We start from the raw sequence: 55,346 nt of genomic DNA on the forward strand, positions 1-55,346 counted from the left end.
CAGCAGATCCGTGTCGGCCTGATAGACCACCACTTCGGCCTTGGCGACATCCACTCCGACTACAGAACGCGAGACACTCATTGCCACAAAGAAAGCTCCGGGTTAGGGTTTAAAGGCTTGTCGGGGCCTCACCATTGCGCTGGCTTGCTTCTATCGTCGGTTATGGCCGATGCATTCCTTATCGGCGCTTTGGTGAAGGGGTGGGGCGAAGTCTCCCACGGTCTGTACTGGCTAGAGTCAGATGCTGGTTTTTAGTCCCACCACCCCTACAAGTCTAAACATACAAGCGGGCTTGCTCGCGAAGGCGTCCGACCTGACGATCGAGTTTCTGAATCTATCCAACAATCCCGCGAACAATGAAGTACAGCAACGAAGGCCCCAACAAGCACCCAAGCCCGGTGTGGAATGTCGCCGTCAACGCACCATAAGGCACCAACCGCCGATCCGTCGCCGCCAGTCCCGCCGTCACACCGCTCACCGTGCCGGCCAGCCCACCAAACACCATCGCCGAACGCGGGTTATCCAGGCCCATCCAGCGCGCCGCCATCGGCGTGCCGACCATCACCAGGATCGCCTTGATCAACCCGGTGGCAATCGAAAGCGCCATCACATCCGAGGTGGCACCAATCGCCGCACCGGTCACCGGCCCGACGATGTAGGTCACCGCCCCCGCGCCAATCGTGGTCATGCTCACCGCATCGCGATAACCGAATACCCAGGCCATGCACGCGCCGACAATGAACGGCAATACCGTGCCCAGCAGCAGCGCGATCACGCCGATCAGCCCGGCCTTTTTCGCTTCGGTGGCCTGCACTTCGAACGCCGTGGCGACAATCGCGAAGTCCCGCAGCATGGCGCCGCCCATCAGGCCGATGCCGGAGAACAGCGTCAGGTCCGCCAGGCCTTTTTGCCCGCCGGTCATGGTGCCGCCGACCCAGGCCAGGACCAGGCCGATGACGATCGCGATCGCCGAGCCATGGATGCGCCCGAAGGTCAGGCGTTTGGAGAGGATGACCGACACCCACATGATCACGCCGACGAAGGCGAATGCCGTGACCAGGCCGTTGTGCTCCAGGCCTTTCTCGATGAGATCCCACATATCAGCGACCTCCTGCTGGCGTGCCGACGGGGGTCATTTCCGTGGGCTCATCGGGCAAGGGTTCGCCTTTGTGGGTCCGGCTGATCAGGGCAATGGTGCAGCCGCACACCACCACCGAGCCGATCGCCGCCAGCACCGCCACCGGGCCGCCGTGCAAGGCCGTGACCACGTTCTGTTGCGCGGCCATCGCCACCACCACCGGAATGTACATGGCACCCCAGAAGCCAACGCCCATTTCGCAATCCTTGGTCATGCCGCCGCGTTTTTGCATCCACAACCGCGCGCAGATCAACAGGATCATCGCGATCCCGACCCCGCCGACGTTGGATTTGACCCCCAGCAGGACGCCGAGCATGTCACCCATGATCACCCCTGCCAGCGTACAGATCGCCAGCAGCGCCACACCGTAAATAATCATTGTTGTCGTCCTCAAAGTGCATCGTCGAATGTTGTTCTTGTTGTTCGAAGCCTCAGGGTGTCTAGGGGTGGCGCAGTCCCTCCTCACGCAACAGCGCCTGCAGGGTATCGAGCCGGGCACCGTCGAACGCGATCACGGTGCCCTGCTCGAACACCCGGCGCGCCAGCCCGGTCAACACCGCACCGGGCGGCAGTTCGATCTGCAGACGTACGCCGCGCTCGTAAGCGCTTTGCACCGTGCCGCGCCAATCCACCACGCGGCACATGTTGAAGGACAGGTCGTCGCGCAAGGCCTCGACCTTGATCACCGGGCGCGCGCGACTGCCGCTCAGGTAAGCGATCTTCGGCGTTTGCAGCTTCACATTGGCGAAGGCTGCGGCGAGGGTTTGCGCCGGCGCATCCAGCAGCGGGCAGTGCGACGGCACACTCACCGCCAGACGCTTGGCCAGCCCTGCCCCACGCGCTTTTGCCAGCTCGGCCAGCGCTTTCATCGCCGCGTCACTGCCGGCAATCACCACCTGGTTGTCGGCGTTGATATTGGCCAGGTACACAGGCGTATCGACGCTGTGAACCTGGGCCAGCAAGCCCTCCACCACCGCCAGGTCCAGGCCGATGATCGCGGTCATTCCGTAGCCCTGTGGATACGCCTGCTGCATCAACTCACCGCGCAGGCTGACCAGATGCAGCGCATCGCTGAACGCCAGGGCACCGGCGACCACCGCGGCCGGGTAGGCACCGATGGAAAGCCCGGCGACGTAATCGGTCGGCAATGACAACTGCCGTGCAGCCGCCACACCGGCGATCAACAGGCAGAGCTGCACCGCCCTTGTCGATTGCAGCGCTTGGGCAGAGTCCAGCAGCCGTACGTCTTCGCCCAACACATCGCTGGCTTCGCTCAGGGTTTCCCGAGGCAAACCCTGGAGCATGCCCGGCCGCTGCGCACCCTGACCCGGGAACACCAGCAAGCTGCTCACGCTGCCTGCTCCTGCGGGTTCCATGGGTCGATCACCAAGCGGGCTCCCGTTGCATTCTTGAGCAGGACCCGAGTGGAAGAGCCCGCCCATTCACGCAAGGCGACCGCGCCAAACGAGGTCTGCAATTGCATGTCCACCACACACGGAGTCGCATCGAGCAATGCCACCAGCTCCCGAGCCTGATCACGCGCCAGAGGGTGTGGCGTGCGCAGAATAAGATCCAGATCGCTGGCCTCATGGAGGGCCGCAAAGCCGCTGGCCAACTCGAACCCGGCACTGCCGCTGACACCCCAGACCCAACCGCAGGCATCGAGTACGGGGCGCAATTGAGCCAAGGCCTCAAGCGCCGGCAGGTCACGGTGGCTATCGACATGACACAGCTCTTCCGGGCTGACACGACGGCTGATCGCCGCCATCGCCATCGACGTCCCATAACGCTGCTCACGCAAACGACCCCGCACGCCAACCGCAATCCGATCCGCCGTCGACAGCGCACGGCGCACCACCACGGGCTGACCGGCACCGATCGACTCGACCACCCAGGCAGGCGCATCCACCGGCAGCTGCTGCGGGGTCATGCCCCACAGCAGGTCGTGGGCCAGGAACCTGCTCACCACTGCTCCCTCAGCAATTGGCGGACCTTGCTCGAGGCCGCACGATTGGCCGCGCCGAGGCGACCGCTGAGATCCGTGCCATTGCGCGCAACATCATCAATCGCCTGGGCCAGGCACTCGCTCACCCGCGCCAGATCCGCCGCGGTGGGCTGTTCGATCTGCCGCACCGCCAGGGTTTCCCAGAGCAGGCCGAGGCTGGCATAGCTGTCGATGTCGTAGGCCATCGGAGGCACGCTGGCGGCCAGGGCTTCCAGCTCTTCGACACTGCGCAAGGTCACCCGCGCCGCCGAGGCCTTGCCCATGGCGTGCACCATCACGCCCGGATCGCGCAGGGCAATCAGCCGGTTGGCCTGATAGCCATGGGCGAGAAAGGCACCAGACATGGCCTTGCCCACCAGCAGACCGATGACGGCATGCCCGGCCAAACGGGCGCGGGCATAACTGTCCGCCGCACCGGCCAAGGCCTGATGAATGCCGAGTGCCTCTTCACGGCGACCATAGGCCTGGCTCGGCACGTCGACGATGGCGATCAAGGCGCGTTTTTGCGGTTTGTCCTGATCGGCGGCGATGACTTCGTCCACCGCCTTGGCCAGGCCCCAGCCTTCGAGCAGACCGACTTCGCCATTACGAGCGCGGACGAAACGGTTGTCCGGATCGGCCACCACGGCGATAAACCGCACGGGTTGATCACCTAGAAGTCCATCCGCCACTTTCAGCGAGGCCGGCAAACCAACCACTTGCTGGGCATCGGCAGCCAAGGCGTTGAACCAGTTCAAGCCTCTGAGGGAATAGGCACTCATGGGCGCTCTCCTTGATACAGGTCGCGAACCGTGGCCGGGTTCGGCATCCAGACGCGCCAGCCGTTGCAGAAACAGCTCGGCCTGGGTGCTACGCTGCTGCGCGGGCAAACCCTGCTTTAGCAGTTCGCCGACCTGCTGGCGAATCTGCGCCACGTCGTCATCGGCGTAGCGATCCACCAGCCCCGTGGCAAAACGTTGCTCGCCGCCGGTGAGGCTCCAGATGAAGGGGCGATCCCGCGAGTCGTACTCCTCGAGCCCCGCCTCCTGTTCGATCACCTGTGGGCCGTTCAGCCCGAGACGCGCTTCCTGGGTCACCAGCAGATAGCTGCACAGCCCGGCGGCAATCGACATGCCGCCGAAGCAACCCACGCTGCCGGCTACTACACCAACCACTGGCTGGTACTGGCGCAAATCGACAATCGCCGCATGAATATCGGCAATCGCAGCCAATCCGAGGTTGGCTTCCTGTAAACGCACGCCACCGGTTTCCAGCAGCAACACGGCGCGGGTCGGGATGCCCTTGCGGTTATCCTCGGCGGCCAGCTCCAGAGCGCCGGCGATTTTTGCCCCGCCGACTTCGCCGAGGCTGCCGCCCTGGAAGGCCCCTTCGATGGCCGCGATCACCACCGGCAAACCTTCCAGAGAACCTTTGGCGATGACCACGCCGTCATCGGCCTGTGGCACCACGCCCTGGCGCGACAGCCATGGCGACATGACCCGCTGGAACGGGTCGAGCAATTCGCGAAAGGTGCCGGCATCGAGCAAGGCTTTGGCCCGTTGCCGCGCGCCCAGCTCAACAAAGCTGTGCTTATGGAGAAGCGCTGTACTGTCAGTCATGACCGATCTCCTCGAAGCCCTGTTCCAGGCGCAGGCGGACCACGCCGGGGGTGGCGCCGAAATCGTGGATATCGATGTCCATCGCAGGCAAGGTCTGACCGTCGAACATCCGTGCGAACAGGTGCTGCCAGCGTTGTTCGCTGCCGTTGACCGAGGTCTGCACGGTGATGGTCAGCTTGCCGGCCTGACCCGGTTCGATCAGCACTTCCAGATCGCCCGAGCCGACACACCCCACCAGGGTGCGACCGCGTGGCGGCTGCCCGGCGGGAAATTCAAAGGATAAGGTTTCCATCAAAACGCTCCCTGATTGATGTCGTCGCCGGACTCGATACGATCGAGGAACAGGCAGGCTGCGAGCAGGTCGGCAGCACCACCGGGCGAGGCATTCAATGCGATTAATTGTTGGTCCAGCTCATGCAGCCGACGACGTCCCGCGAGGCTGGCGCTGCCACCTGAATCGAGCACGGCCTGGGCGCCCAGCTGCATGGTGTGCAGGCCCTCTTCCCCGGCGCGATACAGCACGCAGGTGTCAGCCAGGTTGGTCATGATTGCCAGCAGCGCATCGAGCCGGGCGTTCTGTTCGCCATGGCCGGCCGCGCGGCTGCACTTGAGTTGCGGCAGTGCGCGTTGGGTCACCGCCGGGAAACCGAGCTGCGCTTCTTCGCGGGCACCCCGTGCACCGTAGCGTTGAGCGACCTGGGCGCCGTGGCTCAGCGGACGCGGCGCGTAACGATCATCGAGCAAGGCCAGGCGTGCGGCGCGCAAGGCGACAGAACCGGCAGCGCTGGATTGCGGCTCAAGCGCAACTGCGGCGACCAGCAGCCCCAGCGCCCAGATCGCCCCGCGATGGGTATTCACGCCGTGGGTGGTGGCGAGCATCGCCTGTTCGCCTTCCCGCCCGATCAGGCCAATGGCCTCGCGCAGCGGCAAGCCGACCTCGCCAATTTCAATAGCGGCTTCAGCCATTTCCTTGAACGCCGGCCACAAGGCCAGCGCCGAGGCGTGCATCAGCCCCAGGTGCAGGTCGGTATGAACGCCATTGCCGCGACGGTCGACCAGCGCCGGTTTGGGCGACAGGTCCGCCTCGTCGATCAGCGCGTCCACCGCCAGGTCCGCCAGGCGTTCGGCCAGGCTCAGGGTTTTCGCTTGCAGGTTGAGTGCGTGCATTACCAGCTCCTGAACTTGGCGGGAGGGTTGTAGAGGCCACCGGACCACTCCACCAGGTCGGCCACGCTTTTCGCGGCAAGCAACTCGCGGGTGGCGTCGGTGCGGCGGATGCCGAGGTCTTCGGGCAAGGCGATCAAGCCTTCGCGGCGCATGCGCGCGGTATCTTTTGGGTTGTGGCGCAGGCCGATGGCGGTCACCCCGGCAACCGCAGCGATCATGGCCCGGCGCTCTTCCAGCGAACGGGCCTTGTACAGGTAGGCGATGCCTTCTTCGGTCAGCAGGTGGGTGACGTCGTCGCCGTAGATCATGATCGGCGCCAGCGGCATGCCGCTTTTCTTCGCCACCTCCACCGCGTCGAGGGTTTCGACGAAGGTCGGTTTGCCGCCCTCCTGGAAGGTCTCGACCATTTGCACCACCAGTTTCTTGCCGCGTTCGAGCATCGGTTCGGCTGCGTCGGCGTGGCGCATGTCGAGCCAGGCTGGGGTGCCGTGGCGGCGACCGCGCGGGTCGTGACCCATGTTCGGCGCCCCGCCGAAACCGGCCAGGCGACCGCGGGTCACGGTGGAAGAATGGCCGTCGCCGTCGACTTGCAGGGTCGCGCCGATGAACAGGTCCACCGCGTATTGCCCGGCCAGTTGGCTGAACATCCGGTTGGAGCGCAGGGAGCCATCGCGCCCGGTGAAGAACACGTCCGGCCGGGCGGCGATGTAGTTTTCCATGCCCAGTTCGGTGCCGAAGCAATGCACGCTTTCGACCCAGCCGCTTTCAATTGCCGGGATCAAAGTCGGGTGCGGATTGAGCGTCCAGTTGCGGCAGATCTTGCCCTTGAGGCCGAGGGATTCACCGTAGGTTGGCAGGATCAGCTCGATGGCGGCGGTGTTGAAACCGATGCCGTGGTTGAGCGACTGCACGTTGTGTTTTTCGTAGATCCCGCGAATCGCCATCATCGCCATCAGCACATGCACCGGCTTGATGTGCCGGGGGTCACGGGTGAACAGCGGCTCGATGTAGAACGGCTTGTCCGCCACCACCACGAAGTCGACCCAGGAAGCGGGAATGTCGACCCGCGGCAAGTCGCTGACATCGTCCACCAACTGATTGACCTGGACGATGACGATGCCGTCGCTGAAGGCGGCCGGCTCGATCAGCGCCGGGGTGTCTTCGGTGCTGGGCCCGGTATAGATGTTGCCGGCGCGGTCGGCCATGAAACTGGCGCTGAGCACCACGTTGGGAATCAGGTCGACCACCAGTCGCGCATAGAGCTCGATGTAAGTGTGGATCGCGCCGATTTCCAGCAGGCCGTCTTCCAGCAACTGGCTGATGCGCAGGCTCTGGGTGCCGGCGAAGGAGAAATCGAGCTTGCGGGCGATGCCGCGTTCGAACAGGTCCAGGTGCTCGGAGCGACCGACGCTGGGCATGATCATGTGCAGGTCATGCAGCTTCGCGGGGTCGGCCTTGGCCAGGGAACGGGAAAGAAAATCCGCCTGCTTCTGGTTATTGCCCTCCAGCACAACACGATCGCCGGGCAGGATCAACGCCTCCAGCGCCGCCACAATCTTGTCGGTGGGCAACACCACACCGTCAGCCAGGTCTCGCACCTGCGCAAGACGCCGCTGCTTCTCGCTGCGCCGCCGCGTCCATCGCGAGTCGGGGGAAATTGTTGTTGTCATGACCACTCCACGGGTTCGCTGTCGTGGGGGTCACAGTAGGAGCGTTGGGTGGGGGCATCAATCAAGCAGAGTGGGGGATTGTTACGGTTAGGGTAATGGTAAACCCCTTGCATCCGCATTTCAATTGAGGCATTTACTGATACTTAAAGCTCCGCCCTAATGCGCGGGAGCCGAGAGGCGCGGTACGGATTGAGTGTTTCCATCGTTTCATTTCCTACGATTTTGCGACTTTGCTTCAACTCAGCAATTTCTTTTAGATCATCCATCACAACGGTGCTTGAAATGGTGGTGACGCAACCTATCAATCGTTTTATTAGTCATAACACTCTCGAAGCCATAGGCCTCTAACTCAGAGCTCATTCGTTGTTTATATCCCCTCACGGTCGGACTGAAAAAATCTATCTTTTCATAAGGTTTTGAAGCGGCGATAATTTCGGGAGTTCTAAGCGGAGATCTCCATTCCAAAAGCTGCCTTCCCGCACTTGAATTTTTACTTACACGCCTCTCCACGCCAGCAAGACTGCGACCTCTTTTCTTGAATTTATAACTTTCAATCAAAGCATCGTGCATGACCTTACCATAGGGTGACTAAGTAATCGCAAGCGAATTCTCACCTACTGAGTGCATCACTGAACGCTGCTGATCCGTAGCCAATAAAACCGTTTCTAGTGAGCCGCCCAAACGTTTCTGTTGTGCCAATAACTGATCACCCTCCTGCACAATCGAATGGCGCGCCACGCCCTGAATCTCTGTGGCCAGCCGGTTTTTGCAGTAAAAGCGCTGCAGAGTGTCCTGTTTGGCCGGATTCAAGCCAATCACACGGTCCAGCGGATCATAGTGTTAAGTGCAGAGTACTTCTTTGTTTGGGGAAGACATTGGCAGGGCTCCTGCTGCTCCTTGCTGATGGCATTGAGCTTCAGCCATTGTGCTGCAGGTGTCTACTAGCAGAACTGATAGGTAAGCGCTGGCCTCAAGCCAACCACATTGTCAGCGGACAGAACGAAGTCGAGCTTGCGGACGATGCCGCGTTCGAACAGGTCCAGGTGCTCGGAGCGCCCGACGCTGGGCATGATCATGTGCATGTCATGCAGCTTCGCGGGGTCGGCCTTGGCCAGGGAACGGCCCCCCATTGCATGCGCATCTCAGTTGCGGCCTTCTCTGATACCTAAAGCTTTTGCCCTAGCGCGCGAGCTCCCATGGACTTTGAATGGAGAAAGTGTTTCCACCGGTTCAATTCCTGGGGTTTTCTTCATTCCACGACTTAATTTAGCAGAGTTCTTTAGATCATCCATCACTAAACGCTGTTTGAAATAATGGTCGCGCAGCCTAGGGATCGTTTTATTCTCCTTGATATGCTTGACGCCATAAATTTTTTTCTCAGAGAGCATGCGCTGCCTATATCCATTCATATATTCACTGAGCAAGTTTATTTTTTTAAAAAACTTTGAAGTGTCGATCATTTCGGGAGTTTTAGTCGGATACCTCAATTCAAAAAGCTGCCTATCAGCATTTGAACCTTTAACTACGACCTTCCCCACCTTACGAAGATTGGAACTTTCAATCTTAAACCTAAAACTTTCAAACAGAGCATCTTGCATGAAATAATAGTTTAGCTTAGGCTCTGGTAGCAAATGAAAACGAAGAGGGAGCGACATCTTGGAAAGTTCTCTGGTAGTTAACGAAAACCATGCCCTACCCGTTGGATCAACCCTATTAACCGGATTTCCCGAGCAATAGGCATATGCATTCAACCCTCCCTTGTCAAACGGACTCAAGCTGTCCGGACTGATAAATCTCATCAACACCGGGTCAAACACCCGATAACTACCCAATAAATAATGCCCGGTGATCGCATCCGGCTGTTCACCATTAAAACCCAGCAAACTGGTTAAACCACTTTCTGCGAGACGATGACCATAGGGTGAATAAGCAATCGGCAGTGAGTTCTTACCAACTTCGTGCATCACTGATCGCTGCTGATCAGTGGCCAATAAAGCCGTTTCCAGTGAGCCGCCCAACCGTTTCTGTTGTGCCAATAACTGATCACCGCCCTGCACAATTGAATGGCGCGCCACGCCCTGAATCTCCGTGGCCAGCCGGCTATCGCAGTAAAAACGCTGCAGAGTGTCCTGTTTGGCCGGATTCAAGCCAATCAGACGGTCCAGTGGATCATAGTGATAAGTGCAGAGTACTTCTTTGTTGGGGGAAGGCATTGGCAGGGCTCCTGTTGCTCCTTGCTGGTGGCATTGAGCTTCGGCCCTTGTGCTGCAGGTGTCTACTAGCAGAACTGATAGGTAAACGCTGGCCTGAGGCCAACCACTGTCAGCGGACAGAACGAAGTCGAGCTTGCGCGCAATGCCGCGGGGGCCAGGTGCTCGGGGCGACCGACGCTAGGTATGATCATGAAAGTTGCGTTGTCAGGGCTGACGCCTTCGCGGGCAAGTCGAATCGTCGCACCGCCGCTCCTACAGTCTCCGTGTATTGCCCATCATCTGCGGCAACCACAATACCTGTGGGAGCGGGCTTGCCCGCGAAGGGGCCAGGAAAGTTTCCAAAGCGTTGAGCCATGGGTCATCACGGTTCGCCCATCTGCTCCTGCACCCGAATCAAAAGCTGCGCAGTACTTTCCAGCAACTGCGCCAGCAAAGAAGTAGTTTGTGCATCTTTCAGTCGAGCGATTGCCGAACGCATCAAGCCTTCGCATTCCTTGCGTTCCGGCGGCTCGACCTTCAACCCACCGCTACGTACCAGACTCTCCAGATTCTCGCTGCTGCCCATCCTTGGACTCCACAGGGTTCTCACCCATCAGATTGATCTTGTCCTGCTGCGCTACCCGCACGACGAAGCTGTTTTCAGCCTTTATTTTTGCGGCCCAGTCTTCGGGGGTGTAGAGCGTCGGATTGACGGTGCGGCCCAGTTGCTCTTCCAGGGGCAAGAGTCGTTCCCAACTTGTGGACGTCTTCGCCAGCCGATCGGGTTTTGTGTTTAAACATTTGTCCGCGGATGGGGTGGAAGGCTACAACGCCAGACATCGCTGCCTACAGCAATGCCGGAACCCGCTGACTGGTGCGCTTTTGCGTTGATCTTTATTGTTTGGGTGTCGCTGCAAATTCAGCGGCCGGGTTTGGAACCCCGAGGTGTAGACGACGCAAAAGCGCCTTTCATAACGTATGCTTGCGCACCTTGAATGTGTGCACTCCGTTATGGCGGCTGTGCGCGGGAGACCTTCGGGTCTGCCGGGTTTTGTCCGTTTACCCCGGGTTCCAACCTGCGTACAGCTGCCACCCTTCGATTGGAACCCAAGGGAGCAGCTAAAACTCGTAAGACGGAGATTCACTATGTTCAAAGTTACTCCCAATCCCCCAGACACAGGTCCCCAAGCTTGCGTCGAAGACGAAAAACTCAAAGAAGCCGCCGACCGCGCCCTCTCCCATTACTTCCCGCCTGCTCACGAAAAACCGGCCAAGCGCCGAAAATTCCAGCTGTTCACCGTTTCTCCCGATGTCTGCACCGAAGCGCTTCTGGCCAATGCCTCTGAAGACCTGCTGTCCATCAGTGCCATTGCGGCCGATCTGGCGGACGGGGTGGAAGGTTCGCGGCGTTCGGTAGCCTTGGCGCTCAGCCGAATGGCCGATGGCGTGCATTTGTTGGTGGAGCGGGCGTTGGATCATCATGAGGCGTTGGCTCGGGCCAAGGTTTAGCTGTCAGGCCTTCGGTGAATTGGAGGCCGCCTTCGCGAGCAAGCCCGCTCCCACATTGGTTTGCGGCGAACACAAAACCCTGTGGGAGCGGGCTTGCTCGCGAAGGGGCCCTTCAGACGAGCCCGGCACTCACCAACAACTCTTCCAGCGCCAGCAGATCCGGCACCTTGGCCACTTGATCCGCTACCTGTACCGCCGCTTGCTCCAGCGAACACAGCGGCACATCCACATAGCTCAACTGGCTGTCGAGCTTGTACGAGCGCGGAATCCCCTGCACCAGTAGCGCGATGAATTTCAGTTCGGGACGACCGCCGAGCGCATTGAGAATGACGATTCGCGCGCGTTCGCCGATGACGATTTTCTGCCCGCAGGTTGACTCGAAGCTGAGCAACGGAATCTGCCGGTCGCGCCAGGCGACCCGTCCCAGGTACCAGGGCGGTGAGTCCAGGTTGAAGGCCGCGGGCTGGTAGTCGATCAGCTCCGCCACCGCGACGTTGGGCAGGATCAGGTTGCGGTCGGCCAGGGGCAGCAGCAGGCCGGTGAGCTGGCTTTCGCGCGAGTCGTGGCGACGCTCATGCATGGGTCTTGCTCCACAGGGCGATGCTTTCGAGCAGTACCGATTCCTGGTACGGCTTGCCAAGGTAGTCATTGACGCCGATGGCCATGGCCCGGTCGCGGTGTTTCTGGCCGGTGCGGGAGGTGATCATGATGATCGGCAGGTGTCGCAGGCGCTCATCGTTGCGCACTTGGGTCGCAACTTCGAAGCCATCCATGCGCGGCATTTCGATGTCCAGCAGCATCAGGTCCGGACTGTGCTCTTCGAGCAGCAGCATGGCGTCGACCCCGTCCTTGGCGGTCAGCACGTTCATGCCGTGGCGTTCGAGCAAACGGCTGGTGACCTTGCGCACGGTGACCGAGTCATCGACCACCATCACCAGCAACGGCCGCTGCGGCTCGACCTCGACTTCGTGGCTCGCCGGACGCTGCGGCGCACGCGCTTGCATGGCGCGAACCGGCGCCAGCAGGTCCAGGATCAGCACCACCCGGCCATCCCCCAGAATCGTCGCTCCGGATACCCCTTGCACCGCCGAAAACTGCGGGCCGAGGCTTTTCACCACGATCTCGCGCGTGCCCGCCATGGCATCCACCTGCACCGCAATGTGCCGCTCGTTGCACTGCACCAGCAACACCGGCAGCGGCAGGCTCTGGCCCGACAGCCGTGGGCGTGGGCTGGTTTTCAGCAACTCGCCCAGGTAACACAGTTCATAACGCTGCCCGGCGTATTCATAGGTCGGCGGATCAAGTCGAAAATGCCCTTCGAGTTCGTTGGGCAACACGCGCACGATGCCGTCGATGGTGTTCAGCGGAATCGCGTATTGATCCTCCGCGCATTGCACCATCAAGGCCCGGTTGACCGACACGGTGAACGGCAGGCGAATGCGAAAATGCACGCCCTGCCCCGGCACCGAGTCGATGCTCATGGTGCCGCCCAGTTGCCGCACTTCTTCGTGCACCACGTCCATGCCGACACCACGCCCGGAGATCTGGGTGATTTTCTCGGCCGTGGAAAACCCCGGCTGCAGGATGAATTGCAGCACGTCGTGGTCGCTGATGACGCTGTCCGGGGCGAGCAGGCCGCGCTTGATCGCCTTGCGTCGCACCGCCTCCAGGGGCACGCCGGCACCGTCGTCGCGAATATCGAAAATGATGTCGCCACCCTCGCGCAACAGATCCAGGGTGATCCGCCCTTGCGCCGGTTTGCCCGCCGCAACCCTCACGTCGGCGGGCTCCAGGCCATGGTCGACGGCGTTGCGCAGCATATGCTCCAGCGGCGCCGCCATGCGTTCGAGCACATTGCGATCCATCTCGCCTTCGGCGTTGCCGACGATGAACTCGACGTCCTTGCCCAGCTCACCGGCCACCTGGCGGACAATGCGCTTGAGGCGCGGCAGCATGCGCTCGAACGGCACCATGCGCGTGCGCATCAGGCCTTCCTGCAATTCGGTGTTGATGCGGCCCTGCTGTTGCAACAGGTTTTCCGCGTCCTGGTTGCGCCGGTCGAGGGTTTCCTTGAGGTCGAGCAAGTCGGAGGCGGATTCGAACAGGGCGCGCGACAGTTGCTGCAATTGCGAATGACGGTCCATTTCCAGCGGATCGAACTCTTCGTAACCCAGGCGCTCGGCCTCGACCTGCTGACGGCTGAGGATCCGGCCCTGGGTTTCGGTATCCAGCCGGCGCAACTGGTCGCGCATGCGCTCGATGGTGGTTTCCATCTCGTTGAGCGCCACCTGCGCGTCGTTTACCTGTTGTTCGATGCGACCACGAAAGATCGAGGTTTCAGCGGCCAGGTTGACCAGGTCATCGAGCAGCTCCGCCGAGACCTTGACCATGTCCGCCCCGGCATCGGGTTGCAGCTGTGGTGGCTCGGCTTTCGCCGCCACGGTGAGCGGCGCCGGGGTTTCAGCCAGTACCGGGTGACTGAAGTTCTGGATCGCGTCGATCAACCGGTCGGCCGGCGGCAAAGGCTCGCCGGCGCGCGCCGCGTCGAGCATCTGGGCCAGGCGGTCATGGCTGCGCTGCAGCAGCTCGAACAACGCCGGCGTGGGTTGCAGCACGCCGGTGGACAGGCCTTCGTAGAGATACTCCAGCTCATGGGCCAGGTCGCCGATCGGGGCGATTTCCACCATGCGCGCACCACCCTTGAGGGTGTGCAGGTCGCGCAGCAGGGTTTCCATTTCCTGGCGGTTCGACGGCTCGGCCTGCCAGCGCAGCAGCGCCGCGCCGGAGCTTTCGATGATGTCGAAGCCTTCTTCAAGGAAGATGTCCAGCAACTCGCCGTCATGGTGGGTCGAGTCGTTGCCGGTCGCCGCTTCGAGCACCTCGGCGTTGCTCGCGTGACCTTGCCTGAAGGCGCGAATCGCTTCGATCAGGTCCTCGGGATCGCCCAGGGCTTGATGGTATTGCAGTTGCTCAAGCAACTGGGCCAGGCGGTCGTGGCTCTGTTGCAGCAGCTGCGCCAGCGCTTCGCTGTGGCTGTAACGGCGATCCACCAGTCCCTCATAGAGGCTTTCCAGTTCATGGGCCAGGTCGCCGACCGGCTCGACCTCGGCCATACGCGCGCCACCCTTGAGGGTGTGCAGATCGCGCTGCAACGACGACAGGGGCGCGGCGTTATGCGGGTCATTGAGCCAGCGCTGCAGGGAATGGTTGGCGCTTTCGAGGATATCCTCGGCTTCCTCGAGGAAGATCGAGACGATGTCGTTGTCCAGTTCGGCGGCGCGCCCCCCTGTAGGAGCTGGCTTGCCAGCGATGGACGTCAACGATGACGCGTTGTCATTGGATGACCGCGGCGCCTGTGAGTCCATCGCGAGCAGGCTCGCTCCCACAGGGGGGGGTAGGGTTTGTGCCAGTTCAGCGGTGGCGTCGCCCAGCTCGCGAATGCTCAAGGTGCGACTGCCGTCACTGCGGATCAGGCCCATGGCGGACGGATCGAGGCTCTGGTCGAGCAAGCCGTGCAAGGCCCGAACCCGCTCCGGACGCGGGCTGACTTCCTGGCCGGCCGCCAACTCATCGAGCATGTTGATCAGCGCTTCGTGGGCACTCTGTGCCTCATGGAAAAACGCTTCGCTGACTGCCAGGCTGCTCTCTTCCACCGCGCCGTAGAGATCGAGCAAGGCTTCGCAGAGTTCATCCACCGGGTGCAGGTCGGCCAGGTGCGCACCTTCGCCGAGGGTGGTCAATTCGTCCAGCAGTGCACTGAGTTCCTGGCGCTCGCCCGGGTGCTGCTGCCAACGCCGCAACAGGCTTTCGGCGTCCAGCAGGATGTCCATGCCCTGGGCCAGGAAGTTGTTGATCAGCTGCGGGTCGCGCTTTATCCGCAGGCCACTGCTGGGCGTGTTCGAGAGGGTTTGCAGGCGCTCGGCGAGCAGCGCCCTGGCACGCTCGATCAAGGCCCGGGCACCGGGAATTTCTGCCACCGGATCGCTCTTGAGCTGGCGCAAGCCAAGCCGGAACAAACCTTCGGCCTCCAGCAGCACTTCGACTTCGTCCAGATCGAGCGCGATCAGGTGAGCCTTGTACTCCCGGGCCAGTTGGTCCAGCGGCGTCGCCAGCTCGGCAATCGGCAGGACCCCGGCCACCGACGCACTGCCCTTGAGCGTGTGCAACGCGCGCTGCAGTTCATCGCTGGCCTGCAGCGGGAGGTGTTCGGCGGCCTGGTCGAGAAATCGGTTGAGGCTACCCAGATGGGTCTCGGCTTCCTTGCGGAAGATTTCCAGCAACAGCGGGTCGAGGGCCGCGACGTCCTGGGTGTCCTCGTCCACTGCCGTGGTTTCGCCCTTGGCCAGGGCATGGGCACGGGCCGCCAGCTGGTCGACATCGTCACGCTGGCGCTGGGCATCGGCGGCATATTCGGCCATCAGTTGCGGGAGCAGATCGAGCACTTCGCCGAGCAACTGCTGCACGCTGGCGCCAGGCGTCACGCTCTGTTCGAGGATGCGGTTGAGCAGGTTTTCCATGGCCCAGGCCAGTTCGCCCAGCACCAGGGCGCGGACCATCCGGCCGCTGCCCTTGAGGGTATGGAAAGCGCGGCGCAGTTCACTCAGGGCCGAGCGGTTGGCGGGATTACCCGACCAGCGTGGCAAATACTCACGAAGGATCTCCAGTACTTCCTCGGTTTCTTCGATGAACACTTCGCGCAATTCCTCGTCCACCGGCGCTTCGCCTGACGGCGGCGGCAGCAGGCTGCCCGGCGTGTCGAGGGCGGGCGGGTTCAGGGCCGAGACCGGGTTGGCCAGCACATCGGCCAGGCTCTGGGCGATGGCCGGGGCATCCCGTTCCTGCTGTTGCTGTGCTTCGCCGGAGCTCAAGACATCCGCCAGCACCGGCACCTGTTGTTCGCTGGGGAAAACCCCGAGTGCAGCCAGGCTTCGCTGCGCCACGTCGAGCAATTGTTCACCGGGCGCCAGGGGGTCGTCGCTGAGGCGCTCAAGGTAATACTCGATGCTGGTGATAGCGTCGGCCAGGCTGTCCAGCGCCTGCCAGCCGGGCTGGCCCGGTTCGAGCAGCAGGTGCTCGCGGATAAAATGATTGCAGGTTTCGATCAGGCTCGCCGCCCGGCTCAACGGAATCATCGCCAGGGCACCGCGCACTTGGGTGAGCAAGGCCGGCAGTGCCTGCAGGTGCTGTCGGTCCCAATCGGCATCGATGTAGTCGACGATCATGTCCTTGGCCTGCTGCAGGCAGATGCGCGCTTCCTTGATGACGATCTGGTGGATCTGCGTCAGGTCGGTGGTGGGCAGGCGGCTGTCTTCCTGGCTTTCCGGCTCCACGGTGCCGACCATGCCGGCCAGGGTCGCTTCGACGTAAAGCAAGGCACCGGCCACGTCCATGAGGATCGCGTCATCGGGTGCGCGCTGTCCCTGGGTCAGGCTCAGCACCACGGCCAGTTGATCGATGATGACCTTGCGTGGCTGGCCAAAACCCAGCACCGCCAGGGTGTCGGCGATCTGCCGCAGGGGCGCCAGCAGGCTGTCGAGGTCCGAGGCGTGTTGGCGGTCGCTGCGCACGAACAGGTCGAGGCGCTCCTTGACCCGCACCAGCTCTTCGCACAAGGCCGCCAATACCGAGCGCATGGCGTCACGGTCGGGCCCGGCCAGCCGTGCGCGTTCTTCGTCGACCATCGCGCTGTCAGGCAATGCATCATCCAGTGCGTAGCGATCTTTCATGGTCAGCATCTGCCCGGTGGGATGTTCGGCCTTGGCAATATAGAACAGCAAACTCTTGAGCAACTCGGTTGGCGGCGGCTGATTGATGCCCTGCATGCCCTGTTCGAGCAGACGCTTGAGCTCCTTGTCAGCCTCCTTGAACAGGCTGCGCAAGGCCGGGCTGTTGCCGATGGCACCGGCGCGCATGCCTTCGACCAGCGCCGAAGCGACCTGCCACAGCGGGCTCAGGGGCGCTGAACCGCACACGCTTTCCAGACGGCTGAAGACCTTGGCCAGGTACTCAAGGTGAGTGTCGTCGTCCTGTTCACGCAGCAAACCGACCAGGGCCATCTGCAACATCTGCCGCAACTTGCGCAGCACATTCGGCAATTCCGCCGGCTCCAGCCGCGCCAGGGACGCTTCGTCCAGGGGCGCCAGGCCGAGCAACTGCGGGCTGAACAGGCTGGTTTCCGACAACAGGCTTTCGCCCCGGGCGCTGCGCAGGTCGTTGATCAGCGGCAACACCACCAAGGGCAAATCGCGGCGGGCGCCTTGCACGCGATCCAGGTAGATCGGCAACTGCCCCAGCGCTTGCAGCATGAGGTGCAACGCTTCATCGCGATGATTGACGCGATTGTGTTGCAAGGCGGTGACCAGTTGCTCCATTTCTTCGGCGAGCAAGGCCGCGCCGTAGAACTCGACCATCTGCAGGCTGCCGTGAACCTGATGGATGCACGCCAGGCATTCGCTCAGGGCGTGCGTCGCCTGCGGGTCATCAAGCTGGGTTTCGATCGCGTGATGAGCCTGCTTCAGCGTTTCGGCAATTTCGCCTTTGACCCATTCGAGGGCCACATAGTCGTGCCGATCACCCATAACCACTCCAATCCCCACTTCAATCAAGATAGCCATGCCCGGGGGCGGTTCAAGCTTTGTCCGTTACCTGCGCCTTGGTGGCCGGCAAGGTGAACCCGGACACCGAACGCCGCAACTGGCTGGCCATTTTTGCCAGGTTGCCAATGCTCTCGGCGGTGGCGGTAGAGCCGGACGAGGTCTGCGTGGTGATCTGCTGGATCACGTTCATAGTCAGGGAAATCTGACCGGCCGACGACGTCTGTTGTTGCGCGGCGTTGGAAATGCTCTGGATCAGCGCCGCCAGGGTCTTGGACACCCCTTCGATTTCTTCCAGGGCCACACCGGCATCCTGCGCCAGACGCGCGCCGCGCACCACTTCGGTGGTGGTCTGCTCCATGGAGATGACCGCTTCGTTGGTGTCGGCCTGGATCGCCCGCACCAGGGTCTCGATCTGCCGTGTTGCGGCGGACGAACGTTCCGCCAGGCGCTGCACCTCGTCGGCGACCACCGCAAAACCACGTCCGGCATCACCGGCCATGGACGCCTGGATCGCCGCGTTGAGAGCGAGGATGTTGGTCTGGTCGGCAATGTCATCGATCAGGCTGACAATATCGCCAATTTCCTGGGATGACTCGCCAAGGCGCTTGATTCGCTTGGCGGTGTCCTGGATCTGTTCGCGGATGTTGTCCATGCCGTGGATGGTGTTGTGCACCACCTCGTTGCCCTTGTTGGCGATTTCCACCGAACGTTCGGCCACCGCCGAGGACTCGGCGGCGTTGGCCGACACCTGGTCGATGGACTCGGCCATGTCGTTGATCGCGGTGGAGGCTTCGGAAATCTGTTGGGCCTGGTGTTCCGAGGCCTGTGCCAGGTGCATCGCGGTAGCCTGGGTTTCCTGCACGGCGGCGGCGACCTGCCCGGCTGTGAGGTTGATCGTGGCCACCAGATCGCGCAATTGATCCACGGAGTAGTTGATCGAGTCGGCAATGGTCCCGGTGAAGTCCTCGGTGACCGTGGCGGTCACGGTCAGGTCGCCATCGGCCAGGTCTTCGATTTCGTCGAGCAGACGCAGGATCGCGTTCTGGTTGCGTTCGTTCTTCTCGGCGGTTTCGCGCAGCTGGCGATTGGTTTCACGCACCATCACCAGGCCGATGAGGATGATCGACATCAACGCCGCCAGGCCCAGGACATAACCGCCGATGGTGTCGGTGTCACGTCCCCCGGCGAGGTTTTCGAAACCGCTGGCCAGGTGGGACGCTTCATCGAGCAGGGTTTGCGAGAGACTGAAGATATTGGTCGCCGATTCACGGACCTTGAACAGCTCCGGTGAGGTTTCGAGGATTTCGTCCACGGAGCCGGAAACGAATTCGAACAGCTCGGAAATCTCGATCAGCCGCGCACGCGCGTCTCGGTCCTCGACCTGGCTGACCCGCAGCGCTGCGTTGCCCTGGAGCATGCCGTTGAGCACCTGGCCGAAACGCGCCGCGTCACGGCCGAACGCATCGGCGGCCTGCTGTGAGTTTTCGTCGCCGGACAAGACGGTATTGACCGCGCCTAAAATACGTTCGGCCAACAGGGATTGACGCTGGGCCATCGCCACCTGGGCAGCCGGGGCGCCGCGCTGCAGCAGGGTTTCGACGACTTTTTCGTATTCGACCTGCAACTGCGGCACGGTTTCGGCCAGGGTCGCGGCGACCTGATGCAGCGACAACACCGTCTGCTCGCTGGACAGGATGGCGTCGGTGTTTTTCAGCAGGCGTTCCCAGTCCAGCTGCACGGCGCGCATTTCCGGGCGCACGCTGGCCGGTGCCGGTGGCAGGCCGGTAGCGGGGTCGCCTTTCTTCAGATAACTCCAGCGCCGGGCAAAATCGTTGCGCGCATCGCTGAGCAACTTGAACGCCGCAGCCTTGCCGGCAGCGGCTTCGGCGGCATTCTTGGCAATCCGTTGGGACAGCACGCGCAGCTCACCGGCGTGGCCGATGTACTGTTTGTCGTAAGTAGCCTGGGTGTTGAGGTACGCGAAGTTGGCGAACAACAACATGATGAAGATGATCAGGGCGATGAACAGCGCGATGATCTGCGATCGACTGCGCGACCCTTCCATTGGCTTGCCTGCTTTTGCTTTTGTCATCGGTCTTCGCCTGTTAACCCACTTCTGGGCCTACCAGAATCCCCTGTGGGCGCGGGCTTGCTCGCGAAAGCGGTGTGTCATCCAGGATTAAATTCGACTGGTATGATGCCTTCGCGAGCAAGCCCGCTCCCACATTAGATCGGTGTCGTTCCTGTTAAACGGCTACGTTCATGAATCCCTGCGACCGTGCCAGTGCAAACAGGCTGAACACTTGCCAGGTCTGTTCACGCTGAAACCGGCCCGTGATGAACGGTGAAATCGGGCTGTTCAACGTGTCTGCCGGCTCCAGGCTGTCCCGGGCAAAGTGCTGCAAGCCAAAGACCTCATCGACCAACAACCCGGCAAACACTTCGTCATGTTCCACCACCAACACGCGCCGCTGCTTGCGCGCCGCCGAAACCTCGTGGCCGAAGAAACCTGCCAGGTCCATGATCGGCAACAGGCGCCCGCGCAGATTGGCCACGCCCTTCACCCACGGCTTGACCCCCGGCACCAGGGTAAACCGCGGCTCGTGCAACACTTCACCGACTTCGCCCATGGGCGCGACGTACCAGCGTTCGCCCAGGCGAAAACCGATGCCGCTCCAGCTGTCCTGCCGGGTCGGCTGGGACGGCAGGTCCGCCGCCAGCAAGCGACAGCGCCGGTCGATCTGCAGCAGCAGCTCGAAGGCGGTCAATGATTCGTTCATGGCGCAGGATCAACCGGCCAGCACGTTGTTCAGGGTCTTGATCAGGGTGTCTTCGTCGACCGGCTTGGTCAGGTAGTCCCTGGCGCCCTGGCGCGTGCCCCAGACCTTGTCGGTTTCCTGATCCTTGGTGGTGATGATGATCACCGGGATGTGCCCGGTGTCCGGGTCTTTGGTCAACTGGCGGGTCGCCTGGAAACCGTTGAGGCCGGGCATGACGATGTCCATCAGCACCGCGTCGGGTTTTTCCTGGCGGGCCAGGGCCACGCCGTCTGCGCCGTTTTCGGCTTTCAATACTTCATGACCGTGCTTTTCCAGCATGCCGGTCAGTTTGTACATTTCAGTCGGCGAATCATCGACGATCAGGATACGTGCCATGGTCTTCCCCATTCTTGTCGGCGCAGGGCCCAATGGCCGAGCGTCTCTGTAGGTGTCTTACTGCGGCAAAACAGCGGCAAAGCCCGGGACATGGGCCTGGATCGCGTTCAGCAGTTCTTCCTTGCTGAAAGGTTTGGTCAGGAACTGGTCGGAGCCGACGATGCGCCCCTTGGCCTTGTCGAACAGCCCGTCCTTGGACGACAGCATAATCACTGGCGTGGACTTGAAGGCACTGTTGTTCTTGATTAAAGCGCAGGTCTGATAGCCATCCAGGCGCGGCATCATGATGTCGACGAAGATGATCCCGGGGTGGTGATCGGCGATCTTGGCCAGGGCATCGAACCCGTCGATGGCCGTGATGACCTCACAACCCACGTTCTTGAGCAGTGTTTCGGCGGTGCGGCGAATCGTCTTCGAATCGTCGATCACCATGACCTTCAAGGCGCTGGGTTGCTGTTCCATAGTGGCTCCACCGTCGCCTTTACGAATCTATTTGTCCCTCTGCGGGCCGTCGAGCCCTCGAAACCCTTGATGTTCAAGGCCCGGCACGACATGGCAGCCTTTTTAGCACAGTCTCCAAATCCAATCTATCGGCCGGCCCTGGCAGTGGTTTTTCCTTGACCGGGAACACACTCAGCGCCACTCTGACGCCACTTTTATACGCTGATCCTCTGTAGGAGCGAGCTCGCTCGCGATGGTCGTCAACGATAATGCTGACCGCCTGACACCCCGAGGCGCTCTCAGGTTTTTCGCGAGCAAGCTCGCTCCTACAGAGATCGACATCAGCCCCACATCTTGAGGAAACACCCATGAGCGTTCGTGTCGGGATTGTCATGGATCCTATCGCCAGCATCTCCTATAAAAAGGATAGCTCGCTGGCCATGCTGCTGGCCGCACAGAAACGCGGCTGGGAACTGTTCTACATGGAGCAGCGCGACCTGTACCAGGCCGAAGGTCAGGCGCGGGCGCGGATGCGTCCGTTGAAAGTGTTCGCCAACCCGGAAAAATGGTTCGAGCTGGAAGCCGAGCAGGACGCCCTGCTGAGCGACCTGGACGTGATCCTGATGCGCAAGGATCCGCCCTTCGACATGGAATTCGTCTATTCCACCTATCTGCTGGAACAGGCCGAAAGCGCTGGTGTGCTGGTGGTCAACAAGCCGCAGAGCCTGCGCGACTGTAACGAAAAGCTGTTCGCCACGCTGTTCCCGCAGTGCACGCCGCCGACCATCGTCAGCCGTCGCCCGGACGTACTGCGCGAATTCGCCGACCATCATGGCGATGTGATCCTCAAGCCGCTGGACGGCATGGGCGGGTCCTCGATCTTCCGTCACACCGCCGGCCACCCGAACCTCTCGGTGATCCTCGAAACCCTGACCCTGCACGGCCAGCAGCAAATCATGATCCAGGGCTACCTGCCGGCCATCGTCGATGGCGACAAACGCATCCTGATGATCGACGGCGAACCGGTGGACTACTGCCTGGCGCGCATCCCCGCTGCCGGTGAGACCCGTGGCAACCTCGCTGCCGGTGGCCGCGGCGAAGCCCGTCCATTGACCGAGAAGGATCGCTGGATCGCGGCGCAAGTCGGCCCGACCCTGCGCGAGAAAGGCCTGTTGTTCGTTGGCCTCGATGTGATTGGCGAGCACCTGACCGAAATCAACGTCACCAGCCCGACGTGCATCCGCGAAATCGACAATGCCTTCGGCACCGATATTGGCGGCATGCTGATGGAGGTCATTGAGAAGAAGCTGCAAGCTGCAAGCCACAAGCCGCAAGTTTGAAGCGCGTGACGTACAGCTTGTCGCTCGATGCTTGAAGCATGAAGCTAAAAACCAACATTGCGTTATCATGCCGAGCCCTTGAAAACGCGATGTTGGTTTCCTTGTCATGACCCTCCCGTCCGATCTGCCTCCCGAACTCGCCCGTTACGGCGTGCGCCCGGCCGATCGCCTCGGTTTTACCCTGTTCCTGGCGGCGCTGATCCACCTGGCATTGCTGCTGGGTGTCGGCTTCACCATGGTCGAGCCCAAGCAGATCAGCAAAACCCTGGAAATCACCCTCGCCACCTTCAAGAGCGAAAAGAAGCCGGACAAGGCCGATTTCCTCGCCCAGGAAAACCAGCAAGGCAGCGGCACCCTGGACAAGAAGGCGATCCCCAAGACCACCGAGATCGCGCCGTTCCAGGACAACAAGGTACAGAAAGTCACACCGCCACCCGCCGCCAAGCCTGAAGTCCAGGAAGCCGCGCCCAAGGCTGCCGTGACCACCGTCGCGCCGAAGCCGAAAAAAGCTGCCGCGAAAACCGAAGAACCCAAACCCGTCACCAAACCTGCGGTGGCCGCACCGACGTTCGACAGTGAACAGCTGTCCAGCGACATCGCCAGCCTCGAAGCCGAGCTGGCCCAGGAACAGCAGTTGTACGCCAAGCGCCCGCGCATTCACCGCCTGAGCGCCGCGTCGACCATGCGCGACAAGGGCGCCTGGTATAAGGACGAATGGCGCAAGAAGGTCGAGCGCATCGGCAACCTCAATTATCCCGACGAAGCCCGGCGCAAGCAGATCTACGGCAACCTGCGCCTGATGGTCTCGATCAACCGCGATGGCTCGCTGTATGAGGTGCTGGTGCTGGAATCGTCCGGGCAACCGCTGCTGGATCAGGCGGCCCAGCGCATCGTGCGGCTGGCGGCGCCGTTTGCGCCGTTTACCGGGGACCTGTCGGATATCGACCGCCTGGAAATCATCCGCACCTGGAAGTTCGCCCGCGGCGATCGCCTTTCCAGTAATTGATCGAAGATCAAAAGATCGCAGCCTGCGGCAGCTCCTACATTTGGAATGCATTTCCCTGTAGGAGCTGCCGCAGGCTGCGATCTTTTGACGTGCTTCGGCTTGTCAGTTCGCCCCTCCAACGCCACACTAGCGCTCATGAAAAACGTCAGCCCCAGCTACCTCAAGCATCACTTCCTGATCGCCATGCCGCACATGGTCGACCCGAACTTTGCGCACACCTTGACCTACATCGTCGAGCACACGGCCAATGGTGCCATGGGGCTGGTGGTCAACCGTCCGCAGGACCTGAACCTGGCCGATATCCTCGAGCAATTGCGCCCGGACATCGAGCCGCCAGCGCTGTGCCAGCACGTGCCGATCTTCATCGGCGGGCCGGTGCAGACCGACCGCGGTTTTGTCCTGCACCCCACGGGCCAGGGTTTTCAAGCGACCGTTGATCTGGAAGGTGAACTGTCGCTGTCGACCTCCCAGGACGTTCTGTTCGCCATCGCCGATGGCGTTGGCCCGGCGAAAAGCGTGATCACCCTGGGTTATGCCGGCTGGGAAGCCGGGCAACTGGAGGCCGAACTGGCGCAGAACGCCTGGCTGACCTGCCCGTACGATGCCGACATCCTGTTCAACACCAGCAGCGAACAGCGCCTGGAAGCGGCGGCCAAACACCTGGGCGTCAACCTCAGCCTGCTGACCAGCCAGGCGGGGCACGCCTGATGGCCCTGCGGTTGATTCTGGGGTTCGACTACGGCACCAAACAGATCGGCGTTGCGGTTGGCCAGGTGATTACCGGCCAGGCCCGCGAGCTGTGCACTTTGAAGGCGCAAAACGGCATTCCCGACTGGGATCAGGTCGAAGCGCTGATCAAGGAGTGGAAACCCGACGCCGTGGTGGTCGGCCTGCCGCTGAACATGGACGGCACGCCCAGCGACATGTGCGCCCGCGCGGAAAAATTCGCCCGGCGCCTGAACGGTCGCTTCAACCTGCCCTTCTACACCCACGATGAACGCCTGACCACCTTCGAGGCCAAGGGCGAACGCCTGGCCCGGGGCGGACAGAAAGGCAGTTACCGTGACAACCCGGTCGACGCCATCGCCGCCGCCCTGCTGCTGCAAGGCTGGCTCGACGAGAATGGCGCATTGTTCCAATCCTAATCCTGAAGAGCCGTCACCCGTCTCTTTTAGCTACACCCCGAGCCACCTCCGGCAATGACCCGGCTCGGGCCCAAGAAGGAGCAACCATGAGCCTGCCCAATCCCGCCGAACTGATCAGCCAGATGGCGACTGATCTCAAGGCACACCTGGAACACCGTGGCATCAGCGAACCGCGCTACATCGGCATTCGTACCGGTGGCGTGTGGGTTGCCCAGGCCCTGCTCAAGGAGCTGGGCAGCGCTGAACCTCTTGGCACACTCGACGTTTCCTTCTACCGCGACGACTTCAGCCAGAACGGCCTGCACCCGCAAGTGCGCCCGTCGGCCCTGCCGTTCGAGATCGAAGGCCAGCACCTGGTGCTGATCGACGACGTGCTGATGAGCGGCCGGACCATCCGCGCCGCCCTGAACGAACTGTTCGACTACGGTCGCCCGGCCAGCGTGACGCTGGTGTGCCTGCTGGACCTGAATGCCGGTGAACTGCCGATCCGCCCGAACGTACTGGGCGCGACCCTGTCCCTGGCAGCCCACGAGCGGGTAAAACTTTCGGGCCCGGAGCTCGAGCTCGAACTGCAAGACCTCGCCCTTTAATTCGCCCTATTGAGAGTCCCCCTCGCGATGACGCCTTTAGATACCAAGCGCCCGCTGCAGCTCAATGATCAGGGCCAGCTGCGCCACTTCCTCTCGCTCGACGGCTTGCGCCGCGAGCTGCTGACGGAAATCCTCGACACCGCCGACTCGTTCCTGGAAGTCGGCGCCCGGGCGGTGAAGAAAGTCCCGTTGCTGCGCGGCAAGACCGTGTGCAACGTATTCTTCGAGAACTCCACCCGCACCCGCACCACCTTCGAACTGGCGGCCCAGCGCCTGTCGGCGGACGTGATCACCCTGAACGTGTCGACATCGTCGGCGAGCAAGGGGGAAACCCTGCTCGACACCCTGCGCAACCTGGAAGCCATGGCCGCCGACATGTTCGTCGTGCGCCACGGTGATTCCGGCGCCGCCCACTTCATCGCCGAGCATGTTTGCCCGCAAGTGGCGATCATCAATGGCGGCGACGGCCGTCACGCGCACCCGACCCAGGGCATGCTCGACATGCTCACCATCCGCCGGCACAAGGGCGGTTTCGAAAACCTGTCGGTGGCCATCGTCGGCGACATCCTGCACTCGCGGGTCGCGCGCTCGAACATGCTGGCCCTGAAAACCCTGGGCTGCCCGGACATCCGCGTGATCGCGCCGAAGACCCTGCTGCCGATCGGCATCGAGCAATACGGCGTGAAGGTCTACACCGACATGACCGAAGGCCTGAAAGACGTCGACGTGGTGATCATGCTGCGCCTGCAGCGTGAACGCATGACCGGCGGCCTGCTGCCGAGCGAAGGCGAGTTCTACCGCCTGTTCGGCCTGACCACCGCGCGCCTGGCCGGCGCCAAGCCCGATGCCATCGTCATGCACCCGGGGCCGATCAACCGTGGCGTGGAAATCGAGTCGGCGGTGGCCGACGGCCCGCACTCGGTGATCCTCAACCAGGTGACCTACGGCATCGCGATTCGTATGGCGGTGCTGTCCATGGCCATGAGCGGACAGACTGCGCAGCGCCAATTCGAGCAGGAGAACGCCCAGTGAAGCTCAGCATTCTTGGCGCACGCGTTATCGATCCGGCCAGCGGCCTGGATCAAGTGACTGATATCCACATTGAAGCCTGCAAGATCGTCGGCCTCGGCGCCGCTCCAGCGGGTTTCGTTGCAGTAGACACCATCGACGCCAAGGGCCTGGTGGCGGCCCCTGGCCTGGTCGACCTCAACGTCGCCCTGCGCGAGCCGGGTTACAGCCGTAAAGGCTCGATCACCAGCGAAACCCGTGCGGCGGCGGCTGGCGGCGTCACCAGCCTGTGCTGCCCGCCGAAAACCAAACCGGTGCTGGACACCTCGGCCGTCGCCGAACTGATCCTCGACCGCGCCCGCGAGGCCGGCAACACCAAAGTCTTCCCGATCGGCGCACTGAGCAAAGGCCTGGACGGCGAACAACTGGCCGAACTGGTTGCCTTGCGCGATGCCGGCTGCGTGGCCTTCGGCAACGGCCTGGAGAGCTTCCGCAACACCCGCACCCTGTGTCGGGCGCTGGATTACGCGGCCACCTTCGACCTCACGGTGATCTTCAACTCCCAGGACCACGACCTGGCGGAGGGCGGCCTGGCCCATGAAGGCCCGACCGCGAGCTTCCTCGGCCTGCCGGGCATTCCGGAAACCGCCGAAACCGTGGCCCTGGCCAGGGATCTGCTGCTGGTCGAACAGACCGGCGTGCGTGCGCACTTCAGCCAGCTCACCAGCGCCCGTGGTGTCGCCCTGATCGCCCAGGCCCAGCAGCGCGGCCTGAAGGTCACGGCGGATGTCGCCCTGTACCAGTTGATCTTGACCGACGAAGCGCTGATCGATTTCAGCAGCCTCTATCACGTGCAGCCACCTCTGCGCACCCGCGCCGACCGCGATGGCCTGCGTGCCGCCGTGAAATCAGGCGTGGTCTCGGCCATTTCCAGCCATCACCAACCTCACGAACGAGACGCCAAGCTGGCGCCGTTCGGGGCCACCGAGCCAGGCATCAGCAGCGTTGAACTGCTGCTGCCGCTGGCAATGACTCTGGTGGAAGACGGCTTGCTGGACCTGCCGACGCTGCTGGCGCGCCTCAGCACCGGCCCTGCCGAGGCCCTGCGCCTGCCGGCGGGCAAGCTGGCGGTGGGTGGCGCGGCGGATATCGTGCTGTTCGACCCCGCGGCCTCGACCGTGGCCGGTGAGACCTGGCTGTCCAAGGGCGAGAATTGCCCGTTCATTGGGCACAGTTTGCCGGGTGTGGTGCGTTATACCCTGGTGGATGGGCGGATCAGCCACCAGGCCTAAGACCGCGTCGCTGCATTCGCGAGCAAGCCCGCTCCCACATTGGATCTGTGTCGTTCACAAATCCAATGTGGGAGCGGGCTTGCTCGCGAAGACTTACTGGAAGGCGCCGCGATTCTGGGCGTTACGCACGGAAACCTGGTCATTCAGTGTCCAGAAGTCATACAGCACCCCCAGAAAGAACAACCCACCCGTCACCAGGTACAGCAACCCGCTGATCCACTTCCCCTGATACATCCGGTGCACCCCGAAAACCCCCAGAAACGTCAGCAGGATCCACGCCACGTTGTATTCGATCGGCCCGGCGGTAAACCGCAGGTCCGCTTCACGGTCCATGGCCGGAATCAGGAACAGGTCGATCAACCAGCCGATCCCCAGCAAACCGAAGGTGAAAAACCAGATCGTCCCGGTTACCGGCTTGCCGTAATAAAAGCGATGAGCCCCGGTAAAGCCAAAAATCCACAGCAGGTAACCGATCACTTTACTGTGGGTATCCTGGTGCGGGACGGGCGCTTGATAGGTGTTCATGGATGACCTCGATTCACACGATAGATAAATATTCTTTAAATCTTTGTGACTTTTTTACGAGCAGCCGACGTATGGCACATGTTAGCGTCTCTCTCGCCAAACCCTTATAGCACTTGGCTTCTGTCCGACAATTGCGTCCATTCGCCGCTTATTTGGTTCCGTTGACCCCAAGGTTAATCGACCAACGGCCCCGGAAGGCACAAAAAAGCTGTTATAAAGTTGCGCGCCAACACATACGAGCCCTGCCTAATGCGTCCATTTTTCAAGACATGGCTAACCATTTGCCTATTATTGCCACTGGCCGCCCACGCCACCAATCGTGAGCAACGTCTTCCGAACGTTAATGGTTACACCCAGAAATCCCATGCCGCTGCTCCTTCGAGCAAAAGCAAGAAATCGGTCAAATCAGCTCCGCAGCTGGTCAGCAAAAGCAGCCTGGTGCCGCCAATGGGGACCAAGGAAAGCAGCAACGTGCTGAGCCGCGCCGTCAACGTCCTCGGTACACCGTACCGCTGGGGTGGCAGCAGCCCGAGCAAAGGCTTCGACTGCAGCGGCCTGGTCAAATATGCGTTCAACGACGCCACGTTTGACCTGCCACGGACCTCCAATGCCATGGCCAGCGGTCACGGCGAGAAAGTCGATCGCAACGATTTGAAACCGGGCGACCTGATTTTCTTCAACATCAAGAGCCGTCGAGTCAATCACGTTGCCATCTACCTGGGCAACGACCGCTTCATCCACGCACCACGCCGTGGCAAGTCGGTGAGCATCGACACCTTGAAGAAACCGTATTGGGAAAAGCACTACGTAGTGGCCAAGCGGGTTCTGCCGAAAGAACAGAATGCGATGCGGGTTGTGCAGCGCTGATTACAGCGGCTGAAATCCACTTCGGATGTAATGGCCTCTTCGCGAGCAAGCCCGCTCCCACATTGGAATGCATTTCCCCTGTGGGAGCGGGCTTGCTCGCGAAGGCGTCTTTGAAAGCGCCACGCCGTCGCCTCAAAAATTATCCGGCGACCGCGCCTTCTCCCGCGCCTGATCGCGACTGACCAAACCCCTGGTCACCAGATCCTTCAAACTCATATCCAGCGTCTGCATCCCCAGCGACCCGCCCGACTGAATCGACGAATACATCTGCGCCACCTTGTCTTCACGGATCAGGTTACGAATCGCCGACGTTCCCAGCATGATCTCGTGAGCCGCCACCCGACCACCCCCGATCTTCTTGACCAGGGTCTGGGACACTACCGCCAGCAACGATTCGGACAGCATTGAACGCACCATCGCCTTCTCGTCCCCCGGAAACACGTCGATGATCCGGTCGATGGTTTTCGCCGCCGAGGTCGTGTGCAGCGTGCCGAACACCAGGTGACCCGTCTCGGCAGCGGTCAACGCCAGGCGGATAGTCTCCAGGTCCCGCAGCTCCCCCACCAGGATCACGTCCGGGTCTTCGCGAAGGGCCGAACGCAAGGCTGTGGCGAAACTGTGGGTATCGCGGTGGACTTCGCGCTGATTGATCAGGCATTTGCGCGATTCGTGAACGAACTCGATAGGGTCTTCAATCGTCAGGATGTGGTGATGGCGATGGCTGTTCAGGTAATCGATCATCGCTGCCAGAGTGGTGGACTTGCCGGACCCCGTCGGGCCTGTCACCAGCACCAGCCCGCGGGGTGCATCGGTCATCTTGTGAAACACTTCGCCCATGCCCAGCTCTTCCATGCTCCGGACCTTGGACGGGATCGTACGAAACACCGCACCAGCGCCTCGGCTCTGATTGAAGGCATTGACCCGGAAGCGCGCGATGCCGGGCACCTCAAAGGAAAAGTCGGTTTCCAGATGCTGTTCGAACGCCACCCGCTGGGTATCGTTCATGATGTCGTAGATCAGCGCCTGCACCTCCTTGTGCTCCAGGGCCGGCAAGTTGATGCGCCGCACGTCGCCATCGACGCGGATCATCGGCGGCAGGCCGGCCGACAAATGCAGGTCGGACGCGCCTTGTTTGGCGCTGAACGCCAGCAACTCAGTGATATCCATAGCGCCCCTCAATTCCAGTAGAATGCCGCCAACCTCAGACCGCTGGCGCCTCTTGAATGTCCACGATAGCAGACAACATTGAACAGGTTGGTTCACGCATTCGTGCCGCCGCCCTCGCTGCCCACCGCGATGAAAACAGCGTGCAGTTGCTGGCCGTGAGCAAGACCAAACCCGCCCAGGCGCTGCGTGAAGCCCATGCCGCGGGCCTGCGCGACTTTGGTGAAAACTACCTGCAGGAAGCCCTGAGCAAGCAGCTTGAATTGACCGACCTGCCCTTGATCTGGCACTTCATCGGCCCCATTCAATCGAACAAGACTCGTGCAATCGCCGAGCACTTCGCCTGGGTGCATTCCGTGGATCGCCTGAAAATTGCACAACGCCTGTCCGAACAACGTCCTGCCGATCTGCCCCCCTTGAACATCTGCATCCAGGTCAACGTCAGTGGTGAAGCCAGCAAATCCGGCTGCACCCCGGCGGACCTGCCGGCCCTGGCCAACGCCATCAGCGCCTTGCCGCGCCTGAAGTTGCGCGGGCTGATGGCGATTCCCGAGCCGACCGAAGATCGCGCCGCCCAGGATGCCGCTTTCGCTGCCGTGCAAAACCTGCAGGCCAGCCTGAATTTGCCACTCGACACACTTTCCATGGGCATGAGCCACGACCTCGAGTCGGCCATTGCCCAGGGTGCCACCTGGGTCCGTATCGGTACGGCCCTGTTTGGCGCCAGAGATTACGGTCAACCTTGACCCCATTTTATAAGGACCTGACATGAGCAAGACACGTATTGCCTTTATCGGTGCCGGCAACATGGCCGCCAGCCTGATCGGCGGCCTGCGGGCCAAAGGTCTGGAAGCGGCGCAGATCCGCGCCAGCGATCCGGGCGAAGAAACCCGTGCCCGCGTGAGCGCCGAACACGGCATCGAAGTGTTCGCCGACAACGCCGACGCCATCCAGGGCGCGGACGTGATCGTGCTCGCGGTGAAGCCCCAGGCGATGAAGGCTGTATGCGAAGCCATTCGCCCAAGCCTGAAACCCGAGCAACTGGTAGTGTCGATCGCCGCCGGCATCACCTGCGCCAGCATGAACAACTGGCTCGGCGCCCAGCCGATCGTGCGCTGCATGCCCAACACCCCGGCGCTGTTGCGTCAGGGCGTGAGCGGTCTGTTCGCCACCGCCCAGGTGAGCGCCGAGCAGCGCCAGCAAGCCCAGGAACTGCTGTCGGCCGTTGGCGTTGCCCTGTGGCTGGACGAGGAACAGCAGCTGGATGCGGTCACTGCCGTGTCGGGCTCGGGCCCTGCGTACTTCTTCCTGCTGATCGAAGCCATGACCGCCGCTGGCGTCAAACTCGGCCTGCCGGCAGACATCGCCGCTCAACTGACGCTGCAGACCGCCCTGGGCGCCGCCCACATGGCAGTGTCCAGCGACGTCGACGCCGCCGAGCTGCGTCGCCGCGTGACTTCGCCTGCGGGCACCACGGAAGCCGCGATCAAATCGTTCCAGGCCAACGGCTTCGAAGCACTGGTGGAAAAAGCCCTGGGCGCCGCCGCGCACCGCTCGGCCGAGATGGCTGAGCAACTCGGTCGCTAATCAGCACTTAATAAGGAATCAACAATGCTCGGACTCAATGACGCTGCCATTTTTGTGATCCAGACCCTGGGCAGCCTGTATCTCTTGATCGTGTTGCTGCGTTTCATCCTGCAACTGGTGCGGGCGAACTTCTACAACCCGCTCTGCCAATTCGCCGTAAAAGCTACTCAACCGCTGCTCAAGCCACTGCGCCGGGTGATCCCGAGCATGTTCGGTCTGGACATGTCCTCGCTGGTGCTGGCCCTGATCGTGCAAATGGCGCTGTTCGCGGTCATCCTGCTGCTCAGTGGCTACTCGGTCGACGTGCTGTTCCTGGCACCCTGGGCGCTGATCGGCATCTTCGCGCTGTTCTTGAAGATCCTGTTCTGGGCGATGATCATCAGCGTGATCCTGTCCTGGGTCGCTCCGGGCAGCCACAACCCGGGCGCCGAACTGGTCCAGCAGATCACCGAGCCGGTACTGGCTCCGTTCCGCCGGATCATCCCGAACCTGGGCGGTCTCGACATCTCGCCGATCTTCGCCTTCATCACGCTGCAATTGCTGCAGAGCTGGCTGATTCCGCGCCTGGCGTACTACGCGCTGATGCCGAAGGAATTGTTTGGCCTGATCTAATACCGCGTTATCGTTCTTCGCGAGCAAGCCCGCTCCCACATTGGAATGCGTTCCCCTGTGGGAGCGGGCTTGCTCGCGAATGGCGCACCTCGGTCCAATTGAAATAAATCAGGCCCGGCCTTTGCTTGCCGCTAACCCCACCGGTCTTTAGACTTACGCCTCATTTCAACGAGAGCAGGGTCGATGCCAGCTGCCTTTCCCCCCGATTCTGTTGGTCTGGTGACGCCGCAAGTGGCGCACTTCAGCGAAGCCCTGGCGTTGGCCTGCGGCCGCTCGCTCCCGGCCTATGACCTGGTTTACGAAACCTACGGCACCCTGAACGCCACGGCGAGCAATGCCGTGCTGATCTGCCACGCCTTGTCCGGCCACCACCATGCGGCGGGCTATCACAGCCCCGACGACCGTAAACCCGGTTGGTGGGACAGCTGCATCGGACCCGGCAAGCCCATCGACACCAGCAAGTTCTTCGTGGTCAGCCTGAACAACCTTGGCGGCTGCAATGGCTCTACCGGCCCGAGCAGCATCAACCCGGAGACCGGCAAGCCGTTCGGCGCGGACTTCCCGGTATTGACCGTGGAAGACTGGGTGCACAGCCAGGCGCGCCTGGCCGATCGCCTCGGCATTGCCCAATTTGCCGCGGTGATCGGCGGCAGCCTCGGCGGCATGCAGGCGATGCAATGGAGCATCACTTACCCCGAGCGCATCCGCCATTGCGTGGCCATCGCTTCGGCACCCAAGCTGTCGGCGCAGAACATCGCCTTCAACGAAGTGGCGCGCCAGGCGATCCTCACCGACCCGGAATTCCACGGCGGTTCGTTCCAGGAACACAGCGTGATCCCCAAGCGCGGGCTGATGCTGGCGCGCATGGTCGGGCACATCACCTACCTGTCCGACGACTCCATGGGCGAGAAATTCGGTCGCGGCCTGAAAAGCGAGAAGCTCAACTACGACTTCCACAGCGTCGAGTTCCAGGTCGAAAGCTACCTGCGTTACCAGGGTGAAGAGTTCTCCGGGCGTTTCGATGCCAACACTTACCTGCTGATGACCAAGGCCCTGGACTACTTCGACCCGGCGGCCAACTTCGACGATGACCTGGCGAAAACCTTCGCCGGCGCCACTGCCAAGTTCTGCGTGATGTCGTTCACCACCGACTGGCGCTTCTCCCCTGCCCGCTCGCGGGAACTGGTGGACGCGCTGATGGCCGCGCGCAAAGACGTCTGCTACCTGGAAATCGACGCGCCGCAGGGCCACGACGCCTTCCTGATTCCGATCCCGCGCTACCTGCAGGCGTTCGGCAATTACATGAACCGCATTACGTTGTGAGATAGCCATGAGAGCTGATCTGGAAATCATCCAGGAATGGATCCCCGCCGGTAGCCGCGTGCTCGACCTCGGTTGCGGCGATGGCGAGCTGCTGACCTGGCTGCGCGACAACAAGCAGGTCACCGGCTACGGCCTGGAAAACGACGCGGACAACATCGCCGAGTGCGTGGCCAAGGGCATTAACGTCATCGAGCAGGACCTGGACAAGGGCCTGGGCAACTTTGCCAGCAACAGCTTCGACATCGTGGTCATGACCCAGGCACTGCAAGCAGTGCACTACCCGGACAAGATCCTCGAGGAAATGCTGCGGGTCGGCCGCCAGTGCATCATCACCTTCCCCAATTTCGGTCACTGGCGCTGCCGCTGGTACCTGGCGAGCAAGGGCCGGATGCCGGTTTCCGAGTTCCTGCCCTACACCTGGTACAACACGCCGAACATTCACTTCTGCACCTTCGCGGATTTTGAAGCCTTGTGTCGCGAACGTGAGGCCAAGGTCATTGATCGGCTGGCCGTGGATCAACAGCATCGGCACGGGTGGGCCAGTAAGCTATGGCCTAATCTGTTAGGTGAGATCGGTATTTACCGCGTCAGCAGTCCGGGGCTTGCAGACCACAAGGTCGCGGTCTGAATCACCACATTTCGAGGAGAACGAACATGGGTCGTCTAGCGCTGCTTCTACTCACCGCCTGCCTGAGCGTCACGGCCATGGCCGCCGATGCGATCAAAGGTGATCGTCAGGAAAAATTCGGCGACGTGACGGTGCACTACAACACCTTCAACTCCACGTTCCTGACGCCGGACATCGCCAAGGCCGCAGAGCTCACCCGCAGCAAGAACCAGGGCGTGATCAACGTTTCGGTGCTCAAGGACGGCAAGCCGCAGATGGCCCAGGTCAGCGGTACGGTCAAAGACCTGACCAGCCAGAGTGTGAACCTGAACTTCCGCCAGATCACCGAACAAGGCGCGATCTACTACATCGCCCAATTCCCGGTGGAGCAGCAGGAAACCCGCACCTTCGACATCAAGGTGCAGACCGGTGACAAAATCAACACCATCAACTTCAACCAAGAGCTCTTCCCCGGCGAATGATCAACTTCACGCAACTCGTACTGGCCAGCCACAACGCCGGCAAACTCAAGGAACTCCAGGCCATGCTCGGCGAGTCGGTGCAACTGCGCTCGATCGGCGAGTTCAGCAGCGTGGAGCCTGAAGAAACCGGCCTGTCGTTCGTCGAGAACGCCATCCTCAAGGCCCGCAATGCCGCGCGCATTTCCGGCCTGCCGGCCCTGGCCGACGATTCCGGGCTGGCGGTGGATTTCCTCGGCGGTGCGCCGGGCATCTACTCGGCTCGTTATGCCGATGGCAAGGGCGATGCGGCGAACAACGCCAAGCTGCTCGACGTGTTGAAGGATGTGCCTGAAGCCGAACGCGGCGCGCAGTTCGTCTGCGTGCTGGCGCTGGTGCGGCACGCCGACGATCCGCTGCCGATTCTCTGCGAAGGCCTGTGGCACGGGCGCATCCTGACCCAGGCCAGCGGCGAACACGGTTTTGGCTACGACCCGCTGTTCTGGGTGCCGGAGCGTGATTGCTCCAGCGCCGAGTTGAGCCCGGCCGACAAGAACCAGATCAGCCACCGCGCCCGTGCAATGGATCTGCTGCGCCAGCGTCTGGGCTTGAAATGACCCGTGAATCCTCCGCGTCGCCGCTGATCTTCGGCGGCGCCGCACAATCGCCTCGGGCTGCCCTGCCGGTGCTGCCGCCCCTGGCGCTGTACATCCACATCCCGTGGTGCGTACGCAAATGCCCTTACTGCGACTTCAACTCCCACACCGCCAGCCCCGTGCTGCCGGAAGAAGAGTATGTCGACGCATTGCTGGCCGACCTCGACCAGGACCTGCACGCCGTTTATGGCCGAGAGCTAAGCTCGATCTTCTTTGGCGGCGGCACGCCTAGCCTGTTCAGCGCCCAGGCCCTTGGGCGCCTGCTCAAAGGCGTAGAACAGCGCATCCCGTTTGCCCACGACATCGAAATCACCCTGGAAGCCAACCCCGGTACGTTCGAGCAAGAGAAGTTCGTTGCCTACCGCGCGTTGGGCATCAATCGCCTGTCGATCGGCATCCAGAGCTTTCAACAAGAAAAGCTCGAGGCCCTGGGTCGCATCCACAACGGTGACGAAGCGGTGCGCGCCGCCGGCATGGCCCGTCAGGCCGGGTTCGATAATTTCAACCTGGACTTGATGCACGGCTTGCCCGATCAATCCCTGGACGACGCCCTGAGCGACCTGCGCCAGGCCATCGCCCTGAAGCCGACCCACCTGTCCTGGTATCAGCTGACCCTGGAACCGAACACCGTGTTCTGGAACCAGCCACCGACGCTGCCGGAAGATGACACCCTGTGGGATATCCAGGAAGCCGGGCAGGCGCTGCTGGCCGAACACGGTTACGCGCAATACGAAGTCTCCGCCTACGCCCAGCCCGGGCGCCCGGCGCGGCACAATCTCAATTACTGGAGTTTTGGCGACTTCATCGGCATCGGTGCCGGCGCCCACGGCAAGCTGAGCCATCCGGACGGCCGTATCGTGCGCACCTGGAAGACCCGCTTGCCGAAGGATTACCTGAATCCGGCGAAAAGCTTCCAGGCCGGCGAGAAAGCGCTGACCAATGACGAGATGCCGTTCGAGTTCCTGATGAACGCCCTGCGCCTGACGGCCGGGGTTGAGGCGCGGCTGTACCCGGAGCGCACCGGCATGACCCTGGAAAGCCTCGCCGAAAGCCGTCGCGAAGCCGAACAAAGCGGCCTGTTGCAGGTCGAACCGTCACGTCTGGCGGCTACCGAGCGCGGACAACTCTTCCTCAACGACTTGCTGCAGAAATTTCTGAGCTGATTTCAGCCTTAAGGGAAAACGAATGGATTTGGTACTCGACCTGCTCGCCACCGCGTCTCGCTGGAGCCGCAGCAACCTCTCGGAAATCGCCCTCGCCCTGGTAGGTTGCCTGCTGGTGTTGTTCGGTGCGGATTTCAAAGGCTGGGTCGAGCAACGCCTGGGCAGCATCGCCGGCGCCTTGCGCGTACCGCTGATGTCCCTGCTGTGCATGATTGGCAGCGGTGCGGCGCTGATCTATGCCACGCCGTGGATCGTCAAGGGTTTGAGCCAGTTCAACAACTACAGCCTGGCGCCGGTGTTGTTGGTGGTACTGGTGCTGATTGGCGTAGTCGCCGACCGCCGCTGATCTCAGCCACACCCTAAAACAACTGTGGGAGCGGGCTTGCTCGCGAAAGCGGTGTATCAGACAACATTAATGTCGACTGACACGACGCCTTCGCGAGCAAGCCCGCTCCCACATTGGGTATTGCGACTGGTTTAGGACTGTTTTTCGAACTTCAGGTCCCAAACGCCATGCCCAAGACGTTCGCCACGGCGTTCGAACTTGGTGATCGGCCGCTCGGCCGGGCGTGGTACACATTTTCCGTCTTCGGCCAGGTTGCGGTAACCCGGGGCCACGTTCATCACTTCCAGCATGTACTCGGCATACGGTTCCCAGTCGGTGGCCATGTGCAGGATACCGCCGACCTTCAGCTTGCTGCGCACCAGCTCGGCGAATGACGCCTGGACGATACGACGCTTGTGGTGACGGCTCTTGTGCCATGGGTCCGGGAAAAACAGCATCAGGCGGTCGAGGCTGTTATCGGCCACGCAGCGGTTGAGCACTTCAATGGCATCGCAATCGTAGACCCGCAGGTTGGTCAAACCCTGAGTCAGCACGCCATTGAGCAGCGCGCCGACACCCGGACGGTGAACCTCGACGCCGATGAAATCCTGATCCGGCGAAGCCGCGGCCATTTCCAGCAGCGAATGGCCCATGCCGAAGCCGATTTCCAGCGAGCGCGGTGCCGAGCGACCGAACACCTGGTCGAAATCCACCGGCGCTTCGGCCAGGGGCAGCACGAACAGCGGCGCGCCCTGCTCCAGGCCGCGTTGCTGGCCTTCGGTCATGCGCCCGGCGCGCATCACGAAACTCTTGATGCGGCGGTGTTGGCGCTCGTCGCCTTCTTCCGTCTGGATTGGCGTGTCGTTCGATTCAGTCATCAATGGCTCTTACTTGATCAGACCATCCAGCGGCGAAGAGGCGCTGGCATAGAGTTTTTTCGGCATGCGGCCGGCGAGGTAGGCCAGGCGGCCTGCGACGATCGCGTGTTGCATGGCTTCGGCCATCATGATCGGCTGCTGGGCGTGGGCGATGGCCGAGTTCATCAGCACCGCATCACAGCCCAGTTCCATGGCGATGGTGGCGTCGGATGCGGTGCCGACACCGGCATCTACCAGCACCGGAATGTTCGCTTCTTCGAGGATGATCTGCAGGTTGTAAGGGTTGCAGATCCCCAGGCCCGAACCGATAAGACCGGCCAGCGGCATCACTGCGATGCAGCCGATTTCCGCCAGTTGACGGGCAATGATCGGGTCATCGCTGGTGTAGACCATCACGTCGAAGCCTTCCTTGACCAGCGATTCAGCGGCCTTGAGGGTTTCGATCACGTTGGGGAACAGGGTTTTCTGGTCCGCCAGCACTTCCAGCTTCACCAGGTTGTGGCCATCGAGCAGCTCACGGGCCAGGCGGCAGGTGCGCACGGCCTCGATCGCGTCGTAGCAGCCGGCGGTGTTCGGCAGGAAGGTGTAGCGATCCGGCGAGAGGAAATCCAGCAGGTTCGGTTCGCCCGCGTTCTGGCCGAGGTTTGTACGGCGCACGGCGAAAGTGACGATCTCGGCACCCGAGGCCTCGATGGCCAGGCGGGTTTCTTCCATGTCACGGTACTTGCCGGTACCGACCAGCAAACGCGACTGGTAAGTACGACCGGCCAGGACGAAAGGCTTGTCGTTACGAACGATGCTCATGGGGAATCCTCTGTAGGGGTGAGGGTCTTGCAGAATTCTGTGGCCAATCGGCCGAGACTACTAGCCGCCGCCGATGGCGTGCACCACTTCGACGTTGTCGCCGTCGTTCAACGTGGTGCCTGCGTGCTGACTGCGCGGGACGATATCCAGATTGAGTTCGACCGCCACACGGCGTCCGGTCAAGTCCAGACGAGTCAGCAGGGCCGCAACGGTTTCACCGTCGGGCAGTTCAAAGGATTCGCCGTTCAACTGAATGCGCATGCGCAATGCCGCCATCATTTTTTGGGGCTGGCATTCTAGCCCGATCGTGACCTAAAGGTCAGCAACAAGCGTCAAGCGGTCAAGCGGTCAACGGCAAGCGCCAGGCGGCAAGGCCCAGGCAGAGCCAGCCCGCCAGGAACGCCAGGCCGCCGAACGGGGTGACGATGCCGAGCTTGCTGACACCCGTCAGCGTCAGCACGTACAGGCTGCCGGAGAACAGCAGGATGCCGATGACAAAGGAAGCACCGGCCCAGGTGACCAGGCGACCGGGCATCAGCGTCGCCAGTAATGCCACGCCCAGCAATGCCAGGGTGTGTACCAGCTGATAGGTGACGCCGGTATGGAAAATCGCCAGGTATTCGGCACTCAGGCGGTTTTTCAGGCCGTGGGCGGCGAACGCGCCGAGACCGACTCCGGTGAAGCCGAAAAAAGCGGCCAGCATCAAAAAGCCACGCAGCATGAAGAACTCCAGTCAGTCTCGATCAACAGGGTCTGTATAATGGCCCGCTCAACGGGTTCGGCCAAGCCATCTCTATGCTGCGTATCTATTTCCGTCGTTTCATCAAGGCCGTGCTCTGGTTCATGGGCGTCAGCGTCGTGCTGGTGTTGATTTTTCGCGTGGTGCCACCGCCCGGGACCACGCTGATGGTCGAGCGCAAGATCGAATCCTGGATCGATGGCGAGCCCATCGACCTGCAACGCACCTGGAAACCCTGGGATGAAATCTCCGACGACCTGAAAGTCGCGGTGATTGCCGGTGAGGACCAGAAATTTCCCGAGCATTGGGGTTTTGACTTTGGCGCGATCCAGAAAGCACTGGCCCACAACGAGCTCGGCGGCACGATTCGTGGTGCCAGCACCCTGAGCCAGCAGGTGTCGAAGAACCTGTTCCTGTGGTCCGGCCGCAGCTGGCTGCGAAAAGGCCTGGAAGCCTGGTTTACCGGGTTGATCGAGGTGTTCTGGCCCAAACAGCGGATTCTTGAGGTGTACCTCAACAGCGTTGAGTGGGATGACGGGGTGTTTGGCGCCGAAGCCGCAGCCCGACACCACTTTGGCGTGAGCGCGAAAGGCCTCAGCCGCCAGCAATCGAGCCTGTTGGCAGCGGTACTGCCTAACCCGCGGGTGTGGAGCGCCAGCCATCCGACCAATTACGTGGCGCGGCGCGCTGGCTGGATTCGGCAGCAGATGAGCCAGCTCGGTGGGGACAGCTATCTGGTGGGCCTGAACGACTCGCGTCGTGCGCCTTGGGCGCAGTAACACCGCAGATCCCCTGTGGGAGCGGGATTGCTCGCGAAAGCGGTGTGTCATTCAGTATTAAAGCGCCTGACGCGACGCCTTCGCGAGCAAGCCTGCTCCCACATTGGCTCTGCGGCACACCAGGGATTCTCGCTCCAAACAAAAAAGCCCCGATCAATGATCGGGGCTATTTTTTATTGCCTTGGTGCAGCTTACGCGGCGATCGACATTTTGAGCTTGTTCATCGCGCTCTTCTCGAGCTGACGAATACGCTCGGCCGATACGTTGTACTTCTGCGCCAGGTCGTGCAGCGTGGACTTTTCTTCTGCCAGCCAGCGCTGGTAGAGGATGTCGCGGCTGCGGTCGTCCAGCACTTCCAGCGCTTCGTGCAGGTTGTGGTTGGAGTTGTCGCTCCAGTCGGCATCTTCCAGTTGACGGGCCGGGTCGTACCGGTGGTCTTCCAGATAGTTGGCCGGCGATTGGAAAGCGCTGTCGTCGTCGGCTTCGGCCGCCGGGTCGAAGGCCATGTCGTGACCGGTCAGGCGACTTTCCATCTCGCGCACTTCCCGCGGCTCGACGCCGAGGCTTTCCGCCACACGGTGGACTTCCTCGTTGTTCAGCCAGGCCAGGCGTTTTTTCTGGCTGCGCAGGTTGAAGAACAGCTTGCGCTGGGCCTTGGTGGTCGCGACTTTCACGATGCGCCAGTTACGCAGGATGAATTCGTGGATTTCCGCCTTGATCCAGTGCACGGCAAAGGACACCAGGCGCACGCCCATTTCCGGGTTGAAGCGCTTCACGGCCTTCATCAGGCCGACGTTACCTTCCTGGATCAGGTCAGCCTGGGCCAGGCCGTAGCCGGAATAGCTACGGGCGATATGTACGACAAAACGCAGGTGGGCGAGCACCATCTGCCGAGCCGCCTCAAGATCCTGCTCATAATAGAGACTCTCGGCCAGTTCACGCTCCTGCTCCGGCGTCAGCAATGGAATGCTGTTGACGGTGTGCACATAGGCCTCCAGGTTCGCACCCGGGACCAGAGCATATGCAGGCTGCAAAGAATTGGTCATACGAAAAAACCTCCCACTTACATACTCGTGCCAATGGCACTGCGAAAATTGACCGGAAACCGAAAGACAAGTTCCCCTAAAAACTGCAAGGTCAATCACGCGCAAAAAAGATTCTACTTCGGCGCCAGCTCCCTGAGATGACGTGCGACTGCAATCCATGCACCGATATAACCCAACAGCACCGCGCCAAGCAAGAGAGACAGACCGTCGGCAACCGGTACGCCGGCCAGTGCGAAATCACTGCCATATAAACCGGCCAGCCCGACCACTGCATCGTTCAGCCAGTTCAGGCCGAACGCCAATACGCCCCAGGAAAGAATCCCCGCACCGAAACCGTAGAGCGCGCCCATATAAAGAAAGGGCCTGCGCACATAGCTGTCGGTGCCGCCTACGAGTTTAATCACTTCTATCTCTGTGCGGCGGTTTTCAATATGAAGACGAATGGTATTGCCTATCACCAAAAGTAATGCGGAAACCAGGAGCACGGTCAGACCGAAGACAAATCGGTCGCCCAGCTTGAGGATGGCTGCCAGACGCTCGACCCAGACTAGATCAAGCTGTGCCTGTTGTACCCTGGGCAGTTCGGAAAGTTTTTGTCTTAATGCTTCAAGGGTCGGCTTGTCGACCTCGGTCGGCGTCACCAGAACCACGCCAGGCAGCGGGTTTTCCGGCAGTTCCTTGAGCGCTTCACCCAGGCCGGACTGCTGCTGGAACTCTTCCAGCGCCTGATCGCGACCGACGTATTCGGCATCTGCCACACCTGGGATGCCTTTGATCTGTTCGCGCAGCGCCTCGCCGTCAGTCGGGCTGGCGTCGAGTTGCAGGTACAGGGAAATCTGCGCCGCGCGCTGCCATGAACCGCCCAGTCGCTCGACGTTACTTAGCAAAAGTGACAGCCCCATGGGCAAACTCAAGGCCACCGCCATCACCATGCAGGTGAAAAAGCTGCCGATGGGCTGCTTGCCCAGGCGGCGCAAGCTGTCGAGCAGGCTGGCGCGATGGCTCTCGATCCAGGCGCGCAACAGCGTGGCGAAGTCCGGGCCGTCATCGTCGTCGTGTTTTTTCTTCTTCGGTTGCGGGTCGGCAGCCTTGGGGGCCACGCGCTCGGAAACCTTTGGACTGCGAGTCGCACTCATTCGCCGGCCTCCCCATCGCCGATCAATCGGCCGCGTTGCAACGTCAGCATGCGGTGGCGCATGCGCGCGATCAGCGCCAGGTCGTGGCTGGCGATCAGCACGCTGGTGCCCAGGCGATTGATGTCTTCGAACACACCCATGATTTCCGCCGCCAGGCGCGGGTCGAGGTTACCGGTCGGTTCGTCCGCCAGCAGCAGGGCCGGGCGGTGCACGATGGCGCGGGCAATGCCGACGCGCTGTTGCTGACCGGTGGACAGGTCGCCGGGATACAGGTCGGTCTTGTCCGACAGCGCCACGCGCTCCAGCGCCGAGTCCACGCGCTTGGCGATTTCAGCCTTGGACAAACCGAGGATCTGCAACGGCAGCGCGACGTTGTTGAACACCGTGCGATCGAACAGCAACTGGTGGTTCTGGAATACCACGCCGATCTGCCGACGCAGGAAGGGAATCTGTGCGTTGCTGATGGTGCTCAGGTCTTGCCCGGCCAGCAGCAGCTTGCCACTGGTCGGGCGCTCCATGGCCAGCAGCAGTCGCAGCAAAGTGCTTTTGCCGGCGCCGGAATGGCCGGTAACAAACAAAAACTCGCCGCGACGGACCCGAAAGCTCAGCTCATGCAAGCCGACGTGACCGTTCGGGTAGCGTTTACCGACCTGTTCGAAACGAATCATGAACGCTCCCGCTCGGCAAACAGTGCCTGGACAAAGGGTTCAGCTTCAAAAGTGCGCAGATCGTCGATGCCTTCACCAACGCCGATGTAGCGGATCGGCAGGCCAAACTGCTTGGCCAGGGCGAAAATCACCCCGCCCTTGGCGGTGCCGTCGAGCTTGGTCAGCGCCAGGCCGGTCAGTTCGACGGTCTGGTTGAATTGCTTGGCCTGGTTGATGGCGTTCTGGCCGGTTCCGGCATCGAGTACAAGCAACACCTCGTGCGGTGCGTCGGCATCGAGCTTGCTGATCACCCGGCGAACCTTCTTCAGTTCTTCCATCAGGTTGTCTTTGGTGTGCAGGCGACCGGCGGTATCGGCGATCAGCACATCGATGCCACGGGCCTTGGCGGCCTGTACGGCGTCGAAGATCACCGAAGCCGAGTCGGCGCCGGTGTGCTGGGCGATGACCGGAATCTTGTTGCGTTCGCCCCAGACCTGCAGTTGCTCGACGGCGGCGGCGCGGAAGGTGTCGCCGGCGGCGAGCATGACTTTCTTGCCTTCCAGCTGCAGTTTTTTCGCCAGCTTGCCGATCGTGGTGGTTTTACCGGCGCCGTTGACGCCCACCACCAGGATCACGAACGGCTTGTTCTGCGAGGTGATTTTCAGCGGTTGCTCGACGGGCTTGAGCATGGCTGCCAGCTCGCCCTGCAAGGATTTGTACAACGCGTCGGCATCGGCCAGCTCCTTGCGTGCGACCTTCTGGGTCAGGCGCTGGATAATCACTGAAGTGGCTTCGACGCCAACGTCAGCGGTCAGCAGGCGAGTTTCGAGGTCATCAAGCAACTCGTCATCGATGGCTTTCCTGCCCAGGAACAGGCTGGCCATGCCTTCGCCGATGCTGGCGCTGGTCTTGGACAGGCCTTGCTTGAGGCGGGCGAAGAAACCGGCTTTGGTTTCCTCGGAGCGTACTGGCTCGGCTGGAACTTCGACTGGCGCTTCGACGGGGGCGGCGGCGACAGGCGTAATAACAGGTGCAGGTGCAGGTGCAGGTGCAGGTGCAGGTGCAGGTGCAGGTGCAGGTGCAGGTGCAGGTGCAGGCTCTGGCGCCTGGACAATCGGCGCAACCGGCTGAACAAATACAGGGGCCGCAGGCGTTGGCGCAGCCTCGACCACGGGCGCAGCGACCGGCTCGATCACTGGAGCCCGAACCGGCTCCGGCGTCCACGCAGCAGGTGCCGGAATCGGCGGCGTCACATGCGGCGCCTGCTCGTCTTCGACCAGCGCCACCGGCTCTTCCGCCACCGGCAAGGTCAGCCAAGGCTCGGCGGCCGGAGTCAGCGGCAGTTCGGCGACGATTTCAGGTGCAGGCTCGACAACCGGTTGCAGCACCGGCTCGGCGATCGGCAACACCACCGGCGCAGGTTCGGCGTCTATCACCGGCGCAGGCGTTGGCTCAGGAAGTGGCTGTGGCTGTTCGACGACGGGTTCCTGCGGCTTTTTGCGCAGCCATCCGAACAGGCTTTTCTTTTCACCAGCCGCAGCTGGGGTCTTCTTGTCGTCGTTGGAACCAAACATGGAGGACGGCTATCTCACGGTAGCGACGCGCCAACGGGCGCCCCGGCAAATAAAAATTCGATGCAGAACAGACTGCGATTGACCCAGCTTGTTCACGCGCAACATTTTGTCGAGGTGCCAACGGCACCTTACAAAAACGATTTCACTAAGGACAGATGCGGAAAAATCGGCGAAAAAGCAGAGTCTAGTTGATAAACCACAGCCTTTTGCCGCAAACCCAAACAACCTGATCAAACGCAAAGGCCTGATAGGCGTGGCCGCCAGTAAAACGGATCAGTATCCTAGCACCCTCTCGCCCGCTGACGCTAAGACCATGCGGGCAGCCCCAAAGGTTTAAAAACGAATGAATGCTCTAGCCCGCCGCGCCGCAGGCCTGCTGCTCAGCACAGTTTGCCTGCCCCTTTCGGCCCTGGCGGCCGACCCGCAACCGACCCACGAATTCACCCTCGACAACGGCTTGAAGGTCGTCGTGCGCGAAGACCATCGCGCACCGGTGGTGGTTTCCCAGGTCTGGTACAAGGTTGGCTCCAGCTACGAGACGCCAGGTCAGACCGGCCTGTCCCATGCCTTGGAACACATGATGTTCAAGGGCAGCGAGAAAGTCGGCCCCGGCGAAGCGTCGCTGATCCTGCGCGACCTCGGTGCCGAAGAGAACGCCTTCACCAGCGACGACTTCACTGCGTACTACCAGGTCCTGGCCCGCGACCGCCTGGGCGTGGCCTTCGAACTTGAAGCCGACCGCATGGCCAGCCTGCGCCTGCCGCCCGACGAGTTCGCCCGGGAAATCGAAGTCATTAAAGAAGAACGGCGCCTGCGCACCGACGACAAGCCCATGTCCAAGGCCTACGAGCGCTTCAAGGCCATGGCCTATCCGGCCAGCGGCTATCACACGCCGACCATTGGCTGGATGGCGGACCTGGACCGGATGAAAGTCGAAGAGCTGCGACACTGGTACCAATCCTGGTACGTGCCGAACAACGCCACGCTGGTGGTGGTCGGCGACGTGACGCCGGACGAGGTCAAGACCCTGGCCCAGCGCTACTTCGGCCCGATCGCCAAACGCGAGGTGCCGGCGGCGAAGATTCCGCTGGAGCTGGCCGAGCCCGGCGAACGCCAGATCACCCTGCACGTCAAGACCCAATTACCCAGCCTGATGCTGGCCTTCAACGTACCGAGCATCGCGACCGCCGAAGACAAACGCCTGGTCAACGCCTTGCGCCTGATCTCGGCGCTGCTCGATGGCGGCTACAGCGGACGCATCCCGACTCAACTGGAGCGCGGTGAAGAACTGCTGTCCGGCGGTTCGTCGAGCTACGACGCCTATACCCGTGGCGACAGCCTGTTCACCCTGTCGGCCACCCCCAACAGCCAGAAGAAAAAGACCATCGCCCAGGCCGAAGCCGGTTTGTGGAAGCTGCTTGAGCAACTGAAGACCACCGCGCCGACCAGCGAAGAACTGGAACGCGTACGGGCCCAGGTCATCGCCGGGCTGGTCTACGAGCGTGATTCCATCACCAGCCAGGCCACGGCCATCGGCCAGCTGGAAACCGTCGGCCTGTCGTGGAAACTGATGGACAGCGAGCTCGCCGACCTGGAAAGCGTGACTCCGCAAGATATCCAGAACGCCGCCAAGCTGTATTTCACCCGCGAACGTCTCAGCGTCGCCCATGTACTGCCAGAGGAGACGACTCATGAGTGAGCGTAAAAAACCGCGCCTGGCCCTGTTCGGCCTGATCGCCGTCGCCCTGATCGGGTCGGCCGCATTCTATTTTTCCAAGACCGACCAGACCAACGCCAGCGAGGCACTGGACAAGGCCAAGGCCAGCCAGAAGCTGCAATCGCTGACCGAGCTCAACGGCAAGGCGCCGAGCCACCGCAAGCTCGACGTGCAAACCTGGAACACCGCCGAAGGCGCCAAGGTGCTGTTCGTCGAAGCCCGCGAACTGCCGATGTTCGACATGCGCCTGATCTTTGCCGCCGGCAGCAGCCAGGACGGCGACGCACCAGGCCTGGCGCTGCTGACCAATGCCATGCTCAACGAAGGCGTGGCCGGCAAGGATGTCAGCGTCATCGCCCAGGGTTTTGAAGGGCTGGGGGCCGATTTCGGCAACGGCGCCTACAAGGACATGGCGGTTGCCTCCCTGCGCAGCCTCAGTGCTGCAGACAAGCGTGAACCGGCGCTGAAGCTGTTCGCCGAAGTCGTCGGCAAACCGACCTTCCCCGCCGACTCGTTTACCCGCATCAAGAACCAGATGCTCGCGGGCTTCGAATACCAGAAACAGAACCCCGGCAAACTCGCCAGCCTTGAACTGATGAACCGCTTGTACGGCGATCATCCCTACGCGCACGCCAGCGATGGCACGGCGCAGACCGTTCCGTCCGTCACCCTCGCGCAATTGCGCGCGTTCCACCAGAAAGCCTATGCAGCGGGCAACGTGGTGATCGCGCTGGTCGGCGACCTGTCCCGCGCCGAAGCCGAAGCCATTGCCGCGCAGGTCAGCGCCGCCCTGCCCAAAGGTCCGGCCCTGCCGAAGATCGAGCAACCCGCCGAACCCAAGGCCAGCATCGGCCACATCGAGTTCCCGTCCAAGCAGACCAACCTGATGCTCGCGCAACTGGGCATCGACCGTGACGATCCGGATTTCGCGGCCCTGTCCATGGGCAACCAGATCCTCGGCGGTGGCGGTTTCGGTACCCGACTGATGAGCGAAGTACGCGAAAAACGTGGCCTGGCGTATGGTGTGTACTCGGGTTTCAGCCCGATGCAGGCACGCGGTCCGTTCATGATCAATCTGCAGACTCGCGCCGAAATGAGCGAAGGCACCCTGAAACTGGTGCAGGATGTGCTCGCCGACTACCTCAAGACCGGCCCGACCGAAAAAGAACTCGACGACGCCAAGCGCGAACTGGCCGGCAGCTTCCCGCTGTCCACCGCCAGCAACGCCGATATCGTCGGCCAGCTGGGCGCGATCGGCTTCTACAACTTGCCGCTCAGTCACCTGGAAGACTTCATGCAGCAGTCGCAGAACCTGACCGTCGAGCAGGTCAAGGCGGCCATGAACAAACACCTGAGCACGGATAAACTGGTCATCGTCAGCGCTGGCCCGACCGTGCCGCAAAAACCGTTACCGGCCCCAACTGATAAACCCGCCGAGCAGCCGCTCGGGGTTCCGGAGCATTAATGGCCACTTCTCGTCCGAAAAAACCGGTCCACAACGTCCACAACGGCGTGAACCAGCTGCGCATCATCGGCGGCGAATGGCGCAGCCGCAAACTGAGCTTCCCTGACGCGCCGGGCCTGCGCCCGACGCCGGACCGGGTGCGTGAAACCCTGTTCAACTGGCTTGCACCCTACGTCCCGGGCGCCAAGGTGCTCGATCCGTTCACCGGCAGCGGCGCGCTGTTTCTCGAAGCCCTGTCCCGCGGCGCCGCCATGGGCCAGGCGCTGGATGCCAGCAGCCTTGCGGTGTCCAGCCTCAAGGAGCATCTGGGTACGCTGCGCTGCACCACCGGCCAGGTCCAGACCGCCGACGCCCTGCGCTATCTGGAAACCCAGCCAGCGGTCGCCTACGACCTGGTCTTCCTCGACCCGCCGTTCAACCAGAACCTGCTGCCCGCCGTCTGCGCGCTGCTCGAAGAGCGCCAGTGGCTGGCCGAAGATGCCTGGGTGTACACCGAAAGCGAAAGCGCGCCGTCGACCCTCGGCCTGCCAGGCAACTGGCGCCTGCACCGGGAGCAAAAATCCGGGCGGGTCTATTATTCGTTATGGCAACGTATGGCAGAGATCGCCGGTTAATCGACCGGCCTGAACAAGGCGCGCGCCTCAATGCAGGCGTGCGCCACTGCATCGAGACGAATCGTGTCCCATCCGCCAGATCGCTTCACCCCGGCCTTCGGCCTCGGCAATCCGCACTTGCAGACCTTGTGGGGTCCGCTGTGGCGCAAAACCACCCACCTCGAACGTGAACGTGAGCGCCTGTGGCTCGAAGATGGCGACTTCCTCGACCTCGACTGGCATGGCCCGCACAGTGTCGATGCGCCTTTGGTGCTGGTGTTGCACGGGCTGACCGGTTCGTCGAATTCGCCTTACGTCGCCGGGATACAAAAAGCCCTGGGTGACCAAGGCTGGGCCAGTGTCGCGCTGAACTGGCGCGGCTGCTCCGGCGAACCCAACCTGCTGCCGCGCAGCTACCATTCCGGCGCCAGTGAAGACCTGGCCGAAACCATCCGGCACCTGCGGGCCAAGCGTCCGCTCGCGCCGCTGTATGCCGTCGGGTATTCCCTGGGTGGCAATGTGCTGCTCAAGCACCTGGGCGAAACCGGCAGTGCCAGCGGCGTACGCGGTGCGGTGGCGGTGTCGGTGCCGTTTCGCCTGGACCAGTGCGCCGACCGCATCGGCCAGGGTTTCTCCAAGGTCTATCAGGCGCACTTCATGCGCGAGATGCTGGCCTACATCAAGAACAAGCAACGCCAGTTCCAGCACGACGGGCGCGAGGACGGCCTCGCGGCCCTCGCTGCGCTGGGCTCCCTGGAAAACATGCGCACGTTCTGGGATTTTGATGGCCGGGTGACCGCACCGCTCAACGGTTTTACTGACGCCGAGGATTATTATCGCCGCGCCTCGAGCCGCTACTTCCTCGGCGAGATCTGTACGCCAACCCTGATCATTCAGGCCGCCGATGACCCCTTCGTATTCCCCCATAGCCTGCCGCAAGCCGACGAGTTGTCGGTCTGCACGCAATTCGAATTGCAGGCCCGGGGCGGGCACGTCGGGTTCGTCGATGGCTCGTTCCGTCAACCGGGGTATTACCTGGAACGGCGTATCCCCCAATGGCTGGCCAGCATGGGTCGCGAGTAGGCCATGGGCATTGCGCAGGGCGAATCCATCCACTTCTGGCAAACGGCGCCGTTGGCCGGGATCGAGCTGTTGTCGGCCCGCTACATCGAGCAGCGCTTCGCCCCTCACGTGCACGATGGCTATGTGATCGGCATGATCATGGCCGGCGCCCAGCGTTACCGTTATCGCGGCGCCGAACACCTGGCAGGCAGCGGCACCCTGGTGCTGATCAACCCCGATGAACTGCACACAGGCCACAAGGGCACGGAAGACGGCTGGTTGTACCGGGCGTTTTACCCGGACAGCGGGCAGATGCTGTCGCTGCTGGCCGAACTCGAATTGCCCACCCACCAGCTGCCGGCGTTCGGCGCCACCTTGTACCGCGATCCGGATCTGGTGAACGGCTTCTGCCAATTGCATCGATTGCTGGAAAGCCCGGCCACCGCACTGCAACAACAGACGGCCTGGCGAGAACTGGTGCTGTCACTGCTGCAGCGTCACGCAGCGGTTCCTGATGCTGGCAAACCGGGCAAGGAACACCGGGCGGTGACATTGGCCAAGGACCTGCTGAACGCGCAATTGGCGGCGCCGCCGTCGCTTGAAGAACTGGCAGCGGCGGTGAACCTGTCGCCCTTCCACTTCGCCCGGGTGTTCCGCCGCGCCACCGGCATGCCGCCGCACACCTGGCTGATGCAACAGCGCATCGCTCGGGCGCGGGGGTTATTACAGGGTGGTTGCTTGCCCCTGGAAGTGGCGACGCAACTGGGGTTCGCCGACCAGAGTCATCTGAGTCGGCAGTTCAAGCAGGTGTATGGGGTGGGGCCTGGGGCGTATCGCAACGCGCGATTGTTTTAAATCTCAAAACAAATCAGTTACCCATGTGGGAGCGGGCTTGCTCGCGAATGCGGTGAATCAGTCACGATTGTTTCGACTGACACAACGCCTTCGCGAGCAAGCCCGCTCCCACAGGGGATTTTTGCGTTCTATTCGCCGGTGGCAACGCCCCGCGCAGGATCATTGATCCACTCGCTCCACGACCCGGCATACAGCGCCGCCAACGGATAACCCGCCAGGCACAACGCGAACAGGTTATGGCAAGCCGTCACGCCGGACCCGCAGTAAGCCACCAGATCGGTCGGCGAGCGATCACCCAGCTTAGCGGCAAAACGCTGCTTGAGCTGCTCGGCTGGCAGGAACCGCCCGTCGCTGCCCAGGTTGTCGGTGAAGGCCGCACATTGCGCACCGGGGATGTGCCCGGCAATCGGATCGATCGGTTCGACTTCGCCCTTGAAGCGCGGCAAGGCGCGGGCATCGAGCAGGGTCAGTTCGGGTCGGGCCAGACGCTTGTGCAACTGCTCGGCGCTGAGGACCAACGCGTTGTCCGGTTTCCCGGTAAAGGTGCCACGGCTGTTCGACGCAGGATCGAGGCTCAGGGGCAGCCCCGCCGCGTGCCAGGCCTTGAGGCCGCCATCGAGGATGAACACCCCGTCACGCTTGCCCAGCCAGGCCAGCAGCCACCAGGCCCGCGCCGCGAAAGCACCCGGGCCATCGTCGTACAAGACCACTTCGCTGTCGGCGTTGATGCCCCAGGCTTGAAGGCGCTCGATCAGGTCCGCCGGCTCGGGCAATGGATGACGCCCGGTCACACCCTTGACCACTTTTCCACTCAGATCACGCTCAAGATCGGCAAAAGCCGACCCGCCGATGTGCCCTTGCGCATAGCTGCACTGGCCATAATCCAGGTCTTCGAGGGCAAAACGACAATCCAGAATCACCAACCCCGGCTGGTCCTTTTTCAGGTCCAGTGCTTGCGGGCTGATCAGTTGCGCAATGGGCATAACGGGCTCCTGTGATGGGCGATTTCGATCCGGCGGCAGGCTTTATTTCATACTTCTTCCAGCGCCTGGGCCAGCGGCACGTAAAACTCTTCAAACAGCGCAGCGACCGCATCACGCGCCTGGTCCGTGACGAACCCGGCCTCCAGCACCAGCACCTGGTAGACGCCGCGCTTGATGGCCTGCTCGCTGAGGTGGCTGGAGTTTTCCCGCGTGGTGCACAAAAAACGTACCCAGGAGGTGAGGATGATCCAGGCATTGATCGTCAAGGACTCGATCTGTACCCGATCCATCTTGAGGATGCCGGCGGCGACAAAACCTTCGTAGATGGCGGCGCCCTGAATCACGCAGCGCTGGGAAAAGCGCCGGTAGCGGGCGGCCAGTTCCGGGTCACTGTCGAGCAGGTGCTCCAGGTCCCTGTGCAGGAACCGGTAGCGCCACATGGCCGACAACAGCTCCTTGAGGTAGAAACGCTTGTCTTCCACCGTGGCAGCGCGCCCATGTGGCGGACGCAGGAAACTGTCCACCAGGCTCTCATACTCACTGAACAGCACCGCGATGATCGCCTGCTTGTTAGGGAAGTGGTAGTACAGGTTGCCCGGAGAAATCTCCATATGGGCGGCGATGTGGTTGGTGCTGATGCTGCGCTCGCCCTGCTGGTTGAACAGCTCCAGGCTGTTCTGCACGATGCGCTCGCTGGTTTTGATCCGTGGGGCCATGGCTTGAGCTTAAATTCAGAGTGCGTTGAGGGGCATCTTACGGCCTATCCGCCAGCGGATAAAACAAAGCGATGCCGAGGAGAGCATTTGACTTTTTAGAGTATAGACTCTAAAAATGCCCTCATTACAATAAATCCGGAGCCGACCATGACTGCTGACATTTCCTACCTGCAAAATCTCCAGCAGCCTCTGGACGAGCTCCAGGCCCTGTTCGACGCACAGCGCGCGGCCTATGCCGGCAACCCGATGCCACCCGCGGCCCAGCGCCAGCAATGGCTCAAGGCACTACGGGATTTGCTGAACACCGAACGTCAGGCCCTGATCGATGCGATCAGCCAGGATTTCAGCCACCGCAGCGCCGATGAAACCCTGCTCGCCGAACTGATGCCCAGCCTGCACGGCATCCATTACGCCAGCCGCCACCTCAAGGGCTGGATGCGCGAGTCGCGGCGCAAGGTCGGTGTCGCCTTTCAGCCGGCCTCGGCGAAGGTGGTCTACCAGCCACTGGGTGTGGTCGGGGTGATCGTGCCGTGGAACTATCCGCTGTACCTGGCCATCGGGCCCTTGGTCGGTGCGTTGTCGGCGGGTAACCGGGTGATGCTCAAGCTCAGCGAATCGACCCCGGCCACCGGCTTGCTGCTCAAGGCATTGTTCGCGCGGATCTTCCCCGAAGACCTGGTGTGCGTGGTGCTGGGCGAAGCCGATATCGGCGTGGCGTTTTCGCGCCTGCCTTTCGATCACCTGCTGTTCACTGGCGCCACCAGCATCGGCAAGCACGTGATGCGTGCGGCGGCGGAAAACCTGACGCCGGTCACGCTGGAGCTGGGCGGCAAGTCCCCGGCCATCGTTTCCAAGGACGTACCGCTCAAGGATGCCGCCGAACGCATCGCGTTCGGCAAGACCCTCAATGCCGGCCAGACCTGCGTGGCCCCGGATTACGTGCTGGTGCCGGAAGATCGCGTCGACGCTTTCGTGGAGGCCTACCGGCAGGCGGTCCGCGGCTTTTATCCGACCCTCGCCGACAACCCGGACTACACCGCGATCATCAATGAGCGACAACTGGCGCGACTCAACGGCTACGTCAGCGACGCCACCGACAAAGGTGCGCAGCTGATCCCGTTGTTCGATCAAGGCCAGGGCCGGCGCATGGGGCATAGCCTGCTGCTCAACGTCAGCGACGACATGACGGTGATGCAGGACGAGATCTTCGGCCCGCTGTTGCCGATCGTGCCGTACAAGCATCTGGACCAGGCGTTTGCCTACATCAACCAGCGCCCTCGCCCACTGGCGCTGTACTACTTCGGCTACGACAAGCGCGAACAGAACCGCGTGCTCAACGAGACCCACTCCGGCGGTGTATGCCTCAACGACACCCTGCTGCACGTGGCCCAGGATGACATGCCGTTCGGCGGCATTGGCGCTTCAGGCATGGGCCACTACCACGGCCACGAAGGTTTCCTGACCTTCAGCAAGGCCAAGGGCGTACTGATCAAGCAACGCTTCAACGCGGCGAAGCTGATCTACCCGCCCTACGGCAAATCCATTCAGAAACTGATCCAGAAGCTGTTTATCCGCTAACGATGGTCACCCTCGGGTAATAACAAGAATGCACCCAAGCCTGTCCGATACCCCCGCGCTGTCACGGCGCGGCCTGCTCAAATTCAGCCTCGGCGCCAGCGCCTTTCTTGCCACTGCCGGGTTGGGGGCCAGTCTGAGTGGCTGCTCATCGAGTTCGCCTGCCAGTGGTTTCGCGGCACTGCGCAGTGGCGACCTGGCGTTTCTGCGCGCCCTTGTCCCGGTGCTGCTTGAAGGCGCCGTGGCTGCCCAGCAGATGCCCGGCGCCGTCGAGGGCACCCTGAACAGCCTCGATTACAACCTCGATCACCTGTCGCCGGAAATGCTCAAGCTCACCCGACAATTGTTCGACGTGCTGGGCATGGCCGTCACCCGCGGACCGCTGACCGGGATCTGGGGCAGTTGGGAAAACGCCGCTGCCGAGGATATACGGCACTTCCTCGATCGCTGGGAAAACAGCTCGTTGAGCCTGCTGCGCATGGGCCACAGTTCATTGGTGCAACTGGTGATGATGGCCTGGTATGGGCGCAAGGAATCGTGGGCGCATTGCGGGTATCCGGGGCCACCGACGGTTTGAAACCGGGTCGCCCCCTTCGCGAGCAAGCCCGCTCCCACAGGTTTTCGATGTGTCTCACCTTTTGTGAACGACTCAACCCCTGTGGGAGCCGGGCTTGCCCGCGATGGCGTCAGCCGCCTCACCACCGCATCCAAACCATAACAATTAGAGAACATTAAGATGCCCGTACCCGACCCGTTCCGCGAAGGCATGGCCCGTGGCTGGAAAACCCACAACGGCGCCCAATTGACCCAGGACCTGACCCTCGAAGCGGATGTAGCGATCATCGGCAGCGGTGCCGGCGGCGGGACCACGGCCGAAATCCTCAGCACCGCCGGTTACAAGGTGCTGCTGATCGAGGAAGGCCCGCTCAAGACCAGCAGCGACTTCAAACTGCTCGAAGACCAGGCCTACGCCAGCCTCTATCAGGAAGGCATCGGCCGCATGAGCAAGGATGGCGCGATCACCATCCTCCAGGGCCGGGCGGTGGGCGGCACTACGCTGATCAACTGGACTTCGAGCTTTCGAACGCCAGAGCCCACGCTCGAACACTGGGCGAAAGAACACAATGTGAAGGGCCACTCCCCCGCTGAAATGGCGCCCTGGTTCGAAAAAATGGAACAGCGCCTGGGTGTCGCTCCATGGATGGTGCCGCCCAATGCCAACAACGACGTGATCCGCAAGGGCTGCGAGAAGCTCGGATATAGCTGGCATGTCATCCCACGCAATGTACGCGGCTGCTGGAACCTCGGCTATTGCGGTATGGGCTGCCCGACCAACGCCAAGCAATCGATGATGGTCACGACCATTCCGGCCACCCTGGAAAACGGCGGCGAGCTGCTCTACCTGGCCCGCGCCGAAAAGCTCCTGATCAGCGGTGACAAGGTCACCGGCCTGCAATGCGTGGCAATGGACGAGCGTTGCGTCGAGCCCACCGGTCGCAAGATCATGGTCAAGGCGCGGCATTACGTGCTGGCGGGCGGCGGGATCAACAGCCCGGCATTGCTGCTGCGCTCCGGGGCACCCGACCCGCACCAACGCGTGGGCAAGCGCACCTTCCTGCACCCGGTGAACATGTCCGC

57 protein-coding genes and 5 pseudogenes (1 of these 62 running past the window's edge) are annotated in these 55,346 nt (G+C 61.9%); 29 read left to right on the forward strand and 33 right to left on the reverse strand.

Going from position 1 to position 55,346, the window contains the following annotated elements; genetic code table 11:
- Window positions 1-255 (forward strand): annotated as a pseudogene (locus SOP85_RS14070) (hypothetical protein); the annotation flags it as partial.
- A 79-nt stretch (window positions 256-334) separates the two neighbouring features.
- Here the strand turns inward: SOP85_RS14070 and madM are convergent.
- From madM to SOP85_RS14140, 15 genes and pseudogenes are all read right to left on the reverse strand, one after another.
- Window positions 335-1,099: a malonate transporter subunit MadM gene (madM, locus tag SOP85_RS14075; protein ID WP_020797401.1), complete on the reverse strand. Its 765-nt coding sequence runs from the start codon at window positions 1,097-1,099 to the stop codon at window positions 335-337.
- Window position 1,100: 1 nt separating this feature from the next.
- Entirely contained in the window at window positions 1,101-1,517 is a 417-nt protein-coding gene (gene madL / locus SOP85_RS14080; protein ID WP_323627266.1) for a malonate transporter subunit MadL, read from the reverse strand.
- Window positions 1,518-1,578: 61 nt separating this feature from the next.
- Window positions 1,579-2,490: a malonate decarboxylase subunit epsilon gene (gene mdcH, locus SOP85_RS14085; RefSeq protein WP_323627267.1), complete on the reverse strand. Its 912-nt coding sequence runs from the start codon at window positions 2,488-2,490 to the stop codon at window positions 1,579-1,581.
- A complete protein-coding gene (locus tag SOP85_RS14090) occupies window positions 2,487-3,107 on the reverse strand; it encodes a malonate decarboxylase holo-ACP synthase (RefSeq protein ID WP_323627268.1) in 621 nt (206 codons plus the stop codon). The genes mdcH and SOP85_RS14090 overlap by 4 nt, the downstream gene beginning before the upstream one ends.
- Complete coding sequence (locus SOP85_RS14095) at window positions 3,101-4,741, reverse strand: biotin-independent malonate decarboxylase subunit beta (RefSeq protein ID WP_323627269.1); 1,641 nt, start codon at window positions 4,739-4,741, stop codon at window positions 3,101-3,103. The genes SOP85_RS14090 and SOP85_RS14095 overlap by 7 nt, the downstream gene beginning before the upstream one ends.
- The gene (locus SOP85_RS14100) at window positions 4,734-5,033 is read right to left on the reverse strand and encodes a malonate decarboxylase subunit delta (RefSeq protein WP_274075632.1); all 300 of its coding nucleotides are present in this window, start codon (window positions 5,031-5,033) and stop codon (window positions 4,734-4,736) included. The genes SOP85_RS14095 and SOP85_RS14100 overlap by 8 nt, the downstream gene beginning before the upstream one ends.
- The gene (locus tag SOP85_RS14105; RefSeq protein ID WP_323627270.1) at window positions 5,033-5,908 is read right to left on the reverse strand and encodes a triphosphoribosyl-dephospho-CoA synthase; all 876 of its coding nucleotides are present in this window, start codon (window positions 5,906-5,908) and stop codon (window positions 5,033-5,035) included. The genes SOP85_RS14100 and SOP85_RS14105 overlap by 1 nt, the downstream gene beginning before the upstream one ends.
- Window positions 5,908-7,578, reverse strand: coding sequence for a malonate decarboxylase subunit alpha (gene mdcA / locus SOP85_RS14110; protein WP_323627271.1), 1,671 nt, complete (start codon window positions 7,576-7,578; stop codon window positions 5,908-5,910). The genes SOP85_RS14105 and mdcA overlap by 1 nt, the downstream gene beginning before the upstream one ends.
- Window positions 7,579-7,836: 258 nt before the next feature.
- Window positions 7,837-8,148, reverse strand: coding sequence for a hypothetical protein (locus SOP85_RS14115; protein WP_323627272.1), 312 nt, complete (start codon window positions 8,146-8,148; stop codon window positions 7,837-7,839).
- An 18-nt stretch (window positions 8,149-8,166) separates the two neighbouring features.
- Window positions 8,167-8,388, reverse strand: a complete 222-nt coding sequence (locus SOP85_RS14120) for a hypothetical protein (protein ID WP_323627273.1) — start codon at window positions 8,386-8,388, stop codon at window positions 8,167-8,169.
- Between the two features lie 182 nt (window positions 8,389-8,570).
- Window positions 8,571-8,699, reverse strand: a pseudogene (locus tag SOP85_RS14125) (malonate decarboxylase subunit alpha); the annotation flags it as partial.
- 21 nt (window positions 8,700-8,720) lie between these two features.
- Window positions 8,721-9,791, reverse strand: a complete 1,071-nt coding sequence (locus tag SOP85_RS14130) for an RHS repeat-associated core domain-containing protein (protein ID WP_323627274.1) — start codon at window positions 9,789-9,791, stop codon at window positions 8,721-8,723.
- A gap of 114 nt (window positions 9,792-9,905) precedes the next feature.
- Window positions 9,906-9,982, reverse strand: a pseudogene (locus tag SOP85_RS31375) (hypothetical protein); the annotation flags it as partial.
- 170 nt (window positions 9,983-10,152) lie between these two features.
- The gene (locus SOP85_RS14135) at window positions 10,153-10,356 is read right to left on the reverse strand and encodes a hypothetical protein (RefSeq protein WP_323627275.1); all 204 of its coding nucleotides are present in this window, start codon (window positions 10,354-10,356) and stop codon (window positions 10,153-10,155) included.
- Window positions 10,319-10,522: pseudogene (locus SOP85_RS14140) on the reverse strand (transcriptional regulator); the annotation flags it as partial. The gene SOP85_RS14135 and the pseudogene SOP85_RS14140, both read right to left, overlap by 38 nt.
- 394 nt (window positions 10,523-10,916) lie before the next feature.
- On the opposite strand from SOP85_RS14140, the gene SOP85_RS14145 reads away from it, so the two are divergent.
- Window positions 10,917-11,279, forward strand: a complete 363-nt coding sequence (locus SOP85_RS14145; protein WP_323627276.1) for a DUF6124 family protein — start codon at window positions 10,917-10,919, stop codon at window positions 11,277-11,279.
- A gap of 112 nt (window positions 11,280-11,391) precedes the next feature.
- On the opposite strand, the gene SOP85_RS14150 is transcribed toward SOP85_RS14145, so the two are convergent.
- The 6 genes from SOP85_RS14150 to pilG form a co-directional block, all read right to left on the reverse strand.
- Window positions 11,392-11,859 (reverse strand): chemotaxis protein CheW, encoded by a 468-nt coding sequence (locus tag SOP85_RS14150; RefSeq protein ID WP_323627277.1) that lies wholly within the window; start codon window positions 11,857-11,859, stop codon window positions 11,392-11,394.
- Window positions 11,852-17,857 (reverse strand): Hpt domain-containing protein, encoded by a 6,006-nt coding sequence (locus SOP85_RS14155; RefSeq protein WP_323627278.1) that lies wholly within the window; start codon window positions 17,855-17,857, stop codon window positions 11,852-11,854. Before SOP85_RS14155 ends, SOP85_RS14150 begins: the two co-directional genes overlap by 8 nt.
- Window positions 17,858-17,906: 49 nt before the next feature.
- On the reverse strand, window positions 17,907-19,967 hold the full coding sequence (locus SOP85_RS14160; protein WP_408599227.1) for a methyl-accepting chemotaxis protein: 2,061 nt from the start codon (window positions 19,965-19,967) through the stop codon (window positions 17,907-17,909).
- 154 nt (window positions 19,968-20,121) lie between these two features.
- Window positions 20,122-20,655 (reverse strand): chemotaxis protein CheW, encoded by a 534-nt coding sequence (locus SOP85_RS14165; RefSeq protein ID WP_323606613.1) that lies wholly within the window; start codon window positions 20,653-20,655, stop codon window positions 20,122-20,124.
- A 9-nt stretch (window positions 20,656-20,664) separates the two neighbouring features.
- Window positions 20,665-21,030, reverse strand: coding sequence for a twitching motility response regulator PilH (gene pilH / locus SOP85_RS14170; RefSeq protein ID WP_085716385.1), 366 nt, complete (start codon window positions 21,028-21,030; stop codon window positions 20,665-20,667).
- A gap of 57 nt (window positions 21,031-21,087) precedes the next feature.
- Window positions 21,088-21,492: a twitching motility response regulator PilG gene (pilG, locus tag SOP85_RS14175; protein ID WP_046818327.1), complete on the reverse strand. Its 405-nt coding sequence runs from the start codon at window positions 21,490-21,492 to the stop codon at window positions 21,088-21,090.
- Window positions 21,493-21,724: 232 nt separating this feature from the next.
- On the opposite strand from pilG, the pseudogene SOP85_RS14180 reads away from it, so the two are divergent.
- From SOP85_RS14180 to SOP85_RS14215, 8 genes and pseudogenes are all read left to right on the forward strand, one after another.
- Window positions 21,725-21,802, forward strand: a pseudogene (locus SOP85_RS14180) (outer membrane lipoprotein carrier protein LolA); the annotation flags it as partial.
- A gap of 37 nt (window positions 21,803-21,839) precedes the next feature.
- Entirely contained in the window at window positions 21,840-22,811 is a 972-nt protein-coding gene (gene gshB / locus SOP85_RS14185) for a glutathione synthase (protein ID WP_274075640.1), read from the forward strand.
- A 106-nt stretch (window positions 22,812-22,917) separates the two neighbouring features.
- Entirely contained in the window at window positions 22,918-23,817 is a 900-nt protein-coding gene (locus SOP85_RS14190) for an energy transducer TonB (RefSeq protein ID WP_274075641.1), read from the forward strand.
- Window positions 23,818-23,952: 135 nt separating this feature from the next.
- Window positions 23,953-24,525, forward strand: a complete 573-nt coding sequence (locus SOP85_RS14195) for a YqgE/AlgH family protein (RefSeq protein ID WP_274075642.1) — start codon at window positions 23,953-23,955, stop codon at window positions 24,523-24,525.
- Window positions 24,525-24,962 (forward strand): Holliday junction resolvase RuvX, encoded by a 438-nt coding sequence (gene ruvX / locus SOP85_RS14200; protein ID WP_323606615.1) that lies wholly within the window; start codon window positions 24,525-24,527, stop codon window positions 24,960-24,962. The genes SOP85_RS14195 and ruvX overlap by 1 nt, the downstream gene beginning before the upstream one ends.
- Window positions 24,963-25,048: 86 nt before the next feature.
- Window positions 25,049-25,552, forward strand: a complete 504-nt coding sequence (pyrR, locus tag SOP85_RS14205; RefSeq protein WP_323627280.1) for a bifunctional pyr operon transcriptional regulator/uracil phosphoribosyltransferase PyrR — start codon at window positions 25,049-25,051, stop codon at window positions 25,550-25,552.
- Window positions 25,553-25,579: 27 nt separating this feature from the next.
- Window positions 25,580-26,584, forward strand: a complete 1,005-nt coding sequence (locus tag SOP85_RS14210) for an aspartate carbamoyltransferase catalytic subunit (RefSeq protein ID WP_046818333.1) — start codon at window positions 25,580-25,582, stop codon at window positions 26,582-26,584.
- Complete coding sequence (locus SOP85_RS14215) at window positions 26,581-27,852, forward strand: dihydroorotase (RefSeq protein WP_274075644.1); 1,272 nt, start codon at window positions 26,581-26,583, stop codon at window positions 27,850-27,852. Before SOP85_RS14210 ends, SOP85_RS14215 begins: the two co-directional genes overlap by 4 nt.
- Window positions 27,853-27,945: 93 nt before the next feature.
- Here SOP85_RS14215 and SOP85_RS14220 read toward each other — a convergent pair whose 3' ends face one another.
- Window positions 27,946-28,377: a TM2 domain-containing protein gene (locus SOP85_RS14220; RefSeq protein WP_323627282.1), complete on the reverse strand. Its 432-nt coding sequence runs from the start codon at window positions 28,375-28,377 to the stop codon at window positions 27,946-27,948.
- Window positions 28,378-28,626: 249 nt separating this feature from the next.
- Between SOP85_RS14220 and SOP85_RS14225 the strand changes: the two genes are divergently transcribed.
- Complete coding sequence (locus SOP85_RS14225) at window positions 28,627-29,244, forward strand: C40 family peptidase (RefSeq protein ID WP_274075646.1); 618 nt, start codon at window positions 28,627-28,629, stop codon at window positions 29,242-29,244.
- Window positions 29,245-29,376: 132 nt separating this feature from the next.
- On the opposite strand, the gene SOP85_RS14230 is transcribed toward SOP85_RS14225, so the two are convergent.
- A complete protein-coding gene (locus SOP85_RS14230) occupies window positions 29,377-30,411 on the reverse strand; it encodes a type IV pilus twitching motility protein PilT (RefSeq protein ID WP_323627283.1) in 1,035 nt (344 codons plus the stop codon).
- A gap of 56 nt (window positions 30,412-30,467) precedes the next feature.
- On the opposite strand from SOP85_RS14230, the gene SOP85_RS14235 reads away from it, so the two are divergent.
- From SOP85_RS14235 to SOP85_RS14275, 9 genes are all read left to right on the forward strand, one after another.
- Window positions 30,468-31,154: a YggS family pyridoxal phosphate-dependent enzyme gene (locus SOP85_RS14235; protein ID WP_323627285.1), complete on the forward strand. Its 687-nt coding sequence runs from the start codon at window positions 30,468-30,470 to the stop codon at window positions 31,152-31,154.
- Between the two features lie 22 nt (window positions 31,155-31,176).
- On the forward strand, window positions 31,177-31,995 hold the full coding sequence (gene proC / locus SOP85_RS14240; protein WP_323606619.1) for a pyrroline-5-carboxylate reductase: 819 nt from the start codon (window positions 31,177-31,179) through the stop codon (window positions 31,993-31,995).
- A gap of 24 nt (window positions 31,996-32,019) precedes the next feature.
- Window positions 32,020-32,607, forward strand: a complete 588-nt coding sequence (locus SOP85_RS14245; RefSeq protein WP_323627286.1) for a YggT family protein — start codon at window positions 32,020-32,022, stop codon at window positions 32,605-32,607.
- 183 nt (window positions 32,608-32,790) lie between these two features.
- Complete coding sequence (gene metX / locus SOP85_RS14250) at window positions 32,791-33,930, forward strand: homoserine O-succinyltransferase MetX (protein WP_323606620.1); 1,140 nt, start codon at window positions 32,791-32,793, stop codon at window positions 33,928-33,930.
- 7 nt (window positions 33,931-33,937) lie between these two features.
- Window positions 33,938-34,558: a methionine biosynthesis protein MetW gene (metW, locus tag SOP85_RS14255; RefSeq protein WP_274075653.1), complete on the forward strand. Its 621-nt coding sequence runs from the start codon at window positions 33,938-33,940 to the stop codon at window positions 34,556-34,558.
- A 26-nt stretch (window positions 34,559-34,584) separates the two neighbouring features.
- Entirely contained in the window at window positions 34,585-35,019 is a 435-nt protein-coding gene (locus tag SOP85_RS14260) for a DUF4426 domain-containing protein (protein ID WP_274075654.1), read from the forward strand.
- Window positions 35,016-35,612 carry an RdgB/HAM1 family non-canonical purine NTP pyrophosphatase gene (gene rdgB / locus SOP85_RS14265; protein WP_323606621.1) on the forward strand — a complete coding sequence of 199 codons (597 nt, stop codon included), beginning with the start codon at window positions 35,016-35,018 and terminating at the stop codon, window positions 35,610-35,612. The genes SOP85_RS14260 and rdgB overlap by 4 nt, the downstream gene beginning before the upstream one ends.
- On the forward strand, window positions 35,609-36,814 hold the full coding sequence (gene hemW / locus SOP85_RS14270; RefSeq protein ID WP_323627287.1) for a radical SAM family heme chaperone HemW: 1,206 nt from the start codon (window positions 35,609-35,611) through the stop codon (window positions 36,812-36,814). Before rdgB ends, hemW begins: the two co-directional genes overlap by 4 nt.
- A gap of 22 nt (window positions 36,815-36,836) precedes the next feature.
- Window positions 36,837-37,160, forward strand: coding sequence for a DUF3392 domain-containing protein (locus tag SOP85_RS14275; RefSeq protein WP_008063519.1), 324 nt, complete (start codon window positions 36,837-36,839; stop codon window positions 37,158-37,160).
- A gap of 131 nt (window positions 37,161-37,291) precedes the next feature.
- Here the strand turns inward: SOP85_RS14275 and trmB are convergent, their stop codons facing one another.
- The 4 genes from trmB to SOP85_RS14295 form a co-directional block, all read right to left on the reverse strand.
- Window positions 37,292-38,017: a tRNA (guanosine(46)-N7)-methyltransferase TrmB gene (gene trmB, locus SOP85_RS14280; protein WP_274075660.1), complete on the reverse strand. Its 726-nt coding sequence runs from the start codon at window positions 38,015-38,017 to the stop codon at window positions 37,292-37,294.
- Between the two features lie 9 nt (window positions 38,018-38,026).
- Window positions 38,027-38,821 (reverse strand): thiazole synthase, encoded by a 795-nt coding sequence (locus SOP85_RS14285; protein WP_274075661.1) that lies wholly within the window; start codon window positions 38,819-38,821, stop codon window positions 38,027-38,029.
- Between the two features lie 60 nt (window positions 38,822-38,881).
- Window positions 38,882-39,082 (reverse strand): sulfur carrier protein ThiS, encoded by a 201-nt coding sequence (gene thiS, locus SOP85_RS14290; RefSeq protein WP_046818722.1) that lies wholly within the window; start codon window positions 39,080-39,082, stop codon window positions 38,882-38,884.
- Window positions 39,083-39,161: 79 nt separating this feature from the next.
- Window positions 39,162-39,542 carry a DUF423 domain-containing protein gene (locus SOP85_RS14295; protein WP_323627288.1) on the reverse strand — a complete coding sequence of 127 codons (381 nt, stop codon included), beginning with the start codon at window positions 39,540-39,542 and terminating at the stop codon, window positions 39,162-39,164.
- A 74-nt stretch (window positions 39,543-39,616) separates the two neighbouring features.
- Here SOP85_RS14295 and mtgA point away from each other — a divergent pair, with 74 nt between their 5' ends.
- Window positions 39,617-40,339 carry a monofunctional biosynthetic peptidoglycan transglycosylase gene (mtgA, locus tag SOP85_RS14300; RefSeq protein WP_323606626.1) on the forward strand — a complete coding sequence of 241 codons (723 nt, stop codon included), beginning with the start codon at window positions 39,617-39,619 and terminating at the stop codon, window positions 40,337-40,339.
- Between the two features lie 191 nt (window positions 40,340-40,530).
- On the opposite strand, the gene rpoH is transcribed toward mtgA, so the two are convergent.
- From rpoH to ftsY, 4 genes are all read right to left on the reverse strand, one after another.
- Window positions 40,531-41,385, reverse strand: coding sequence for an RNA polymerase sigma factor RpoH (gene rpoH / locus SOP85_RS14305; protein WP_323606627.1), 855 nt, complete (start codon window positions 41,383-41,385; stop codon window positions 40,531-40,533).
- 113 nt (window positions 41,386-41,498) lie between these two features.
- A complete protein-coding gene (ftsX, locus tag SOP85_RS14310; RefSeq protein ID WP_274075664.1) occupies window positions 41,499-42,521 on the reverse strand; it encodes a permease-like cell division protein FtsX in 1,023 nt (340 codons plus the stop codon).
- Entirely contained in the window at window positions 42,518-43,189 is a 672-nt protein-coding gene (gene ftsE / locus SOP85_RS14315; protein ID WP_008065082.1) for a cell division ATP-binding protein FtsE, read from the reverse strand. Before ftsE ends, ftsX begins: the two co-directional genes overlap by 4 nt.
- On the reverse strand, window positions 43,186-44,742 hold the full coding sequence (ftsY, locus tag SOP85_RS14320) for a signal recognition particle-docking protein FtsY (protein WP_323627289.1): 1,557 nt from the start codon (window positions 44,740-44,742) through the stop codon (window positions 43,186-43,188). Before ftsY ends, ftsE begins: the two co-directional genes overlap by 4 nt.
- Before the next feature lie 343 nt (window positions 44,743-45,085).
- Here ftsY and SOP85_RS14325 point away from each other — a divergent pair, with 343 nt between their 5' ends.
- The 5 genes from SOP85_RS14325 (at window position 45,086) to SOP85_RS14345 (ending at window position 50,434) form a co-directional block, all read left to right on the forward strand.
- Window positions 45,086-46,441, forward strand: coding sequence for a M16 family metallopeptidase (locus SOP85_RS14325; protein ID WP_274075666.1), 1,356 nt, complete (start codon window positions 45,086-45,088; stop codon window positions 46,439-46,441).
- A complete protein-coding gene (locus tag SOP85_RS14330; RefSeq protein WP_323627290.1) occupies window positions 46,434-47,924 on the forward strand; it encodes a M16 family metallopeptidase in 1,491 nt (496 codons plus the stop codon). Before SOP85_RS14325 ends, SOP85_RS14330 begins: the two co-directional genes overlap by 8 nt.
- The gene (gene rsmD / locus SOP85_RS14335; RefSeq protein ID WP_274075668.1) at window positions 47,924-48,538 is read left to right on the forward strand and encodes a 16S rRNA (guanine(966)-N(2))-methyltransferase RsmD; all 615 of its coding nucleotides are present in this window, start codon (window positions 47,924-47,926) and stop codon (window positions 48,536-48,538) included. Before SOP85_RS14330 ends, rsmD begins: the two co-directional genes overlap by 1 nt.
- Before the next feature lie 63 nt (window positions 48,539-48,601).
- Window positions 48,602-49,600, forward strand: a complete 999-nt coding sequence (locus SOP85_RS14340) for a hydrolase (RefSeq protein WP_323627292.1) — start codon at window positions 48,602-48,604, stop codon at window positions 49,598-49,600.
- Between the two features lie 3 nt (window positions 49,601-49,603).
- Window positions 49,604-50,434, forward strand: a complete 831-nt coding sequence (locus SOP85_RS14345) for an AraC family transcriptional regulator (protein WP_323627294.1) — start codon at window positions 49,604-49,606, stop codon at window positions 50,432-50,434.
- A gap of 128 nt (window positions 50,435-50,562) precedes the next feature.
- Here SOP85_RS14345 and SOP85_RS14350 read toward each other — a convergent pair whose 3' ends face one another.
- Window positions 50,563-51,417: a sulfurtransferase gene (locus SOP85_RS14350; RefSeq protein ID WP_323627296.1), complete on the reverse strand. Its 855-nt coding sequence runs from the start codon at window positions 51,415-51,417 to the stop codon at window positions 50,563-50,565.
- A gap of 47 nt (window positions 51,418-51,464) precedes the next feature.
- Entirely contained in the window at window positions 51,465-52,133 is a 669-nt protein-coding gene (locus SOP85_RS14355) for a TetR/AcrR family transcriptional regulator (protein WP_274075672.1), read from the reverse strand.
- 147 nt (window positions 52,134-52,280) lie between these two features.
- Between SOP85_RS14355 and SOP85_RS14360 the strand changes: the two genes are divergently transcribed.
- The 3 genes from SOP85_RS14360 to SOP85_RS14370 form a co-directional block, all read left to right on the forward strand.
- Window positions 52,281-53,711 (forward strand): coniferyl aldehyde dehydrogenase, encoded by a 1,431-nt coding sequence (locus SOP85_RS14360; protein ID WP_323627297.1) that lies wholly within the window; start codon window positions 52,281-52,283, stop codon window positions 53,709-53,711.
- A gap of 28 nt (window positions 53,712-53,739) precedes the next feature.
- Complete coding sequence (locus SOP85_RS14365; protein ID WP_323627298.1) at window positions 53,740-54,285, forward strand: twin-arginine translocation pathway signal protein; 546 nt, start codon at window positions 53,740-53,742, stop codon at window positions 54,283-54,285.
- Window positions 54,286-54,444: 159 nt separating this feature from the next.
- On the forward strand, window positions 54,445-55,346 hold the 5' portion of the coding sequence (locus SOP85_RS14370) for a GMC family oxidoreductase (protein ID WP_323627299.1). It continues 694 nt past the right edge of the window; 902 of the gene's 1,596 nt are visible here — the first part of the coding sequence; its start codon is at window positions 54,445-54,447; its stop codon lies beyond the right edge, outside the window.

Source organism: Pseudomonas sp. YuFO20 (assembly GCF_035064975.1).
In the GTDB taxonomy this organism is placed as follows: domain Bacteria; phylum Pseudomonadota; class Gammaproteobacteria; order Pseudomonadales; family Pseudomonadaceae; genus Aquipseudomonas; species Aquipseudomonas putida_AE.

Coding starts and splice junctions, on each gene's coding strand:
- madM (WP_020797401.1), bottom strand. CDS start 1,099: ATGTGGGATCTCATCGAGAAAGGCCTGGAGCACAACGGCCTGGTCACG.
- madL (WP_323627266.1), bottom strand. CDS start 1,517: ATGATTATTTACGGTGTGGCGCTGCTGGCGATCTGTACGCTGGCAGGG.
- SOP85_RS14095 (WP_323627269.1), bottom strand. CDS start 4,741: ATGACTGACAGTACAGCGCTTCTCCATAAGCACAGCTTTGTTGAGCTG.
- SOP85_RS14100 (WP_274075632.1), bottom strand. CDS start 5,033: ATGGAAACCTTATCCTTTGAATTTCCCGCCGGGCAGCCGCCACGCGGT.
- SOP85_RS14105 (WP_323627270.1), bottom strand. CDS start 5,908: ATGCACGCACTCAACCTGCAAGCGAAAACCCTGAGCCTGGCCGAACGC.
- mdcA (WP_323627271.1), bottom strand. CDS start 7,578: ATGACAACAACAATTTCCCCCGACTCGCGATGGACGCGGCGGCGCAGC.
- SOP85_RS14115 (WP_323627272.1), bottom strand. CDS start 8,148: ATGCACGATGCTTTGATTGAAAGTTATAAATTCAAGAAAAGAGGTCGC.
- SOP85_RS14130 (WP_323627274.1), bottom strand. CDS start 9,791: ATGCCTTCCCCCAACAAAGAAGTACTCTGCACTTATCACTATGATCCA.
- SOP85_RS14135 (WP_323627275.1), bottom strand. CDS start 10,356: ATGGGCAGCAGCGAGAATCTGGAGAGTCTGGTACGTAGCGGTGGGTTG.
- SOP85_RS14145 (WP_323627276.1), top strand. CDS start 10,917: ATGTTCAAAGTTACTCCCAATCCCCCAGACACAGGTCCCCAAGCTTGC.
- SOP85_RS14150 (WP_323627277.1), bottom strand. CDS start 11,859: ATGCATGAGCGTCGCCACGACTCGCGCGAAAGCCAGCTCACCGGCCTG.
- SOP85_RS14155 (WP_323627278.1), bottom strand. CDS start 17,857: ATGGGTGATCGGCACGACTATGTGGCCCTCGAATGGGTCAAAGGCGAA.
- SOP85_RS14160 (WP_408599227.1), bottom strand. CDS start 19,967: ATGACAAAAGCAAAAGCAGGCAAGCCAATGGAAGGGTCGCGCAGTCGA.
- SOP85_RS14165 (WP_323606613.1), bottom strand. CDS start 20,655: ATGAACGAATCATTGACCGCCTTCGAGCTGCTGCTGCAGATCGACCGG.
- pilH (WP_085716385.1), bottom strand. CDS start 21,030: ATGGCACGTATCCTGATCGTCGATGATTCGCCGACTGAAATGTACAAA.
- pilG (WP_046818327.1), bottom strand. CDS start 21,492: ATGGAACAGCAACCCAGCGCCTTGAAGGTCATGGTGATCGACGATTCG.
- gshB (WP_274075640.1), top strand. CDS start 21,840: ATGAGCGTTCGTGTCGGGATTGTCATGGATCCTATCGCCAGCATCTCC.
- SOP85_RS14190 (WP_274075641.1), top strand. CDS start 22,918: ATGACCCTCCCGTCCGATCTGCCTCCCGAACTCGCCCGTTACGGCGTG.
- SOP85_RS14195 (WP_274075642.1), top strand. CDS start 23,953: ATGAAAAACGTCAGCCCCAGCTACCTCAAGCATCACTTCCTGATCGCC.
- ruvX (WP_323606615.1), top strand. CDS start 24,525: ATGGCCCTGCGGTTGATTCTGGGGTTCGACTACGGCACCAAACAGATC.
- pyrR (WP_323627280.1), top strand. CDS start 25,049: ATGAGCCTGCCCAATCCCGCCGAACTGATCAGCCAGATGGCGACTGAT.
- SOP85_RS14210 (WP_046818333.1), top strand. CDS start 25,580: ATGACGCCTTTAGATACCAAGCGCCCGCTGCAGCTCAATGATCAGGGC.
- SOP85_RS14220 (WP_323627282.1), bottom strand. CDS start 28,377: ATGAACACCTATCAAGCGCCCGTCCCGCACCAGGATACCCACAGTAAA.
- SOP85_RS14225 (WP_274075646.1), top strand. CDS start 28,627: ATGCGTCCATTTTTCAAGACATGGCTAACCATTTGCCTATTATTGCCA.
- SOP85_RS14230 (WP_323627283.1), bottom strand. CDS start 30,411: ATGGATATCACTGAGTTGCTGGCGTTCAGCGCCAAACAAGGCGCGTCC.
- SOP85_RS14235 (WP_323627285.1), top strand. CDS start 30,468: ATGTCCACGATAGCAGACAACATTGAACAGGTTGGTTCACGCATTCGT.
- proC (WP_323606619.1), top strand. CDS start 31,177: ATGAGCAAGACACGTATTGCCTTTATCGGTGCCGGCAACATGGCCGCC.
- SOP85_RS14245 (WP_323627286.1), top strand. CDS start 32,020: ATGCTCGGACTCAATGACGCTGCCATTTTTGTGATCCAGACCCTGGGC.
- metX (WP_323606620.1), top strand. CDS start 32,791: ATGCCAGCTGCCTTTCCCCCCGATTCTGTTGGTCTGGTGACGCCGCAA.
- metW (WP_274075653.1), top strand. CDS start 33,938: ATGAGAGCTGATCTGGAAATCATCCAGGAATGGATCCCCGCCGGTAGC.
- SOP85_RS14260 (WP_274075654.1), top strand. CDS start 34,585: ATGGGTCGTCTAGCGCTGCTTCTACTCACCGCCTGCCTGAGCGTCACG.
- rdgB (WP_323606621.1), top strand. CDS start 35,016: ATGATCAACTTCACGCAACTCGTACTGGCCAGCCACAACGCCGGCAAA.
- hemW (WP_323627287.1), top strand. CDS start 35,609: ATGACCCGTGAATCCTCCGCGTCGCCGCTGATCTTCGGCGGCGCCGCA.
- SOP85_RS14275 (WP_008063519.1), top strand. CDS start 36,837: ATGGATTTGGTACTCGACCTGCTCGCCACCGCGTCTCGCTGGAGCCGC.
- trmB (WP_274075660.1), bottom strand. CDS start 38,017: ATGACTGAATCGAACGACACGCCAATCCAGACGGAAGAAGGCGACGAG.
- SOP85_RS14285 (WP_274075661.1), bottom strand. CDS start 38,821: ATGAGCATCGTTCGTAACGACAAGCCTTTCGTCCTGGCCGGTCGTACT.
- thiS (WP_046818722.1), bottom strand. CDS start 39,082: ATGCGCATTCAGTTGAACGGCGAATCCTTTGAACTGCCCGACGGTGAA.
- SOP85_RS14295 (WP_323627288.1), bottom strand. CDS start 39,542: ATGCTGCGTGGCTTTTTGATGCTGGCCGCTTTTTTCGGCTTCACCGGA.
- mtgA (WP_323606626.1), top strand. CDS start 39,617: ATGCTGCGTATCTATTTCCGTCGTTTCATCAAGGCCGTGCTCTGGTTC.
- rpoH (WP_323606627.1), bottom strand. CDS start 41,385: ATGACCAATTCTTTGCAGCCTGCATATGCTCTGGTCCCGGGTGCGAAC.
- ftsX (WP_274075664.1), bottom strand. CDS start 42,521: ATGAGTGCGACTCGCAGTCCAAAGGTTTCCGAGCGCGTGGCCCCCAAG.
- ftsE (WP_008065082.1), bottom strand. CDS start 43,189: ATGATTCGTTTCGAACAGGTCGGTAAACGCTACCCGAACGGTCACGTC.
- ftsY (WP_323627289.1), bottom strand. CDS start 44,742: ATGTTTGGTTCCAACGACGACAAGAAGACCCCAGCTGCGGCTGGTGAA.
- SOP85_RS14325 (WP_274075666.1), top strand. CDS start 45,086: ATGAATGCTCTAGCCCGCCGCGCCGCAGGCCTGCTGCTCAGCACAGTT.
- SOP85_RS14330 (WP_323627290.1), top strand. CDS start 46,434: ATGAGTGAGCGTAAAAAACCGCGCCTGGCCCTGTTCGGCCTGATCGCC.
- rsmD (WP_274075668.1), top strand. CDS start 47,924: ATGGCCACTTCTCGTCCGAAAAAACCGGTCCACAACGTCCACAACGGC.
- SOP85_RS14345 (WP_323627294.1), top strand. CDS start 49,604: ATGGGCATTGCGCAGGGCGAATCCATCCACTTCTGGCAAACGGCGCCG.
- SOP85_RS14350 (WP_323627296.1), bottom strand. CDS start 51,417: ATGCCCATTGCGCAACTGATCAGCCCGCAAGCACTGGACCTGAAAAAG.
- SOP85_RS14355 (WP_274075672.1), bottom strand. CDS start 52,133: ATGGCCCCACGGATCAAAACCAGCGAGCGCATCGTGCAGAACAGCCTG.
- SOP85_RS14360 (WP_323627297.1), top strand. CDS start 52,281: ATGACTGCTGACATTTCCTACCTGCAAAATCTCCAGCAGCCTCTGGAC.
- SOP85_RS14365 (WP_323627298.1), top strand. CDS start 53,740: ATGCACCCAAGCCTGTCCGATACCCCCGCGCTGTCACGGCGCGGCCTG.